We start from the raw sequence: 57671 nt of genomic DNA, 5'->3' as shown, positions 1-57671 counted from the left end.
TCCATCCTGAACGATGTACATGGCGTTGCCGCCATCTTTGATGCTCACGATGGTGTCGCCGGCGCGGTACATCTTCTGCTGGCACTGCGCCGCCAGCCGGGTGCGCTGGGGCTGGTTCAAGTTGTTGCCCACATCCGAGTGGGCCAAAAACTGCGCCACTTCGTTGATAACCTTCAGGCTGTTGTCGTCCACCTGCTTGTTGAGTTCACTGCTCATGAGGGGCAAACCGAGGAAGGCCGCCACCAGGCGGCGGGTGGCATCGGGAGTCTCAAAGTGCGGCCAGTGGCCGGCTTTGGGAATGATGCGCAAATCGGCGTTGGGCCACTCGTCGGCGATCACGCTGGCGTCGCGCAGCGGCACGGTGTTGTCCTCCGCGCCCCAGATCACCAGCGCCGGCGGCTCCACCTTGCCAATCTTGCCAACCAGATTGTTGGCCCGCATCGCGCCAAAACATTCGGCCCGCACCCGGCCCTGGCCGGGGCGGCGGGCGTCGGCCCGCAAACGCATGTAATCCTGCTGGGTGATTCCGGTGCGTTCAGAAAAGGAGGCCGGACGCATCAACTGATCGGTGATGCCCACCACTATTTTCTCGGTCGCCGACACGATGACACTGCCCAGCCCGAATCGCTCCATCAGCGTAATCGGCGAAACAAAAATGTTGATGTAGTTGGAGAGTTTGCCGCTGATGGTCGGGCACAGCATCACGATGCGCTCCACCAGCACCGGGTAGCGCATGGCCAGGGTGGCGCTGATCATGCCGCCCATCGAGTGGCCGATCAACACCACCGGCCCGTCGCTCACTTCCTCGATCAGCTTAGCCAACAGTTCGGCGTAATCAGGAATCGTGGCTCGCTTGGGCAAAGGCGGCGACTCGCCGTAACCCGGCAAGTCTACGGCGATGCACGAAAAGCGTTGAGCCAGCATCGGCATGAGCGGCGACATGGCGTACCACGAACTCGACCAGCCGTGAATCAACAGCGCCACCTGGCGGCCCGGCTTGCCCTCGTGCACGGCATGAATTTGCTGACCATTGATGTTGTGGATTGGCACGCCACTATTGTAGAAACGTTTGGCGTAAGGCTGGCTTGCAATTAACTCGCAGATGTGGCGCAAAGTGAGGTTAAGATACAATCTGCCGGACACAGGTACTGCTGATGATGACCCACTTTGAGACGCTTACCGAAATCAACATTGACGACATGTTTGACTCTGTCGGTCTGGCCGACAGGCTCCGGGGCAACCGCCTCTTGCGGGGGGCGGTTTGGTTGCCGGCCCGAGGCTTTGCCCGCCTCATCACTACTTTTGATAAAGTGGTAAGCGAGAAGAGCCTGGTCGGCGGCTCGGAGTGGTTGCTCAAGCGCGTGGCGCGAAGGCTCGAAGCCGCCGGGCGCGAGAACGTGCCGCCGACCGGCCCGGCCCTCATCCTCTCCAACCACCCCGGCATGGCCGACACCATCTCCCTCTTCGCCAGCCTGCCCCGCGCCGACCTGCGCGTCATCGCCAACGACCGGCCTTTCCTGCAAGCCCTGCCCAACGTCAGCCGCCAGATGATTTACGTGCCAACCGCCGAGAGCGCCGACAAGATGCCCGTCATCCGCGCCGCCGTGACTCACCTGCGGCAGGGCGGGGCGGTGCTCACCTTCCCGGCGGGCGAGATCGAACCTGATCCTGCCGTCGCGCCGGGCGCGGTTGAGTCTTTGCAAAAGTGGTCGGAGAGCATTGCCCTGTTCGCCCGTCTCGCCCCGCAGACTCGAATCATTCCGGCCATCGTCAGCGGCGTGGTCTCGGCGGCGGCCCAACACCACCCGCTCACCCGCCTGCGCCGAACGCCCCGTGGCCGCGAGCGCATGGCCGCCATGTTGCAGATCATGGTTCCGGCTTACCAAAGTGTAGTTGCCCGCGTGGCTTTTGGCCCGCCCCTCCTCGCCGCCGATTTGGTTGCCGCCAACCCAAACGCCTCTGCCATCACTCGCGCCGTCACCACCGAAGCGCAAAAGCTGATCGAGTCGCCGCCAATCTCGTGGGAAACCTTGCTTGTCGGCGACCGGTGAAGTAGGGACGGTCACGTATAAATGGCGAATCAGAATTGACGCAAAAAATTTCGGATGCTTTCCGCGCTTTGTTCCCACGTCGGATGAGCGCGATAACGCTCCAACGCCAACAGGCCCATGACGACCAACCGCTCACGGTCGCGCATCAAGGTTTGAATGTGACCGGCCAGCACTTCAACGTCACCCGGCGCGATCAAAAACCCGTTCTCGCCGTGTGTGATGATTTCGCCTGCCGCGCCCGCCATCGTCGCAATCGCCGGCAGGCCAAACGCCATCCCCTCAAGATACACAATGCCAAAGCCTTCGTAGGATGATGGCACGACCAGCACCTGACTGCGGGCAAATTCACTCGCTAATTCAGCCTCGCCGAGCGAACCGCGCAAAATGACGTTGTCCGAAAGCCCGTCGCGCTCGATCTGGCGGCGAATGGCTTGGGCGTAATGGGTGTCGGCGGTGAGACTGCCGATAACGGCTACAGACACTTGGTGTCTGTAGCCGTCTAGTCGGGCAACCGCCGCCAACAACGTGTGCAGGCCTTTGCGCGGAATCACGTTGCCGACGAACACCAGCCTCAGCGGCCCCGGCTGGCAGGCGCGGGCGCGAATGTCGTCGGCGGTGAGGGTGGGATGGATGTGGTTGGCGGCAGGGTAAGCGACTAAAGACCTCACAGGTCTTGAGAGACCTGTGAGGTCTGGCCGGAGGTCTTCAACTGCTCCCTGCGTCGTCCGACTATTGAAGATGAAACCGTCTACGTTGGCAAGATAGCGGCTTTCGATCTGGCGATAGAAAACGTTCTGCCAGGCCGGGCGCGCCTCGGACGAGCGCAAATGATGAACGATGGAAATGAGGGGATAGCGCCCGCGCAAGCGCCGGTTGAGCCGGAACAGCGACGGATGATTCAACTCGTCCTGCAACAGCAGGTCGAAGTTACCATTTTGCAGACGGGCAATGAGCGATGAGGAAAAGTTGTCAGTCAGATGCCGGGCATAATTTCGCCAGGGGAGAGAGATGATCTCGACCTCGTCGCCTGCCCGCCGCAAATACTCGACCAGCATCCGGTCGTAGAGGTAGCCGCCGGAGATGGTGTCGAGCGAGCCGTAGATGACGAGACCGAGGCGCATATTTGCCAGTAGGCAGTAAACAGTAAACAGTAATCAGTAAACAGTGTTCGCTTTTGACTGCCTACTGCCGTCTGCCTACTGCCCTCTGCTTACTGTTGACTGCTAACTTGCAAGCCGCCCAGGCAATCTCGTTTTCCCACACCTTCACCGTCACCGCTGTCAGCGTCTCGGCTTTGATGCGGGCCGCCAGCGTTTGGCACAGGATGCGCGAGAAGTGTTCGACGCTGGGGTTGAGGCCGCTGAACTCCGGCAGGTCGTTGAGAGTCTGGTCGCGGTAGTAAGCCACGAGCGAGTTCAGGTGCTTCTCGATGTCCACAATGTCAACCAGGTAGCCGTGTTGGTCAAGCCCGTCGCCTTCGAGTTGGAGTTCAATGACGTAGTGATGCGAGTGCCTCTGGTTCTCCGGCCCCCAGTCGCCGCCGACAAGGTAGTGTTGGGCGACGAAGTCACGCTTGACTGCAACTGTATACATGAAGTTCCCCTCTTTGGGTCAACGGATTGAACGTATTCAACGGATGATTATAAAAATTCGTTCAATCTGTTCAATCCGTTGACCCTATTGATAGCTCAAAATGACCTGGATGCAAGTGTCGGGATGCTGGTCAATCAATTCGTAGGCTTTGGCCGCCTCGTCGAATGGGAAGCGGTGGGTGATGAGATGAGCCGGTTTCACCTCGCGCAACATTTGCCAGGCCACCTCCAGCCGCCGGGCTTTCGTCCAGCGGCCCGACAGTTCTGGCGCAAGGGTGCTGACCTGACTGCTTATCAACCGGATTCGACTACGATGAAAGCGCCCGCCTAGATTCAAGTCGGCGCGTTTTTGGCCGTACCACGAGCCGATGATGACTCGCCCATCGAAACCGGTGGCGGCTATGGCCTGATCGAGCGCGGCGGGCGAGCCGGAGAGTTCGTAAGTGAGATCGGTTTGCAGGTCAACCGGCTTTGAAGGATCAAGGCTGGCATGAGCGCCGAGCCTGCGCGACGTTTCGCGGCGAAGTGAGTAGTGATCAAACGTGGTCAGGCTGTTAAGAGGGATGCGGGCTAGCAGGGCCGTGGTTAGTAAGCCGACGATGCCTTGCCCAAACACGGCAACGTGTTCGCCAACCAGCGGCGCGCCGTCGTGCAAAAAATTGACCGCCGTTTCCATGTTCGGCAGGAAGAGAGCGGTGTCGGGGTCAACCTCGGCGGGCACGGGGAGCAGGTTGGCGACGTTGGCGACGAAATGCGACTCGTGCGGGTTGAAGGCGAAGACGAGCCGGTTGAGCCACGATGCATCCACGTTCGAGCCAAGCTGACTCACGCGGCCAACGGCGGCGTAACCGTATTTCAACGGGAAGCCGAACGAGCCGGGGAGGGCGCTGATGGTTTCATCAACGGCCAACTCTGTCGGCGCTTGCCCGCGATAGACGAGCATCTCAGTGCCGGGGCTAATAGCGGAAGCAATGCACTCCACCCAAACTTCCCCGGCGAGCGGCGGCCTCACCGTTTCCTCGCGCACTTCCACGCGATGCGGGGCGGTGAAAAAAAGAGAGCGCCCCATCAAACAGTGTCGGCTTCCACAATCAAATCTGCGCCGAGCGTTCGATACGTCACGTTGCGTAGCGCCAGATCACATGGGGCGCTCACGGCTCGCAATCCGCCGACGAAGCGCGGGGCGATGGTGATGATGACACGATCCACCAACCGCGCTGAGAGAAAGCTGGTGATGACGCCACTGCCGCCTTCGACCATGAGGCTTTTGATTCCGGTTTGGGACAGCCACGCCAGCAGGGCCGGAAGTTGGACGTGGCCGCCGTCACTGGTGGGGAAGCGAATCACTTTTGCGCCGGCCAACTCGAGTGCGGCCTGAAGTTGCGCGTCGGCGTGATCGGCGGCGGCGATGATGGGCGGCTTGGGATGGTTCAGCAGATTTGCGTTGAGCGGAAAGCGCAAGTGGCTGTCGAGCACGACGGGCTGAGGCTGGGGGCCGGAAGCGAGTCGAACATTGAGGCGCGGGTTGTCGGCCAGTACCGTGCCAATGCCGACGAGGATGGCGTCGTGACTAGCGCGAAGTTCATGCGTCAGCTTCATCGCTTCCGGGCCGCTGAGGGTGAGCGGCTGGCCGGGCGCGGCGGCGATGCTTCCATCCACGCTTTGGGCGTAGCTGAGGGTGATGAGGGGGCGGATCATTGTTGCCCCCGGCCAGACCTCACAGGTCCGCTTCGCGAAGACCTGTGAGGTCGGGCCGGGCTTTAGCCCAACGTCAGCAAGTGGCGCATCCGCTCCACTTTGGTGCGCAGGTAGTAGGCGTTGTCGGGGTTGACATCAGCCGGGATTGGCACGCGACTGGTGAGCTGGACGCCAAGCTGTTGCAGGCTTTCCATTTTGTGCGGGTTGTTGGTGAGAAGGCGAATGGAGCGGATGTTGAGGTCTTTGAGAATGAGGGCGGCAATGCCATAGTCGCGCTCGTCGGCCTGGTGGCCGAGGGCGAGATTGGCTTCGACCGTGTCGTAGCCCTGATCCTGCAAGTTGTAGGCATGGAGTTTGTTGAGCAGGCCGATGCCGCGCCCCTCTTGCCGCAGGTAGAGGATGAGGCCGCGCCCGGCGTCGGCGATGAGACGCATGGCACGGTGAAGTTGTTCGCCGCAGTCGCAACGGCGCGAGCCGAGCACGTCGCCGGTGAAGCATTCGGAATGCACGCGCACGAGGAGATCGTCGGCGTCGCGTGCGTCACCGTAAGAGAGGGCAAGGTGTTCTTTGTCGTCGTGGCTGCTCAGGTAAAGGGCGAGTTCAAACTCGCCCTCGTCAGTCGGAATTCGGGCGGAGACCATCCGCGTGACGATGAGTGGCGTTAGCATGGTGGATGGCGCGCCTCAGTTTTCTTTGTGGAGCCAGAGGGCGACGATGAGCAGGACTTCGATGGCTTTGTCGGCCAGCCCAATCGGATTGGAGAAGCTTTTCGCGCCGTTGACGGCAAAATAGGCGACGATGGTGAGGGCGGCGTAACCCATGAAAGCGTACCACAGGGGTTTCTCGCGCCCTTTGAGGAACGGCAGGTTCACCCACTTGAAGAAGGCGACCAGGAGGGCGATGTAACCGATGAAGTTGGCAATGAAGGCCGGTTGTGGCACAAACTTGCCCGCGTTAAAATTGAGGTAGAGGTGAATAGCGGCGGTGGCGAGGGTGAGAACAACAATAACGTTGCGAAGCGTGGGTCGGCTCATAGACATTCTCCTCCTGAGAGAATAAGACAATTTCAATCAATATTAGTCGCGATTGGTGACAGTTACAAGTTAGGAATAGATAAGAACACTCAAAGCGCCATCGCCTTCCCGGCCAGCCAGGCGGTCGTCCACGCGCTCTGAAAGTTGAAGCCGCCCGTCACGCCGTCAATGTCCAACACTTCGCCGGCGAAGTACAGCCCCGGGCAGAGGCGGCTTTCCATCGTCTTGAAGTTGACTTCGCCCAGATTGACGCCGCCACACGTCACGAACTCTTCTTTAAATGTGCTTTTGCCGGTGATTTGATACGATCCACGCCGCAGTTGATCGATCAGCGCGCCGGTGGCTTGCTTCGACAACCCGGCCCATCGAAGATTGGCCGCCACCCCGGCGGCGGCGGCCAACCGCTCCCAGAGCCGGGCCGGCAGAGGAAACGGTGAGTGGTTGACGACGAGCCGTTTGGGATGTTCGGCCCTGGTCGCCGTCAATTTTTCCAGAAGTTCGCTCTCGTCGAAATCCGGTAGCCAGTTAATCTTGAGTTCGGCGTTGTAGCCGCAGTCGTGCAACAGCCTTGCGCCCCAGGCCGAGAGTTTGAGCACCGCCGGGCCGCTGAGGCCCCAGTGGGTGATCAGAGTCGGCCCGGTCTGAGTCAGCGGGCCAAGCGTCAATTGAGCTTGGGCCACCGCAACGCCCGCCAGCCCGGCGAGGCGCACATCTTCGATGTTGAAGGTGAACAGGGAGGGCACGAGCGGGGCAAGGGTGTGCCCCAGGCTCGCCGCCCACGCCTGGCCGTGGCGGTTATTGCCGGTCGCCAACAACAGACGGTCGGCGCGTAAGCTCTCGCCGTTCTTCAGGCGGAGCAGGAACCCGGCGTTGCTGTGCGTGATCGTCTCGATGCTAACTTCGGTTTGAATCTCAACCCTGGCCTTTGCCGCCGAATTCATCAGGCAATCAATGATGGTTTGCGACTTGTCGCTGACGGGAAAGATGCGGCCATCGGCTTCGGTTTTGAGGCGCGCGCCGCGCGCGGCAAACCAGTCAATGGTGTCTTGCGGCTGGAAGCGGGTGAGGGGGCCGCGCAGAGCCGCGCCACCGCGAGGGTAGTTTTGAATCAGGGCTACCGGGTCGAAGCAGGCGTGGGTGACGTTGCACCGTCCGCCGCCGGAGATGCGGACTTTGGCCAGCAGGTGTTTGCTTTTTTCGAGCAGGAGGATGCGGTGGTGAAGGTCGGCTTCGGCGGCGGTGATGGCGGCAAAGAAACCGGCGGCCCCACCGCCGACGATGACGATTTGAAGTGGAAGAGGCACGCCTAGAGTTTACCGCAATTGTGGCTTCTGCCTCGTCAAATGCCAGTTTTACCTGCCAGCCGGGTTTAGGTTTTCGGCTCTCCCGTTTTTCGATTCGGTCGTCCGAGGCAAGGTAAAGTGAATATTACTCGTGGCGCGTGGCGCCTGAAAGTTGCACCGCCTTTTTTCTTGTGGTATAGTCACCGCCGTCATGACCTTCGCTGAGAGGACATTCTATGGCCAACCCCACTGGTAAATCGCGCACCGAGCAAATGGTCTCCCGCCTTCGTGAAATGCAAATCAGCACGCCGGATATTGAAGCCTCGGCTATGGTCAGCGTGGACGGTTTGACCATGGCTTCAGCCCTGCCGCCGGGCATCGAAGAAGATCGCGTCGCCGCCATGTCTGCCGCCATGCTCTCGCTGGGCGAACGCATCTCAACCGAGCTTGGCCGCAAAGCACTGGAGCAGGTTTACATTCACGGCGACAAAGGCCATGTCTTCGTCCTCTCGGTTGGTGAAGAAGCTGTGCTTACCGTACTATGCCGCGAACAAGCCAGATTAGGTATGGTGTTGCTCGACATGAGGCGCGCCGCCGAAGACCTGGCCAAGCTCGTATGACGTTTCTCTTGGACACGTGAGCTTTCTTGATGGGGAGAGCGGCTGAAGAAGCCCTCTCCCCATCTCTTTTATATGAGATCAAAATATGCGTAAGTGGATTCTGTGCTTTGCTTTGTTATTGACTGCCTGCGGACTCGGCTCTGACCCGACTCCCTATCTGGTCACCCTGACTCCCGCGCCCACTCAGAGGGTGGCCGTCACTGTTGGGGCAACCGACACTATTGTTGCGCCCACAGCCACCCCCGCGCCGACCACAGCCCCCACCCAAATTCCAGACACGCAAGCCCCGGCCCCGCCCACACCCGTGCCGCCCACGCCGGAGCCAACCCAAGACCCCTGGCCGCCTGAACTGGCCGCGCCCGGCAATAGCAAAATGGGCATTCATGTCCTGTTCAGCGACGATTCGCGCATCATGGAATTTATCCGCCGGGTCAAACCGCGCGTCGTCAAAGCCGTAGATAATCACGGCTGGCTGGCTGAAGTCAAACAAATCTCTCCGCAGACGATCACCATTGGCCGTTACTCCAACGTCCCCAACCGCGACGTTCTCGACGGCAAAGACCCGTCGCAATATCCCAACCCCGCCGACTTTGCTCGCGATTTCATCAACCTCTATCTTGGCGAATATCTCTCCAACCCCGGCGTGGATTACTGGGAAGGCTGGAACGAGTTCCCGCCCAGCACGCCAGACCAGTGGAAATGGTACGCCGCCTTTGAAGCCGAGCGCGCTTGCCAAATGCAGGCGCTCGGCCTCAAGGCCGCCATCGGCGGCTTCAGCGCCGGCAAACCCGAATACCCCGACATCGCCTACTTCATCCCGGCCATCGAGGCTGTTCAACGCTGTGGCGGCATTCTCACCCTGCACGAGTATTCGTCGCCGGTGATGCAATATGGAGTGGACGGCGGCATCCCTAACGCCATTCATGTGGAGGACGCCGGGGCGCTCACGCTGCGCTATCGTTACTGGTACGAAGGCTATCTCAAACCGCGTGGCCTGGTCGTTCCGCTGGTCATCTCTGAAGCCGGAATTGATGGCGGAGCGGGCGCGGGTTGCCCGCTTAGCCAGGGCGGCCACGGCTGGTACTCGTGTATCGGCGACTGGCAGGCGATGGATCAATACCGGGACATGGCCGCCTGGCAAATCTATATGAGCCAGTTGAGCTGGTACGACTCGGAACTGCGGCAGGATGACTATGTGCTCGGCTTCACCGTCTTCACCGCCGGCACCTCCAACAACCCCGACTGGCGGACGTTCGACATCAACGACATGCTGGTGCCGATGGCGGTTTATATGGCCGGTCAGTGAAACGTAACCCGCAGGAGGCCATGCCAAGTCAAACGACAAACGTCAATTGCTTCTGTCGTTTGACGTTTGTCGTTTCTTGGAATTAGGAGGATAGAGTATGACCAAATACATCTTCGTCACCGGCGGCGTGGTCAGTTCGGTGGGCAAAGGGGTGGCCGCCGCGGCTGTGGGCCGCATGCTCAGAGAACGCGGCCTCAACGTTTCCATTCAGAAGCTCGATCCTTACATCAATGTTGACCCCGGCACGATGTCGCCTTACCAGCACGGCGAAGTGTTCGTCACCGAAGACGGCGCTGAAACTGATCTCGACCTGGGCCACTACGAACGCTTCATTGACATCAACCTGCGCAAAGTGTGCAACGTCACCACCGGCCAGGTATATGCCGAAGTGATCGCCGCCGAGCGCCGGGGCGACTATCTGGGCGGCACGATCCAGGTCATCCCCCACATCACCAACGAAATCAAACGGCGCATCGGTCTGGTGTCCAAAGCGACGGGCGCAGAGATCGTCATTGTCGAAGTCGGCGGCACGGTGGGCGACATTGAGAGCCTGCCGTTTCTGGAGTCCATCCGCCAACTGCGCTCCGACCTGGGCCGCGAGAACACAATGTACGTTCACGTCACGCTCCTGCCGCACATCGGCGCGACGAATGAACTCAAGACCAAGCCCACCCAGCACTCGGTGCGCGAATTGCGCGGCATCGGCATCAACCCGGACGTGATCATTGCCCGCTCCGATTATCCGGTGACGAACGACATGCGGGCCAAGATCGCCCTCTTCTGCGATGTGCCGGAGCGAGCCGTGATTCCGCTGGTGACGACGCCCGTGCCTTACGAAGTGCCGCTCACCCTTGAGACGCACGGCCTGGGCGAGTACATTGTGAACCGCCTCAGCCTGCAAACCCTGCACCCGCCCGACTGGACGGCGTGGAAGGCCATGATCGAAGAAGTCCGCCGCCCGAAGAAGCCGGTTCGGGTGGCCGTCGTCGGCAAATACGTGGAGCTACAGGATGCTTACATGAGCGTCCGCGAAGCGCTGAACCACGCCGCGCTGGCTAACAATCGCGAAGTGCAGATCGAATGGTTGCACTCGTCGGATTTGGAAAAGGACAAGGGCTGGGACTTGTTGTCGAGCGTGGACGGCATTGTGGTGCCGGGCGGTTTCGGCGAGCGCGGCATTGAGGGCAAAATTTTGGCCGCCAACTGGGCGCGCGAAAAGAAAGTGCCCTACCTGGGCCTGTGCCTGGGGATGCAGGTGATGTGTATTGAGTTTGCCCGTTATGTGCTTGGGGACGAAGATGCCAACTCCACCGAATTTGACTCTTCTACGGCGCACGCCATCATTGACTTGATGGCCGACCAGCGCGACATCACCGACATGGGCGGCACGATGCGGTTGGGCATCTATCCGTGCAAGCTGGTTCCGGGCACCAAGGCCGCCGCCGCTTATGGCGATGTCGAGCAAATTTCGTACGAGCGCCACCGCCACCGATTTGAGTTTAACAACTCCTATCGTCAACCGTTGGTTGAGAAGGGGTTGGTGTTCTCCGGCCTCTCACCCGACAGCCGCCTGGTCGAGATCAGCGAAGTGGCCGACCACCCCTTCATGGTCGGCAGTCAATTCCACCCCGAGTTCACCTCGCGGCCCAACCGTCCGAACCCGCTTTTCAAAGCCTTCATCACCGCCACCGCCGAGTTTGCCAACCAGCGCGAAGCGACCATCAAGAAGACTCGCCGGGCCGAAGCGCTTGGCTCGTGATTACCCGGCTAAAAAATTAGAACGCAGATTTACGCAGATGTTTTTTTGAAAACAATCAGCGGAGATCAGCGTTTTATCCGCATTCATCTGCGTTCCGTTAAATACCTGAACAGCTACGATAATTCGCGGCTGAAGTTTAGTTCCGACAAGGCACACCAATGGACATCCCAACCTTCCCCGACATCCTCGCCGCTCATAACCGCATTCAGCGCTACTTGCCGCGCACGCCACTGCACAGCTATCCCGCCGTCAACGCTCTCATCGGAACTGAGGTCTACATCAAGCACGAAAACTACCAGCCGGTGGGCGCGTTCAAAGTGAGAGGCGGCGTCAATTTGATGTCACAACTCAGCCCCGAGGAAAAAGCGCGGGGCGTGATCTGCTCGTCCACCGGCAATCATGGTCAGTCCATTGCCTTTGCCGCGCAACTGTTTGGAGTGGCGGCCCGCATCGTCGTGCCTGAAGGCGCGAACCCCGGCAAAGTGGCCGCCATGCGCGGCATGGGGGCCGAAGTGATTTTTCACGGCGCAAAGTTCGACGACGCGCGCGAGCATTGCGCAATGCTGGCGCAGAAGCACGGCTATCGTTACATTCATTCCGGGGACGAGCCGCTGTTGATCGCCGGCGTGGCGACCGAGGCGCTGGAGATGCTGGAAGACCAACCGGGCCTCGAGGCGATCATTGTCCCCGTCGGTGGCGGGAGCGGGGCCGCCGGTTCGTGCCTGGCGGCCCATGCCATCAACCGGAACATCCGCGTCATCGGTGTGCAGTCCGAACTTGCGCCCGCCGCCTACCACTCGTGGCGCGAGCGCCGCATGGCGACCGCCGAGAACAAAACCTTTGCCGAAGGCCTGGCGACCGCCGTTGGTTTTGAACTGCCTCAGCGAATTCTATGGCAGGAACTCAACGACTTTGTGCTGTTACGCGACGAGGAGATTCGGCAGGGGATGGTCTGGATGATTGAACACGCCCACACCCTGGCTGAAGCAGCCGGGGCCGCGCCGCTGGCCGCCGCTTACCACTTGCGCGAAGAACTGGCCGGGAAGAAAGTGGGGCTGGTGTGTTCGGGCGGGAATACTTCGTTGGAGCATTTGAGGATGGCGCTGGTGGGGTGACTGGAAGGCGGGAAACGCGGAGAGTGAAAACACGACCTGCCCAAGCTCAACCAGGCCAGCCGTGTTCTTTTTTCGACGGCAGGACAGCACGGATTTTCGGAATGGACGGATCGGTATCCGATAATTCTGGCAATCCGTGCTCTTTTATGCGGCACTTCTCGGCAGTCGCGAAGCGGGGTGGCTGTGGGCAAACGGCTGGCGGGCGGGTTAGGGCGTGACCCGGCCACTATCTGCAAGGCGAAAACACGGCTTGCCTGAGTGTAGCTGGACAAGCCGTGCTCTTTTTATGGCGGCGCACTGACGAAGTTATTTGAACTCTTGCAAGTACCGCAAATCGGGCCGCCGGTTCGTGTTATAATCTCCCCGCTTCCACCGTGGGGCGCTTCCCGCAAGTTCGGAACGCCCCTTTTGTTTGCCTGAAATTTGGGGGCGAACTGCCCGGTGGAAACAGTTTTAGAATCGCGTAGAACTCAAGGCATCCTGCTGGCGGGGCTGTCAGCCGGGCTTGCCTTGAAGTAAATTATTAGCACAAAGGAGATTTGAACAATGGAAGCAAAACTGACGGCTGAGCACCGAACGACCGTCCGCAAAGGGCTTGGCCCGCTCCGCCGGGGCGGCCTCATGCCGGCGGTGTTGTATGGAGCCGACAAGAAACCGGTGGCCCTGCAACTCAACAGCCGCGAGGCCGGCAAAACCCTCAACCGCCTGGTCGGCACGGTGCTGATTGACTTGACGGTGAACGGCCAGCCGCACAAGACTCTGGTGCGCGAGATTCAGCGCAACTTTGTCACCGACGAAATTCTGCACGTGGACTTCTACGAAGTGGACATGAACCGGACGATGCGCGTCTCGATCCCGGTTCGCCTGGTGGGGGCCGCCCCGGCCGTGGTGACTCTGGGTGGCATCCTGGTGCGCGGTCTGGCCGAGATCGAAATTGAATGTTTGCCGGGCGATCTAATGAACGAAGTGAGCGTTGACCTGGGCGTGCTCAAAGAGATCAACAACTCCATCCACGTCAGCGACCTGGTTCTGCCGAGCACGATCAAGGTGCTGACGCACGCCGACGAGCAAGTGGCCCGCGTCACCTACGCTTCACAGGAAGAACTGACCACCGAGAAGCCCGAGACTGCCGCCGAAGTGGAAGTGGTGGAGAAGGGCAAGAAGGAAGAAGAAGGCGAAGAGGAGGAATAAAATGCGCCGTCAAAAAGTTAGCCTCATCGGCGTTGGCAACGTGGGCGCTTCGTGCGCCCTGTGGCTGGCCAAGCGCGGCATCTGCGATCTGGTGCTGGTGGACATTCCGCAAGCCAAGACCATGCCGGTTGGTAAAGGCCTCGACCTCCTCCAGACCGGCCCGATCGAGCATTACAACGCCCGCATTCGCGGCAACGCCGACGGCTCTTACGAGGGCACCGAGAACTCGGACGTGGTCATCATTACCGGCGGCCTCCCCAGAAAACCGGGGATGAGCCGCGAAGACCTGGTCGGGGCGAATCAAGCCGTCATCACTGACGTGCTGGATAAAGCCCTGGCGCTTTCGCCGGAGGCGGTCTACATCGTGGTCACCAACCCGCTTGACACGATGACCTACCTGGCTCACAAACATTCCAAACTCCCCCGCAACCGCATCATCGGCCAGGCCGGAATTTTGGACTCGGCTCGCATGGCGGCCTTTGTGGCGCAAGAGTTGGATGTTTCCGTTGAGAATGTGCAGACGGTGGTGCTGGGCGGGCACGGCGACGAGATGGTTCCGCTCACCCGTTACTCCACCGTGTTTGGCCGCCCAATCACCGAGTGGCTGTCCCCCGAAAAGCTCAACGCCATCGTCGAGCGCACGCGCAAAGGCGGCGGCGAGATTGTGAACCTGCTTGGCACTTCGGCCTACTACGCGCCCGGCGCGGCCCTGGCCAAAATTGCCGAGGCGGTTCTGCTCGACTCCAAACTCATCGCCTCCTGCTCGGCCCTGCTGACGGGCGAATACGGTCTGAACGACATCTGCTTCGGCGTGCCGGTCAAGCTGGGCGCGAACGGCATCGAGCAGATCATCGAGTACAAACTCACGGACGACGAAAAAGCCATGGCCGACAGATCGGTCAAGATCATCCGCGAGACGATGGGCGCGTTGAAGTTCTAGTGAAGTGTGGGGGCGTGGAGCATGAGGCGAACGCTCCACGCCCCACATTCCACGCTCCACGAGGTTCACATGATTCACAGCAAACACGGCATTGGCAACATCGGCCTTACCGGCCTCAAACAAACGTGGAACCCCTCGGCGGCGGCCACCATCGAAATGGCCGTGCATCGTAGCGAAGGCCGGTTGACCACCGGCGGGGCGTTTCTGGCCGTCACCTCTCCCTTCACCGGGCGCTCGCCCAATGACAAATTCATCGTCAAAGAGCCGGGTAGCGAGGGCAAAGTCTGGTGGGGCAAGGTCAATCAGGCGCTGTCACAAGACAAGTACGAAGCCCTCGAAGCGGATGTCAAAGCCTACCTGAACACCAAAGAGCTTTTCGTCCGTGACCTGTACGCCTGTGCCAACCCGCGCCGCCGCCTCAACGTGCGGCTGATCTCCGAGAGCGCCTGGCACACCCTGTTTGCCTACAATCAATTCATCCGCCCTTATGCCTCTGACCTGGGCGACTTCGAACCAACCTTCACCATTCTGCACGCGCCGGAGTACCATCCTGATCCTGAGCGACACGGCACGCGCAAGCCGGCCTCCGGCCCCACCGCCGCCATCGTCCTCAACTTTGCCACGCGCACCGTCATCATCGCCGGCACGCGCTACGCGGGCGAGATCAAGAAATCCATCTTCACCGCCCTCAACTATCTTCTGCCGCTCGAAGGCGTGTTCCCCATGCACTGCTCGGCCAACGTCGGGCCGCAGGGCGACACGGCGCTCTTCTTCGGCCTCTCCGGCACCGGCAAGACCACCCTCTCGGCGGATCACCGCCGCGGCCTGATCGGCGACGACGAGCACGGCTGGGGCAACGCCGACGTGTTCAACTTTGAAGGCGGTTGCTACGCCAAAGTTATTCGTCTTTCGTCGGAAGCCGAGCCGGAGATTTACGCCACCCTGAGCATGTTTGGCACAGTGCTGGAAAACGTGGTGATGGACGACGAGACGCGCGCCCTCGACCTCAACAGCGAAGCCATCACCGAGAACACCCGCGCCGCCTACCCGATCCATTACATCCCGAACTACGTCGCCAGCGGAATCGGCAATCACCCCAGGAACGTCATCTTCCTCACCGCCGACGCCTTTGGCGTTTTGCCGCCGGTTTCCCGCCTCAGTGCCGAGCAGGCCATGTACTACTTCCTCTCCGGTTACACGGCCAAGCTGGCCGGAACCGAGCGCGGCGTGACCGAGCCGCAGGCCACCTTCTCCACCTGCTTCGGCGCGCCGTTCATGGTGCACCACCCGCACGTGTACGCCAACATGCTCAAGGAAAAGATCGCCCAACATCAATCGCAGGTCTGGCTGATCAACACCGGCTGGAGCGGCGGGCCGTACGGCGTTGGCTCGCGCATGAAAATCTCTTACACTCGGGCTATGGTCACCGCCATTCTGGATGGCCGCCTGCGCGACGTGCCCACCGAAACTGATCCTATCTTTGGCCTGCACATTCCCACCGCCTGCCCCGGTGTCCCGGCAGAGGTGCTCGTGCCGCGCAACACCTGGGCCGACAAGGATGCTTACGACGCGAAGGCCAAAGACCTGGCCCACAAGTTTGTCGAGAATTTCCAACAGTTTGTGGATAAGGTTGAGGCCGGGATTGCGGCCTCCGGGCCGCGTGGCTGACGAGAGCGGCCCGTAGGTTACGCCTCACTTCCCTTTTTCTGTTTCAAATACGCCAAATACAGCCGATACCAAAACGGTGAGTAGACTTTGTCGAACGCCCCCGGCGCGCGCGCGAGCTGGCCGCCAAAACCGCGCTTGAAACGATAGACACCCCACAGCCCGTCGTGGCGAGTCTCGAAATTGGCTTCGAGCGTCCCTTCGTCTTCGTCCGGCACGCCCCACAGGTCGTAACTGGTTGCGCCGCGCACCCTGGCCCAGTGCATGGCTTCCCACTGCAAAAGATAGGCCGGCATGCGGTTGCGCTCGGCGTCCGATGAGCAACCGTAGAAATACCACGCCCGCCCGCCGAGGACGAACAGCATCAGCCCGGCCAGCGGCTGGCTGTTGAACGAGGCCAGAAAAAGCTGGGCGCGGCCCGAGGGGTGAAACAGCTCGTAGGCCTTGCGATAGTAGTCGCCCGAATGCACGCCGAACTTGTCGCGCTCGCCCGTCACCTGCATCAACCGAATGAAGGCTTCAACATCGTCGGAGGTGGAGACGGCCACTTCCTTTTTGGCCGCCAGCCGGATGTTGTAGCGCGTCTTCTGTTTCATGGTCGCCAGGATCGCGTCTTCGTCGGGCCGCAAATCCACTACGAGCGTGCGGCGCGGCTGGATCAGGTGCGGGCTGGGTTGAAAGCCCAACTCGTCGAGACGGTTGACCGGCGCGTCGTCCGGCTCGATCTTCAAAAAGATCGCCCGTCCGGATCGGGCCACGTTGTCAATTGATTCAAACAGATAATTGACCAGCGAAGGGTTGCGCCAGTCCACCAGCGGGCCTTTGGGAATGTAGGCGATGGTGGCCAAGCCGAGGGGCAGTGGCCGAAACAGAATTTGCGCCCCGGCCACAAGCTGGCCGTTCTCGCGCACGTCTACCCGCGCCGCCGACCAGCCAAAGGCGCATTTGAGTTCGGCCCAGGCTGAGGTTTGTAATATGTGACCGTGTGGATGCGATTCGACGAAGGCGTCCCACGCCGAAGAAGTAATGGGAGAAGGCACGGGGGCATTATACCAACTGAGGTTGAGCGGCTTTCAATTGAGGGCACGTAGAGCGAGTTGTCAACTCGCTCTACAATTGAGGCGCTTCGTAATTTCGGTACGGCTCGATCAGCACTGCACTGCCGACGGGCGTGAGCACGACGTTGGTGGGCGTGTGCGGCACAAGATACTCGCATCGCTCCAGTGGCGTGGCAACCGCCGTTTGCAATTTGCATTGCCTGAAGAGTTCCAGCACCGGGCCGACGTGTTCAACGTCCATCCTGGCAAAGGCCTCGCCAAAAGCCGCCAGCCGGATGATGGGGCGGCCCTCACGCGCCGAGAGGCGATACAGCCGGGTGAAGGACGCGGCCAGCGCCAGATAAAAGACGATCTCGGTTCCGCCGTCGGCGGTTGCCTCCAGCCGTTGTGCTTTGCCCTTCCCGCTCTTGGCTTCGACGTGATAGCGCAGGTAGCGGCGATAATCGGCCAGGCCGGAGTCGGGTTGAGAGGTGAGGGTCTCGTGGAACTTGTCGAACGCAACTTTGTGATCAAGATAGAACCGGCTCTCGAACAACGAGCCTTCAACCTGTTCCGAACCGGTCACCAGGTCGTAAAACGCTTTGAACTCAGGCGCGGGTTCGCAGGTAAAGCGGTAAGTCTGGCCGTCGCGTGCCAGTTCGGCCAGGGCGTCGTTGATCTGCGTTAGGACCTGATCCGCCTGGGCAAAATGCTGGCGCAGTCCGCGCAGAACGTGATCGCGCAATTCTTCTTCGATGTCGCGCTCGGTGCTGTCAATCTGGGCCTGGTAGCGCGGCAAGTCGCTGGCCGTGAGTCGCTGATGCTCTTCAGCGTAGCGAGCCTCGGCGGGGTCGTTGGGTCGGGCCACAAACTGGAAGGTGAGGTTATAAATCGTGGCCGCCTCGGTCAGGCGCTGGCGGGCGTCCTTTGCCTTCGTTTCAAACTCCCGTTCTTTTTGCAGGGCGTTGCGGACGGCCTCGTTCGGCTCAAGCTTGAGAAACTGGGGCAGGGCCTCCTCGGCGGCAGTGACAACTTCTGCGAGTTGGGCGCGAGCGGCGGCGGCCTGCCCCTCAAGTTCGGCGTGGTCTTGTCGGGCGGCTTCCAGGTCGGCCTGCTGCGCTCTTAGTTCAAGTTCCTCCAGGGCCAGCTTGTGGCTGATCTCATCGCGAGTCTTGCTCTCGCGAGCCAGGTCGTCCCGCAAGCCTCTGGCTTTCTTCTCAAACTCGGCCACCGGAGTCAGGTCGAGTGTTCGCAGTTCGGCCTGCAAAGCGTCCGCCTGCTCGCGGGCCGGGCGCTCGTCCAGTGGCGCGCTCAACCGCGCCCTCAGCGCCGGAAGTTCACGGCGATGTTCGAGCGCCGCCAGCCGTGCTTCGGTTTCGGCCAACCGCTTTTCGAGTTCACTCAGTTTGCCGTTTGCCTCTTTCAACTCGCTCTCGCGCAACTCAATGTGCGAACCTTTGGCGCGACTGCCGATAAACCAGGGTTGATACTGCTCAGGCGACCAGTCGCGAATCAGCCAGTCGCTGTAAAACTTCACCTCGGGTGTGATCGCCCGGCGATGATCGCGCAGTTTCTCAACCGCGTCACAGGTGATGATGTCGCCCAGCATGGCGTTGACGTAGTCGCGCAAGTCGGGATACTCGGTCATCACCTGCTCGGCCAGCGAGCCGGGCTGGGCCGGGCGGGCGTCTTTGTCGGCGCTGGCAAAGTCCAGCAGGCCGGCCTCGGTCAGCCCAGCCTTGTTCAGGGCGCGCTGGGCGTCTTCGAGCCAGGTGAGCGAGACGATGGCCCCAAAGCGGCGCGGCCCCAGCGCCGCCTCCACCACGTTCTGCCACTTCGCATCCGGAATCTCCAATAGTTCACACAACAGCGGCGGCCTGCGGCCAATGATGGGCGCGACGATCTCTTGCAGTTTGAGGACGTAAGGCGGATATGGAATCTGATCGCGCTCCCGCAGGCCGGTTAGTTCCTGATTGAGCGACTCGACTCTGGAACGCAGGGCGCTGATCTGTTCGACGAGTTTGGCTCTTTGTTCGACGAGTTTGGTGGAAGCCGTCTCCAGTTGGGTGGCGGCCTCTTCCGTCGCCGCCGAAAGGGCCGGGGCCGGCGGACGTTCGGGAGCAGAGGCGGCCACACCGTCGCCCCAGGCCCGGAGCGCAGCGTCGTCATCCAGCTTGCCGAGCAGAGAGCGCAATGAGTCAGCCGTCTTCGTCAGGTCGCGGCGCAATGCCCCCCAGCGGGCGCGAAGGTCGTCGGCCTCACGCGAGGCGGCGGCCAGTCCCAGTTGCAGTTCCGAGCGCCGCCGCGCCTGACCGGCCTCGAAGAGCAGGCGCTCAACTTCGCGCAGTTTGGATTCGAGGTTGGCGATGGTAGTTTGCGAAGCCGTATATTGGTTATTGGTTATTTTGATTTGTTATTGCGTTTGAGCAATTTGCTCTTGAATCGACTCTGCTTGTTTGGCGGCGGCGCTCGCGCGGAGCAGGGCGGCCAGCAGGGTGTGCTGGTCGCGCTGGTCAGTCAGGCGGCGGGCTTCGGCCTGGTGCTCAAGCACGTTTTGCAGTCCGGCGATTCGTTTTTCAATGCGCTCAACTTCGGCTTGCAGAGGCCCCAGCCGCTCGCGGGCGCGGCGCAGTGGCGTGAGGTCGAGTGGGTGCTCGGCCAGCACCCAGGCGTTCACGAACTCGTCAATGTTGTGAATTGGCTCAAAGCGCAGGGCGCGCGGAAAAAGTTGGAAGAAGTCCTCGTCGAGGCCGCCCAACTGGTTGAGCAGTTCGGCCTGGTAATCCGTAGCGTGCTCAAAGGATTTTGCGCCGCGCCGGTTGCGGAGCAGGGCGCGTAGTTCGATGCGCGGCAGGGGCCGCCCGGTGGTGACGAAGACGCCGGGGTTGAGGGCTTCGGGCAGGATGAAAAAAGTTTGCTCCACCGGCCGGTGGCTTCCGGCCTCGACGCAAACGCCGAGCGTGAACGCGCCGCCGGCGCGTTTGTCGGCGAACTCGAGCACGGCGTAAGAGACGGTGTTGCCTGGCCTGAGCCATTGACTCTCGTTGAGGCGGCCACGGGCGTAGGCGTCAACGTCGTAGGTGAAGCCGCCACGCGGGTGGCGGCCAAACCGTAGCCGGGCCGGGTCGGCCACCAGCGCCAGTTGGATCGCATCCAGCGCCGCGAGTCCGTCCTGGTCTTGCCCGGCCAGGTAGAAGCTCTCGTCAACCTCAATCACTTGAGCATTGAAGCGGAGCCAGTTGTGGAGGAAGAGGCGGGTAAGAGAGAGCATGAGTAGTTCTAAGGTTTGGTCATCCACAGATTACGCAGATTTTCGCAGATGAGTTGAACAAATCTGTGGTAATCGGCGAAAATCTGCGGATGAATTCTCTGGCACGCCCTAAGTCTGGCGTTCGCCAAGTTGCTGGGCCAGGGCGGCGATCTCTTCGGCAGGCACGACGATTTCGAGCGTGGGCAGGAGTTCGATCTGTTGCTCCGAATTTCCCGTTCGCAGAACCTCGCCGCCGGCTGGCCGGATGAGCTTAAGACTGTGCAGAGTCGGCAGGGCGTCGTAAAGGCTCGCGGATTCAGTCTCGCCCCGATCGGGAAAGAGCTTGGCCCAGCGCGCCACAATGTCGTCAATAGTGACGACCGGGTAGCGAGTGAGCAATCCCTCTTTCTTTTCGCTCTTCTCCGCGTACATCAGCCGCAAGAACAACAGCCAGAAGGTTGTGTTTGGGTCGAGCCGGCGGCGGCGCGCGCCTTTACCGTGAACAAGTTGGAAAGCGTGGAGTTGCTCGTGGTGGCGCAACTCCCAGCCGCCCACGCGCAGGTAGTCGGCCACCAGCTCCTGCCTCCGGGCGATGAAGTTGTAGGCGCGCCGGTCGGCCTCCTCTTCCTGCCAGATGAAACCTTCGTCCATCAGCCGTTGAATGGCTTCGGCAAAGGTTGCCTGGTCGAGCGCCGAAAGCAGATCATAATTCTGAGCGAATTGGCTCAGGCTCATTGGGTGTTTCTCCTTTTACTAAAAAGTCGCGGAAGCCGACGCCGCCCGCTTCGACCCAGGTGAACTCTTCCAGTTCTTCGACGTGATAACCAAGCGAGCCGTCGCCGTAAGCGCGCAGGAAAATGAGGAGCGGCAGAGTTTGCCCTGCGACTGAAAGGAGTCCCGAAGGGTCGGCAGAACCGCTGAGGACGATGTCGGCGGCGCGGATTTCGGATCGGTCGCGCAAAATGCTTTGCGCCAAACGCCTGACACGCTCGCGGCTCACAGGCCGATTGAGTTGGCGGGCCGTTTCGCGCTGGGCGGCTTTGGCGGCGCTAGTGGAAGGCGAGGGAATGGAAACAGAGTCGGGAATAAAAGGAAATGGGGGAAAAGAAGGAAAAGCGAGCGGCTCGGAGTCGAACACTTCCAAGTGATATAGATTGATGAGCGAATCGGTTAGACCCGAAGGGTCTGATGAGAGGAAATTCAGAATTCTAATTAGTTGGGCGCTGGCGGGTTGCGCTTCCGTTTTGGCCGACTCGGCCAGCGCGCGCTGGCGGGACTCGATCTCATTTAACAGGCGATCAATGGCCTGAAAGTCGCCCTCAATCGGGGCGGCGGCCTCGCCGTGTTTGGCGGTGGTGTTTAAGATGTCCTGCCGAAGTTGAGCCAGCGCTTCGAAGTTGAGCTGATGCCAGGCCGGGTTGTGTTGAATCTTCTTGAGTTCGGCCTGAAGTTGTGAGGTTAGGCGGCCTGCTTCGGCCAGACGGGCCTCACGCCCTTCGCCGCGCGCGGCGGCTTGCAGGAGATCGTGAATCGCCACCATCAATCCCTCAACCGGCGGCGGTTCGTCGGTCGCAGTCTTGCTTAGAATCTGCAATAGCTCAAAGGCGTGAGCCGGGAGGGTGTAAGCGCGAGTGAAGTCGGTTTGGACTTCGGGCCGAAGCCAGCCACAGCGCTCGAGGTAGTTCAGGATGTCTTGAGCGCGCGCTAGTGTTTCTGACTTAGCCAGGTGGCTGAGAATGATGTCAAGGACGAGGTTGCGCGAGAGCGGCTGCGGGCGGCGTTGCGTTTCGGCAAAGAGGCCGGCGAGAATGTTGGCATAAACGTCAGCGCCGGGAGCGGTGAAGGGGTTGAAAAGAGAGGTGGGCAGGGCGTTGAGGAGCATTGGGTAGGATTATAGCCAATCCTGTTTAATTGGCGAGGCAGTTTCGCTTTCCTCAATTATGGCTATAATTTGCTTATGCCACCGCTCAACCCTTATATTGCCGGCAACCCTAGTGCCGGCGAGCAAGGTTTCTTTGGCCGCGAGGATGTTCTACGGCAAGTAGAACGCGCAATCGTCGCGCCCGGCCAGAATGCAGTGGTCATCTTCGGCCAGCGGCGTATTGGCAAAACGTCTGTCCTCCTGCAACTTCAACGCCGCCTCGACCTCAAACAATTTGTGGTGGTCTATCAGGATTTGATGGATAAGGCCACTAAACCGCTGGGCGAGGTGATGCGCGAACTGGCGCGTTCCATTGCTCTGGAACTCGGCCTCGATGAACCCGACATTGACTTTGACGATGCGGGCACGAACTTCCAGCGCCAGTTTTTGCCTCAAGTTTATGCCGCTCTGCCATCAACTGACCACCATCTGGTTTTGCTTTTTGACGAATTTGATGTGCTGGACGTGATTCAGCGCGAACGCCTTGAGCCAAGCGCCGCCGCCAACCGGTTGTTTGAGACCCTGCGCCGTTGGATTCGTGAAGAGACGCGGTTGGAGTTTGCCTTTGCGTTGGGGCGCGATCCAAAAGACCTCGACAACACTGACTTCCTCGCCACCTTCAAAGGGGCGCGGACCATTCGCATCTCAGTGCTTGACCGAGACTCAACGACACAACTCATTACTGCTCCCTCAAATCGCATTCATTACACTGCCGCCGCAGTTGAGCATATCTACAACCTGACCAACGGCCACCCTTACTTTACCCAACTCCTTTGCCAGTTGCTGTTCGACCATGCCTACGCCTCACCTGATTCCGAAATTCCTTTGATCAACGAAAAAGATGTTGAAGGGATTGTTCCCCAGGTCTTTCAAGTGGGCGATAACGTCTTTGCCTGGATTTGGGATGGCCTCTCGCCTGCTGACCGGATTATCACCTCGGCCATGGCCGAACTTTTGCCTGACGAAATCGCCGCCGCCAGCCGCGAAGCAATTCTGGATACTTTGCAAACCCGGCGCATCCGGATCGTCACCCGTGAACTTGAAGCCTCACCGGAGAAGCTGGTGGAGTGGCAACTGCTTCAGCCGGCGTCGGGGAAAGGCTATCGCTTTCTGGTGCCTCTTCTTTATCGCTGGATTCGCGAACGCAAACCGCTCAGTCAAGTGCAGGATGAGCTTGACCGGGTCAACCCGCGCGCGCAACGTTATTATGAAGTTGGCAAGCTGGAACTGGATGAAAACAACCTGCAAGTGGCAGTGGATAACTTTGAGCGGGCGCTCCGAGCCAACCCTGAACACCTGCAGGCCAGGTTGAGTGTGGCCGAAGCTTATCTTGAATTGAACCAGCTCGATGCGGCAGTAAGTTCCTACGAGGAAGCTTACAAGCGGGATGATATTCAGTCGCGGGCAAGTTTGGTGAAAGCCCTGCTGGCCCGCGCTGAACGGGCTGAAGATGAAGATAAAGCCCTGAGAGATTACGAGCGGGCGATAGTGGTGATGCCGGGCAATGAGGCAGCCAAAGAGAAAAGGCTCTTTATTTGGAAAGCGAGGGCGGAGCGGGCATTTGCGGCCAAGCAATACGAAGAGGCCCTTGATGCGTTTGATAAGGTAGGCGATGCGGAAGGGCGTAGTAAAGTAGAAGCGGCGTTCAAATCAGATTGGAAAGCGAGAGCGGAGCGGGCGTTTGCGGCCAGGCAATACGCGGAGGCCCTCGATGCGTTTGATAGGGCAGGCGATGCGGATGGGCGCAGTAAAGTCGAAGCCGCGATCAAATTAGCAGTCACTTATGCCGAAGGTATGGGTGCGCTCAAACAGGGGCGGACCGCCGAGGCCGTCGAGTATTTTCGCCAGATTGTGAGCATTGATCCGGATTACGAAAATGCCGCCGAAGAGTTGGCGGCGGCGGTCCGCCTGAGCAAACTGCCACCCAAGCCCTTTGAGCCAACGCTACTACCGCGCGCCGAGCCTAAACTGCCGACGGCAAGCCGGACAAAAACAGCAATAATCATTGGCGGCATTGTGTTATTGATCGCGTTTATTGGAGTGCTTGCAGTTTTTGGCGCGAGAGGAATACCGGCCACCCTCACTGCCACCGAGACCGTTGCTTTTACTTCGCCTCCGCCCACTAATACTGTTCCGCCTCCAAGCGATACGCCGTCACTCACTGAAACACCCACGCCACCAACACCAACGCAGACATCAGTAACGCAATTGGATGGGTGGTATGTCATTACGGCGAATATCACTCCCACGCCGCCAACACCAACCTCCCTAACTCCTACTCTGACTGATACGTCTAAACCGTCTCCGACTCGGACGCCTGCCTATACAAGCCCTCCCATTTCTGTAACACTGACTTACACTACTGTTGAAGTTTATGCGGATAGAGACTGGCAAGACACTGGAGTTTTTGTAAATGCAGGACAAACAGTTACTATTCAATATATATCCAGTAAATGGTCTCCTTTAAATGGCTTTGTACTAATAGATGGGCGAGGATGTACAGATGAACGTATATGCACTCAAGATCTCAACTATCCAGACAACATATTTCCGGCGCTACACGGTAGTCTAATTGGGATGATCGGCGAGCACATGTTTGCCGTCGGCAACTCAACGACTCTTCAAGCACCCACAAGCGGCAATATATACTTGCGAATAAACGATAGGCAAATCAACGACAACTCTGGCTCTTTGATTATACGGTTGATTGTACAATCGTAAGTATGGTGGTGTTAACGTACTGGCGAGCTATCGCGTCAGTTAGTTGAGATTCGAACTCCTGCCTCTCTCGCCGATGAAGTCGCTGGGCGACAAAGTTGCGCCCGATAAATCGGGCTACCAAAAACCATGCTCATTCGGCGCAATTCTGTAGCCCGAAATTCATTTCCAGGCGATGGTGAGTTGAACGGTTACTATTTCAATGCCTCCCAACCCCTTCCTTCCCTTTACCCCCGCCTTTGGCCCGGATTTCTTCAACCGGGATGCCGAGATCAAGGCCGTCTTTGAGCGCATTGCCAAACGGCGCAACACGGCTATTGTTGGCAACCCACACGTAGGCAAAACGTCGCTCTTGCATCACGTCGCTACCCCGGACGTTTTTGATAACCACACCTTGAACGCGGATCAGTACGCGCTGGTCGAGATTGACTTTCAACTCTTCGGTGAGAGCAAAACCCGCCACGACTTCTGGCGCGAACTGATCGTACAAGCAATCGAAGACAACCCGGAGGTCACTGCGCCGCTCAAGCCGTTGCTCAAAAAGAAGGAAGTGAATGAACAAGCCTTGTTTCGGGCTTTTCAAAAAGTGGGCCGAGCCGAAGGATGTGTCGTAGCTTTTGTAGACGAGTTCGATTATCTCTTCAATCTGCCTGCCTTCCACACGCTGGATTTCCTGGGCGCACTGCGCGCGATTACGATGAAAAGCAAAGGGTTGTGCCTCATCACCGCCAGCCGCCTCTCGGTTGCCCAAATGAACACCCTAGGTGAAGAATACAAAGTGGCGACGCGCGGCTCCGACTTGTTCAACTATCTCGACGAATTGACACTCGGCTGTTTCGACGAGGTCCCGGTTCGGGTATGGCTCAAAAACCATTTGCCGCCGGAGGCCGTGGATGAAGCCGTGTTGCTCGCCGGCCACCACCCCTTGCTGTTGCAACTCGCAGGCGACGCGCTGTTCGACGCTGTCGAGCGCGGTGTGCAATCCGCTGGTTACCTGGCCCTGCGCGGCGCCTTTATCCATCGCGCCGAGTCGCAGTTTCAAGACGTGTGGAAATATCTGGACAGCAAAGCCCAGATTGCATTGATCATCTTTGCCCTGCGCGATTTGCAAGGCCAGGCCGGGAGACAAACGTTCAACTTGGAAAAGGCTGAACAGACTTTGCTCTGGTATGGGACCGAGGTCAAAGAAATGGTTCGCCGGGGCACCCTGGAGGCCGACGGGAATGGTGGGTATCGCCTGGGTTCGGCGGCCTTCCGCGCCTGGCTGGTCGAGCAGAAAATCGTCGGCACGCGCGGCGACGAGCCGCAAGAGGCTTTCACCCAATGGTTGCACAATAAGCAGTTCAAACTCGGCGGACTGATAACTAACGAAGAGATCGCATGGCTGCAAAAAGTGTGGAAAGTCATCCCTACGAATATCATTGATCTCGCCAAAAAAGCCTTGTTGCCGAATGCATTGCAATGACTCCTTTGTTAGGCCGTGAGGCCGAACTTCGCGCCGCCTTCTCCCGTTTGGCCTCCGGGCAGAGCGCGGCCATTGTCGGCGAGCCGGACACGGGCAAATCGCTGTTGCTGGCCCAACTCGCCCGCGCCGAGGTCCGCGCCGAATGGCTGCCCCACCCTGAGCGGTTGGCTGTCTTCGCCCTCGACGGGCGACATCTGCCCGCCTACTTCATCGCTACCACTTTTTGGCAGAGCGTTTTTGGGAAACTGTGTGTCGAAGCCCCACCCGCAATTCGTGTCGAAGCCAAACAATTTGTGGCGATGGGCGATTATGGCGCGTTTGCGTTGGAGCGGTTCTTTCGCCAGATGGGGCGATCCGGGTTGCGGGTGGTCCTGCTCGTGGATCACTTCGGCCACTTCCTCAGCCATCTGCTCGCCCCTCCAGCGGCATCGGCGGGAGAACTTCTCGGCGCATTGCGGTCACTCTCTTCGCGGTCAGGCGGCCTCTCGCTCATCGTCGCCAGCCACCGCCGCGTCTCCGAATTGAATCAACAGACTGCGAAATTGAATCCGCGCGGGTCGCCTTACTTCAATACTTTGCAGGAAATCCGTCTGGGTGCGTTTGGGACAGATGAGGCGCGTAAAATCCTGGGTAGCCAGGTTGAGGCTCCACTGGTAGACGCAGTTTTGGCCGCCGTTGGCCGCCACCCCCATTTGTTGTCGTTGGCCCTGAATCTCCATCCAATCCCCGCCGATGCCCAATCAATCGTCAATGCCTTATCCCATCGCGCTGGCGAGCATTTCGATCTAGCTTTTAGCTCTCTCAGCAACCTTGCGCCGGTGCTTCTCTCGGCAGTTGGCTACAAAACTCTTCCGCGCCCGCCTGCGCTGGGCGACATTGAAGACCTCATTTGGCGCGGCTGGCTAGACCGTAACTCCGATGGAACTCTCCGCCCTGACTCACTTCTCCTCGCCCAATGGCTCGAAAACAAACACGCGGAACTTGTGTGATAGCGGCGCTACTTTCTTGATCGGCAATATCTGCGGCAAAAAGCCCCGTACTTTCATTGACAAGTTCTCTAGTCCTATGCTACTATTGCGACGTTTGGCACAAACTTTTGAGAGTTCTCTCATCTAAAAACTCACAAGCTCCCACAATTCGAGGCAACGCATGCAAGCTGACTGGATATTTATAGGTATCTTTTTGTTGATCGGGATTATTTTCCCCACCGTGCCTATTGTGGCGGCCTGGTTCCTCTCTCCCAAAAAGCCGAACGCCAAGAAATACGAAACCTACGAGTGCGGCATTGAAACCGTCGGCGAGACCTGGGTGCAGTTCAAGATGCAGTATTACATCTTTGCCCTAGTCTTCGTCATCTTCGACGTGGAAACGGTCTTCCTCTTTCCGTGGGCGGTTGCTTTCGACGTGATGCCGTTCTTCATGGTCTTCGAGGGCGTCATCTTCATAGCCCTGCTGGCCGGAGGCCTGGTCTACGCCTGGCGCAAGGGCGCGCTGGAGTGGGTCTAAGAATACACAATACAGAATACCCAATACTCAATTGCTGTTGAGTATTGGGTATTCTGTATTCAGTATTGGAGTGATTTATGCCAGAGTTTAATTTACAAGCCGCAGGCAACATCTTTATCTATCTTTACGAACTGTTGGGCTGGTTTCTTCTCAACCAACTAGGCCTGCCCGAGCCGGTCGTCTTCATCATCCAAAAGCTCATCGCCATCTTCACGGTTGCCACCTTTGCCCTGCTCCTGCCCATCTTCACCATCTGGCTGGAGCGCAAAGTGGCGGGCCGGTTTCAGGATCGGCTTGGCCCGAACCGGGTGGGGCCGTTTGGCCTCCTTCAATCTTTTGCCGACGTGTTCAAGCTGTTGACAAAGGAAGACATTACCCCGACCGGAGCCGACAAGTGGGTCTACAACCTGGCCCCGATGCTGTCCGTCGTATCGGTGATTACCATCTGGGCCGTCATCCCGTTTGCCTCTACGATGATCGGCGCGAACGTAAACGTGGGCATTCTCTACGTGGTGGCCGTCAGCGGGTTGGGAACCATTGCCATCAAGATGGGCGGCTGGTCGTCCAATAATAAGTTTGCCCTGCTCGGCGCGTTTCGCACTGTTGCCCAGTTGGTGTCGTACGAAGTGCCGATGATCGTAGCCCTGCTCATCCCGGTTCTTCTGGCCGGTTCAATGGGCATGCAGGACATCGTCAAAGCCCAAAACTCGGTCTGGTTCATCGTCTCAGCCCCGCTGGCGGCGCTGATCTTCTTTGCCACCTCAGTGGCCGAAATTGGCCGCGCCCCCTTTGACCTGCTGGAAGCCGAAAGCGAAATTGTGGCCGGTTTCCACATCGAGTACACCGGCATGAAGTTCGGCATGTGGATGCTGGGCGAGTTTTTGCACGCCTTCACCATTTGCGTGCTCACGGCCGTCGTCTTCCTCGGCGGCTGGCAGGGGCCATTTGCCAAAGAAATACCAGTGCTGGGCGTGGTCTACTTCCTCTTCAAATCGTTTGCCGTTTACTTCGTCGTCATCTGGGTGCGCTCCACGCTTCCCCGAATCCGCATTGATCACTTGCTCTCGTTCAATTGGAAGTTCCTGGTTCCGCTGTCGCTGGCGACGCTGGTGGTGACGGCGCTGGTACAAAAGGCTGTGACCGAGTTCTTGCCTGGCGTGAGCGAGGTGGGGCAGGCCGTGGCCCTCTTCGCCGCCAATATTTTGTTGGTGCTGGTCGTCGGCGAGTTCATCCGCCGGGGCGCCAGGGAAGTGCGGGAAAAGGTAGAAGCGGAGACACATGCCGTACAAGCACATGAGGAAGCGGCCCACCACGGCCCGGAGCACGCGCCCGCCCATTAATCGGGTGAACTAACATGAATATTTCGCAAATCATTTTCCTTATTGTTGCCGCCGTAACCCTCATTTCGGCGGTGCTTGTTGTTACGGTTCGCCACCTGGTTCACGCCGCCCTGTGGCTCATCGTCACCCTGTTCTCGGTGGCGGTGATATTTGTTTTGCTGGAGGCGGGCTTTCTGGCTGTGGTGCAGGTGGTGCTTTACATCGGAGCTATTGCCGTGCTCATCCTCATTGCCATGATGCTCACCCGCAAGGCCATGAGCGATGAACTGGCGCAGGCTAACAGCCAGTGGCAGATCAGCCTGGTGGTGGTCGCGGCGGCTTTTGTGGGGCTGGCCGGTTTGCTCAACCTGAACGCCGGCGCGTGGCCGGCGCTGGCGACGCTGGATTTGAGCGGCAACGTGCGGCAGTTGGGCCTGGCCCTGGTGCGGCCAGACGAATTTGTGCTGCCGTTTGAGGTGGCCTCGGTGCTGTTGATCATCGCCCTCGTCGGCGCAATTGCCGTAGCTGGCGAGAAAAAATAATCTCTAATTCTCCAATTACCGATTACTGTTCACTGATTTAGGATTGCAAACATGGTTCCTCTAAGCTGGTATCTCTTCCTGGCCGCCGCCCTGTTTTGTATCGGCCTCTACGGCGTCCTGGCCCGGCGCAACGCCATCGCCGTTTTGATGGGCGTGGAGTTGATGATGAATGCCGTGATTATCAATCTGGTTGCCTTCTGGCGATACTTGCAACCGACGGCCATTAGCGGCCAGGTGTTCGCCGTCATCGTCTTCGCCGTGGCCGCCGCCGAGGCCTCCGTCGGCCTGGCTCTGATCATCTCCATCTATCGCCGCCGCAGCAGCGTGGTCGCCGAAGAGATGAATTTGCTGAAGTGGTGAGATTATGCGCATTGAATACGTCTGGTTGATCCCGGTTCCCCCCCTCCTGTCATTCTTTCTAATCTGGTTTTTCACTCATCGAAGCAAGGCGCTGAGCCACACCGTTGCTGTTGGTTCCATTGGCATCTCGTGGGTGTTGAGCTGGATCACGCTCTACTACGCCATCATCGCGCCGCACTTTGGCGAAACGGGGTCGGTTTTCGTGGACAGTGTGCCATGGTTGCCCACCGGCGACACCGTTCTGCGAATGGGCGTGCTGGTGGATCCGCTCACGGCGGTCATGCTGTTCTTCGTGCCGCTGGCCTGCTTGATGATCTTCGTCTACAGCGTCGGCTATCAAAATTACGGCAAGCCGGAAGATTCTCACGATGAGCCGGGGTCGCCTTCGCACAACGGCGTCGAGCCGATGTACTCGCGCTTCTTCTGCTTTCTCTCGCTCTTCGCCTTCGGCATGTTGACCCTGGTGGTGGCCGACAATTTGCTCCTGATGTTCATCGGCTGGGAGGTTATGGGCTTCTGCTCTTACGCCCTCATCGGCTTCTGGTATGGCCGCAACTACGACGACCCGAAGAAGATCACGCCCCGGCAGGCGGCGGTCAAAGCCTTCATGACCACCCGCGTCGGCGACGTGGTGATGATGCTCGGCATCGTCTATCTCTATTTTGCTTCGACCACCGAAAAGGCGCGCGAAATTCTTGGCCCGGCGGCTGGCACCCTCAGCTTCCGCGCCATGTTCTACAACGAAGAGTTTTTGCACTACATCGCCAGCGAACCGTCATTCATCGCTGGCTTAACGATTGCCGGCCTCACCGGCCTGCTCTTGCTGGTGGGCACAGTCGGCAAGAGCGCCCAGTTCCCTCTGCACGTGTGGTTGCCCGACGCGATGGAAGGCCCCACGCCAGTCAGCGCCATGATCCATGCCGCCGCGATGGTGTCAGCCGGTGTGTACGCGATGATCCGCCTCTTCCCGGTGCTGTCGGCGGGCTGGCACGAGGGCGGGCCGTTGACGCCGCCGATGATGGCCCTGGGCACGATCGGCGCTTTCACCGCCCTCTTCGCGGCCACCATCGCCTTCACGCAAAACGACGTGAAGAAGGTGCTGGCCTATTCGACGATTTCACAATTGGGATTCATGCTGGCCGCGCTCGGCATCGGCGGCTACGTGGCCGCCGTCTTTCACTTGATGACCCACGCCTTCTTCAAAGCCCTGTTGTTCCTCGGTTCCGGCTCCATCATTCACGGTATGGAACACGGCATGCACCATTCGCACGAGCACATTGACCCGCAGGACATGCGCTTCATGGGCGGCTTGCGCACCAAGATGCCGTGGACGTTCTGGACGTTCCTCATCGGCGGCATGGCCCTGGCCGGTTTCCCCTTCATCACCGCCGGTTTCTGGTCGAAGGACGAAATTTTGCTCGACGGCTGGCTCCACGCCCAACCCGTGTTCTGGATGTTGGCGATTGCCGCCTTGTTGACCGCTTTCTACACCACCCGCCAGATCATCATGGTCTTCTTCGGCGAGCCGCGCACCCACGCCGCCGAGCATGCTCACGAGAGCGTCTGGACGATGACGACGCCGCTGGTGATTTTGTCGTTCTTCGCCATCACCTCCGGCTGGTTAAATATTCCAACCGAATTCCCGGTACTTGGCTCGTTGGCGGCGGCTTTGAACGTTGACTTCAAGTTCAAGCACTTCGTATTGAGGACGCTCCTGCCGGAAGCAGGCGGTGAGGCTATTCCATTTCAATCGGTGCCGCTCATCACCTCGTTGGTGGTCGCCCTGGGCGGCATCCTGATCGGCTGGCTGGTTTATCGCAATGCCTGGAAGAAAGCCGACGACAAAGACCCAATGCAGTTCCTCGGCCCGCTCTACACCTTCCTCCAGAACAAGTATTACATGGACGAACTGTACGACACCGTTTTCGTCCGCCCGGCCAAGTGGATCTCGTCGGTGTTGGTGTATCAAGTGATGGATCGGACGATCATCGACGGCTTCCTGCATACGGTTGGCCGGACGGCGGTGGTGATCGGCAACTTCTTCAAGGATCAACTGGAGAAGAAGACCATCGACAATCCGCCGATTTATCTGGCCAATGGCATCCAGTGGGTGGGCAAGTCGTTCCGCGTCATCCAGACGGGCCGCGTCCAGAACTATCTCTTAATCGGCATCTTAATCGTGCTGGCATTCAGCGGCGTGTACTACTTCATGCTGGCGCGATAGGAGCACTCAAATGAATTTTGTTCAAGATCATCTTGTCTCGCTGGTCATCTTTACCCCCCTGTTGGGAATGGTGGTAGTGGGGTTGATCCCAAGTGACCAGAAACAGGCCATTCGCTGGGCGGCCTTCCTGGCCAGCCTGCTTCCGGCCGGGCTTTCGATTGCGTTGTGGTTCGCCTATGCCGGGGGCGGCGAGGGCTTCCGTTTTCAGGAGCAGGCGACCTGGTACGAAGCCATTGGCGCCAGTTACCACGTTGGGGTGGATGGGTTGGCGGTGCCCATGATTTTGCTCACCGGCTTGCTCACGCCTCTGGCTCTGCTGGCCTCGTTCAGCATCCAGGAGCGCATCAAGCCGTACATGATGTTGTTTCTCATGCTCGAGACCGGCATGTTGGGCGTGTTCGCCTCGCTCGACCTGCTGATATTCTTCCTGTTCTACGAAGTTGGCCTGGTGCCGATGTATTTCCTGATCAACCAATGGGGCGGCAAGGATCGGCGCTACGCCTCGTTCAAGTTCATTGTCTACACCATGGCCGGCTCACTGGGCCTTCTGCTTTCCATTCAGCTCATTGGCCTCAGTGCTGGAACGTTCGACATTGTGCGGTTGATGAACATCTGGCCGTCATTCAATAAAGAGTTGCTACCCGGCATTCTCTCGACGGCGACGATCAAAACGGTAGCGTTCCTGGCTTTCAGCCTGGCCTTCGCGATCAAGATTCCGTTATGGCCGTTCCACACCTGGTTGCCGGATGCTCACACCGAAGCACCCACTGCCGGCTCGATGATCCTGGCTGGCGTGTTATTGAAGCTTGGCGCGTTCGGTTTCCTGCGCCTGGTTCTGCCGCTCTTCCCGGCGCAGGCGCAGGCGTTTGCGCCCGTGCTGGCCGTGCTGGCCGTGCTGGCCATTGTGATGGGCGCGTTCGCCGCTTACGGCCAGAACGACTTCAAGCGCCTCGTGGCTTACTCGTCGATCAATCACATGGGCTTTGTGGTGCTGGGCATTGCCGTGGCCGCCTGGGCGGCTGGCACGTCGAGCGAAACCTTCCGCGAAACCGCCGTCATTGCCGGGACGGGCGCGGTTCTGCAAATGTTCAATCACGGCCTGTCGGCGGCGGCCATGTTCTTCCTGGTCGGCGTGGTGTACGAGCGCTCCCACACCCGCGACCTGAACGAGATCGGCGGCGGCATCTGGCAGTACGCGCCGATCTACGGCGGCATTCTGATCTTCAGTTCCATGGCCTCGCTCGGCCTGCCCGGCCTCAACGGCTTCGTGTCCGAGTTTGCGGTGGTGCGGGGCGCGTGGCCGGTCTTCACCGCCATCACCGCCATCAGTATGCTGGGCCTGCTCTTCACCGGCGCTTACATTCTCAAGGCCATCGGCAAAGTTCTGCACGGCCCCAAGAATCCCAAGTGGGCCGGGCACGGCATGGAAATGACCACCCGCGAAGTTGTGACCATTGCTCCGCTCATGGCCCTGATGCTCCTCATCGGCGTGTGGCCGTGGTGGATAGCGACGGTGATTAATGAGGCGGTGAAACGATTGATAGGGTAAGTTTCTGAAGATTAGAGATCGGAGATTGAGTATCAAAGGGTGAGCGAGAAGGAAAACCTAGAACCAAAGGTGGCGGGCGGATTAGATTGTCTAAAAATAGTAGGTCCCGGTTACTGCGCCTTTTCCTGTTGAGCTTCTTGCTCATCGGAGCGGCGGTCGGCGCAGGACTATGGGCCTCGAGGCAACTGACTGCAACGGAACTTGAAGAGATTTTGACGGTTGGCAGTTGGGGAAGGATTGGGGATTACCCTTTCCCGCCTGGTGGTTCATATGGGTTCGCTGTAAAGTTTTATAAGGATGGAACTTACAAAGTAAGTTGCCCTGATGGAGATGTCTCCTTTAGTAACACTGGTATGTGGATCATAACGGAAGAGCGCAACCATCGGTTTCGTCTTCACTTGAAAGAGATGGGGAACTCCGAATGCTCCATGTTAACTTTTGCCGATCGGGTCTTATATCTTGAATTGAGAGGTCAACTTGTGATCGTGAGAGAGGACAATACGAAGACCTACCTCAAGCATCTAAAGTGACAAACAAGGATCGCTTATGAATTTTCCATTTCTTAGCATCATCACTCTAACCCCCCTCATCGCCGGGTGCTTGTTGTTGCTGTTCCCGGCGGAGCGCAAGAGCGAAATCCGGGTAGCGGCTCTGTCGGCGGCCTCACTCTGTCTGGGCTTGTCGTTGTATGTGTACTTCGGCTACGACGTGGCTGCCGGCGGCTACCAGTTTATTGAGAAGTTCGATTGGATTCCCCAGTTCGGCATCTCCTACCATCTCGGCGTGGACGGCATCAGTAACCCGATGGTTCTGCTGACCGGCATCGTCATCTTCACCGGGGTGCTGATCTCGTGGGGCATTGACGACCGCCCGCGCGAGTTCTTCGCCTTCCTGTTCATCCTGGCTACCGGCGTGTTCGGCGTATTCGTCTCCCTCGATCTCTTCCAATTGTTCTTCTTCTACGAAATCGCCGTCTTCCCGATGTACCTGCTCATCGCCATCTGGGGCTGGAAGGTGACGCGCGAATACGCAGCCATGAAGCTGACGTTGTTTCTGTTCATCGGCTCGGTCTTCTCGCTCGTCGGCGGCTTTGCCATGTATTACGCTGTCGGCAAAGCCACCGGCGTGTACACCTTCGACATGCTCAAGATTTCAGAAGCGCAGGTCGCCGGGGCTTTCAATTTCAACATCACCGTGCCGTTATTGGGTGCGCGCCCTTTTGAATGGGTCTGGTTCCCCATCGTCTTCTTCGGGTTCGCCGTCCTGGGCGGCATCTACCCCTTCCACAACTGGAGCCCCGACGGCCACGTGGCGGCCCCCACTGCCGTCTCCATGTTCCATGCCGGCGTGCTGATGAAGCTGGGCGCGTTTGCCGCTCTGCGGGTGGGCATCATGCTCATGCCTGAAGGCGCGCGAGCCCACCTGCCCTGGATCGTCGTCCTGACTCTCATCAACGTCGTCTACGGCGCGTTCATCGCCATGCGCCAGACCGACATGAAGTACATGATCGGCTACTCGTCGGTGTCGCACATGGGTCTGGTGTCAATGGCCTTTGCCACTCTGAACTACACCGGCTACGTCGGCGGCTCCATGCAAATGTTCGCTCACGGCGTGATGACGGCTATGCTCTTCGCCACCACCGGCATGATCTACGACCGGGCGCACACTCGCATGACGCCCGAACTGGGCGGTATGGCCAAGAAGATGCCGTTCGTGATGGTGGGCTTTGTGATCGCCTGCCTGTCTTCGATGGGCATGCCCGGGTTCGCCGGGTTTGTCGCCGAGTTCCCCATCTTCATGGGCCTGTGGCGGGCCGGGACGCAAACGTCGGACTTCATCGGCAGTTACTATGCCCTCATCGCCGTCGTCTCGGCGATTGCTATTGTGATCACGGCGGCCTACTTGTTGATCTGTGTCCAGCGGGTGTTCTTCGGCGATATTTCCGAGGAGCACGACCACCACGTCGGCGATGTCACCGTGTTGGATAAGGTGGCCATCACCGTGTTGTCGGCCACCATCGTCGCCATCGGCGTCTTCCCGTTCCTCATGGGGCCAATGGTGTCGTCGGGAGTAAATGCGGTGCTCAAACTCCTGGGAGGCGCATAAATGGAAATTCAGACTTTTGAAACGGCGCACCTGCTGGCGCTCGTTCCTGAAATCATCGTCGTCGTGCTGGCGGCAGTCGTCATGGGCCTTGACCTGACTCTGCCCGAAAGCCGCCGCCGCCAACTGGGACTGGTGACAGCCGTCGGCCTGTTTGCGGCGATGGCCGCCGGCCTGATCTTCTCCCAGCCCAATAATGCCCTGATCTTCGGCGGCATGATCCGCAACGACTCCGCCGCCTTTCTCTTCCGCATGTTGTTCATGTTCTCCGGCGCGATCACGGCCCTGCTCAGTTTGGACGTTGAGGGTCTGGGACGCAAGGGCGAATACTACGCCATTCTGCTCGGCAGTGTGCTGGGCATGAACTTCATGGCCGCCGCCGCCGACCTGATCATGCTCTACCTGGCCCTGGAAACAACCTCCATTGGCCTGTACGCGCTGGCCGGGTTTTTGCGTGACGACGACAAGTCGGCTGAGTCGGGCCTCAAGTATTTCCTCTTCGGCGCGCTCACGTCCACGGTGATGCTCTACGGCTTCAGCCTGCTCTTTGGCTATACCGGCCAGACGAATCTGTACGCCATCGCCGAAGCGATTGGCGCGGGCAAAATTCCGATCCTGCCGCTCATCGTGTCGGCGGTCTTGATTGTGGTCGGCCTGGGCTTCAAGGTTGCCATCGTGCCCTTCCATTTCTGGACGCCCGACGTGTACGAAGGCGCGCCCACGCCGGTGACGGCTTTCCTCTCGGTGGCCTCCAAGAGCGCCGGGTTCGCCGCTCTCATCCGCGTCTTCATGGCCGGCCTGCCGGGCATTGCCAGCGCCGCTCTGGGTACGGGCTGGTTGCCGATGCTGATGGCCATGTCTGCGGTGACGATGACAGTCGGCAACTTGTTGGCCTTGCCCCAGCGCAACATCAAACGCCTGCTGGCCTACTCGTCCATCGCTCACGCCGGTTACGCCATGATGGGCATTGTGGCCTTCACTCAGCAAGGCGTGGCGGCGACTGTTCTCTATTTGATGGCTTATGTGCTCACCAATCTGGCCGCCTTCGGCGTGGTGATCTTGTTCGCCCGCGCCGCCGGCTCGGACGAAATTGCCGACTACGCCGGCCTGAGCCGCCGTTCGCCGGGGCTGGCCATGGCCATGCTGGTAGCATTCCTCTCGCTGGGCGGCATGCCGCCGCTGGTGGGGTTTGTGAGCAAGTTCTTCGTCTTCGCGGCGGCCATGCAGGCCGGCCTGGTGTGGCTGACGTTTCTGGGCGTGATCAACTCGATCATTGGCCTGTACTACTATCTGATCGTGTTGAAGATGGTATACGTCAAACCCGCGCCGGAAGGGGCGAGCGCCATCCCGGTTCCCCGGGCCTACGCCTTTGCCCTGGGCTTGTTGTGCTTCGGCATTCTGTTGGTGGGCATCGTGGTCACGCCGTTGTTGAATTGGGCGACGACGGCGGCCTCGACGTTGTTCTAACTCTTTTGCTCGTGATACAATTTCGATGACGCCCGGCAAAGATACAACCCCAACGAATAACACCCAGTACGCTTTGAACCTGGGCCTGGCCGGGTTTGCCGGGCAAGTGGGTTGCTTGACGCTGGTCATTATCATTGTGGCTTTGCTTGGCGGCTTGTGGCTCGACAATCAATTCGGCGTCAAGCCGCTGTTTACAATCTTGTTTCTGCTTGGCTCCGTGCCGATCACGATCTTTGTCATGTTTCGGGTCGCCATGAGCGCCATCTCTAAAATGAAATCCGTTGTTCCGCCCAAAGGAACAGCCACTCAAGAAAAGAAGGAGGAAAACTCTAGTGAGTGACACAACTCATGAAGCGACTGAGCGACGCGTGCCGGTCAAACGCTGGATTGTATTGGTATTGATCCTGTTAGGGGTCTACTTTGCTTTTGGCAGATTATTTCTCCCTGCCGCGATACAACCCCCTACTTGGACACGACCTGTCAGCCCAGCCGTTGTTTTGCCGGGTGAACCAACCGGCTTGTCCATCGCCGGCTTCCCGATCACCAACACTCTGCTTGCCACCCTCGTCGCCGATCTGGCTTTGATCCTGATGGCTTTCGGAGCGTGGCGTTTCGTGAACAGCGGCAGGCTGGTTCCCGAAGGCTTCTACAATTTCACGGAATTTTTGATCGAATTTCTGTGGAACGCCGCCGAGGGCGCGGCGGGCAAGTGGGCGCGGAAAATCTTCCCCATCACCGCCACCATCTTCCTGCTCGTCTTTGCCGCCAACATGACCAAGCTGGTCCCCGGCTTTGAAAGCATCGGGCGGCTGGAGCAGGCGCACGGCCAGACCAAAGGCTACGAGCCGGTTAACCTCTTTGGCTCGCTGTACACGATTGACGGGACAAAGCAGGTGGCTCACGAAGCCGAAGGCGGTGAAGGTGAAGCCGCTGTCGAGGGCGGACATAGCGAAGGCCTCTGCACCTCGTGTGAAGTCGTTCCCTTCCTGCGCGGCGCGCCCACCGACTTGAACTTCACCTTTGCTCTGGCGGTGATTGCTGTGGTAGCCATTCAGGTCTTTGGCTTTTGGGCGCTGGGCGCGGGCTACCTCACCAAGTTCTTCAACACCAAAACGATGTTCACCGTGCCGATGTTTGGCGTCATTGACTTCGGCGTGGGTTTGCTGGAACTGGTTTCCGAGTTCGCCAAGATTCTCTCGTTTGGCTTCCGTCTTTTCGGCAACATCTTCGCCGGGGCGCTTCTCATTTCAATTCTGGGCGCGCTCACGGCAGTTGTTGTGCCAACCGGCCTCTATTTGCTGGAAGTTTTCGTCGGCGCTATTCAAGCCTACGTCTTCTCCATGCTGGCCCTGGTTTTTATCAGCCAGGCCACAGTCAGCCACGGCGGCGGCGAAGAACATCACTAATAACCAATAACTAATAGCTAATCACTAATCGCTGATTTCTCACCATTGGAGGATTTTCTATCATGAATGACCCTGAGACCTTTTTGCATGCAATGCGCTTCATCGGCGCCGGCCTGGCCATGACCGGGGCCATCGGCGCTGGCGCCGGGGTGGGTATCGTCGTCAACGGCGCGGTGCAGGCTATGGGCCGCAACCCGGACGCCACGCCGACCATCCAGACCAACATGATCCTCGGCATCGCCTTCGCCGAAGCCGTCGCCATTTACGCGCTGGCTGTGGCGCTGATCATCGTCTTCGCCGCTTAAGGAGCGACTCATGGAAGCACTTGGTATCAACTTAGGATTCTTCGTCGTCCAACTGCTCAATTTCATAATCCTGGCCGTCGTTCTGTATGCCTGGGCTTACACGCCGATCCTCAAACTGCTGGATGAACGCAAGGCCAAGATCGCCCAGGGGCTGGAAGACGCCCGCATCGCCGGTGAAGCCCGCGCCAACGCCGAGAAAGATGCGGCCAGGATCATCGCCGACGCTCAGGCTGAAGCCGCCCGTAAGGTGGGCGAAGCCACCCAACGCGCCGAGCAGGCCGCCGCCGCTGTGCGCGCCGGGGCTGAGGCCGAGAAGGCTCGCACCCTGCACAGCGCCGCCGAAGAAGCCGAGCAGATCAAGCAGAACGCTCTGGCCGGCCTGCGCCCGCAGGTCGCCGCGCTGGCCCTGGCCGCCTCCCAACAAGTCATCGGCGGCGTTCTTCAGAAAGAAGACGCCTACGCCCGCTCTTTGATCGAAGAATTCTTCAGCGGCGTCAAGGCCGGCAAAGTGACCATGCTCGAAGGCGCGTCTAGCGACGGCGTGGCCGCCGAAGTGACCTCGGCCCTGCCGCTCAACGACGCCGAGCAGGCCGCTGTCAAGCGTGACCTGACCGGCGCGTCGAGCGTTTCCTTCCGCGTTGACCCGGCCATTCTTGGCGGTCTTGTCGTGCGTGTGGGCGACCGCGTCATTGACGGCTCGGCCCGGGGCAAGCTGGAAGGGCTGAGGCAGTCGGTGCAGTAGAAGGTTGAATCTGCTTGTTAAAAAGAGCCGGGGCGCCCGGCTCTTTTTGATTCGCCCTGTTATAATCCTCGCCATGCTCTTATCACAGCTTCTGGCGGCGCTTCCGGCCATTCTCGACCGCGCCCCTAGCGACCCCGACATCACCAGCATCGAACACGACTCGCGTCAGGTAACGCCCGGCGCGCTGTTCGTCGCCCGGCGCGGCGGCACCGTAGATGGTCACCAATTTATCGCGCAAGCTCTTGAGAAAGGCGCAGTTGCTATTGTAGGAGAGGCAGCGGGGCAAATTGCCAATTTGTCCTACGTCCGTGTCCCCGACTCCGCCGAAGCCCTGGCCTGGCTGTGCGCCGCCTTCCACAACTTCCCGGCCCGCAAGCTGGTGATGATCGGCGTGACCGGTACCGACGGCAAGACCACCACCAGCAGTTTGATCCACAGCATTCTCAAGGCCGCCGGACTCAGGGCCGGGCTAATCACAACTGTCAGTGCGGTTATTGGTGATCAGTTATTGGACACCGGCCTGCACACCACCACGCCCGACGCGCCGGACGTGCAACGTTACCTGGCGCAAATGGTGGAGGCAGGCATGACTCACTGCGTGTTGGAGACCACCTCGCACGGTCTGGCCCAACATCGAGTGACGGCCTGTGACTTCGACGTGGCTGTCGTCACCAACATCACTCACGAGCATCTGGATTTTCATGGCTCAGTCGAGGGCTACCGCGCCGCCAAAGCCAGACTCTTTGAGGGCCTGAGTACGGCCTGGGCCAAACCGGGCACGCCCAAGCTGGCGGTGCTCAACGCCGACGACGGTTCGTTTGACTATTTGCAAAAGCGCGTTGCCGTCAACTATGTTTCGTATGGCTTCGACGCCAGGGCCGATGTTCGGGCAGCGAACGTCCTCCATAAATCCGACGGGACACGCTTTGTGGTTGAGCTTAACCTGCCCGGCCTGGAGGGCAATTACACTGCGATACGATCAACGCCTTCGTTCCTGGTTGAGACAAGGCTGGTGGGAGAGTACAACGTCTCCAACTGTTTGGCCGCCATTGCCGTGGGACTGACGATGGGCCTGCCGCCTCAGACGGTGCGCCGGGGAGTGATCTCACTCTCCGGCATCCCGGGCCGCATGGAACGAATCGACCTCGGCCAGGATTTCACCGCCATCGTTGACTTTGCTCATACGCCCAACGCTCTGAAACGGGCGATTGAAGCCGTGCGTCGCGTGTCAACAGGCCGCGTCATCGTCGTCTTCGGCTCGGCGGGCTTGCGGGATGTGGCCAAGCGGCGGTGGATGGGCGAAGTGGCGGCTGAACTGGCCGACTTTACCGTGATCACCGCCGAAGACCCGCGCACCGAGTCGCTCGACTCCATCATGGCCGAATCGGCTGAAGGCGCAACGAGCAAAGGCGGCATTGAGGGCAAAACATTTTGGCGCATCGCCGACCGGGGCGAGGCGATTCAGTTTGCAGTGAACATGGCCGGGCCAGATGACGTGGTGATCGCCTGCGGCAAGGCCCACGAGCAAAGCATGTGCTTTGGCGTCATCGAGTATCCCTGGGACGACCGGGTGGCGATGCGAGCCGCGCTCTCGGCCCGGTTGGGCCTGCGCGGCCCGGCCATGCCCCGGTTGCCCACCAGCAAGCAAGAACACCCATGACCACTTCACGCTTTCGCGCCCTCTCCACCCTTTCGCTCGTCGTCTTGGACGGGCTGACGACCATCCTGGCCTTCATCGTGGCTTACCTCATGCGGGCCGCTATTGAGTTCCCGGCCCCGGCAGTGAACCTGGCCCCGATCACTTCTTATACCGGCCTGATATTGCTTCAAGCCGCCTGCGTATTGTTGGTAATGTTTTTCTACCGCATGTATCACGTGGTGCGCTCGCGCGTGGATCAGTTCTATGCCATCTTTGGCGCGGTGAGCATCGGCTCCCTGCTGGCCGTCTCGCTATCGTCCATCTTCTTCAAGAACACCGCCTTCGAGGTGGACTACCCGCGCGCGACGCTGGCCTATGCCTGGGTGGTGGGCATTGCCCTGGTGAGTTTTGGCCGCTGGGCGCATCAACGTTTTCGCACACGGCTCCAACTGCGCGGCACGGGCCGCGAGCGCGTCCTCATCGTCGGCGCCGACGACGTGGCCCGCGTCGTCCTGCAAAAGATTCAGTGGTCGCCCTACCTGGGCTACGAAGTGATTGGCCTGGTGAACGGCCAGGACTCGCCGCCCGAACTGTTGGGCGTGCCGGTGCTGGGCCACAGCGACGACCTGCCGCGCCTGATTGACCAGCACAACGTTGACGAGGTCATTATTGCCCTGCCTTCGGCCTCGCACGAAGAATTGCTCAAACTGATCGCCGACTGTCAGCGCGGAAAAGTGAGCGTCAAAGTCTTCCCGGACGTGTTTGAGATCATGGCCGCCGGGGTCACCGTTGACGACCTGGGCGGCCTGCCTCTGCTCACCGTCCGTGACGTGGCCCTGCGCGGCTGGAAGCTCACCCTCAAGCGCCTGGTTGATTTGGCCATGAGCGCCGTTGGCTTGGTGCTCCTGTCGCCGCTCATGCTCTTCATCGCCATCCTCATCAAGCTAGACTCGCCCGGCCCGGTCTTCTTCATCCAGGAGCGGGTGGGGCTGGACGGCAAACCCTTCCCCATGCTCAAGTTCCGTTCCATGCGCCGGGACGCCGAGGCCAGGAGCCAATGGACGGTAAAAGACGATCCGCGCCGCACCCGGCTGGGTATCTTCATTCGCCGCTTCTCACTGGACGAGTTCCCTCAACTCATCAACGTCCTGCTTGGGCAAATGAGCCTGGTCGGCCCGCGCGCCGAACAGCCCAAGTACGTCGAAGAATTCCAGCGCCGCATTCCGCGATACATGGAACGCCACCGCGAGAAGGCCGGCCTCACCGGCTGGGCGCAGGTCAATGGCCTGCGCGGCGACACCTCCATTGAAGAGCGAACCAAGTACGACTTGTGGTACATCGAGAACTGGTCAATCTGGCTGGACTTCAAGATTATTTTGCGAACGATGATCCGGGGCTGGGTGGATCCGTCGGCTTACTAAATGGAAGTCTATGAATACGCCACCATGCGTGGCGTTGAGGACAACTACTGGTGGTATCACGGCTTGCGGAGTCTGGTGGTGGGGCTGGCCGCCAGCCACCTGAACGGGCGGTCGTGGATGATGCTTGACGCCGGTTGCGGCACCGGCGGCCAGATGGCCGCCCTGCGACAGAGCTTCCCATCTATCAAAATGATGGGCATTGATATTTCGCCCGAAGCGTTGAAGTTCACGTCCGAACGAGGCGCGCAAAATTTGGCGGCGGCCTCCGCCGGAGAGTTGCCCTACCCGGCCTCGCAATTTGAAGCCGTAGTCAGCCTCGACGTGCTGGACTCTCCCGGCCTCGGCCTGGCAGTCGGCTTGCGAGAGATCGCTCGCGTGCTCAAACCCGGCGGCTATCTTCTCCTCAACCTGCCCGCTTTCCCGGAACTGGCCGGGCAACATGACGTGGCCGTGAAGATTGACAAGCGTTATCGTCTGCCCGAAATTCTGGCTGAACTGAAGAAGGCCGGACTGTCCCCCGTCAAAGCCTTTTACTGGAACTCGGCCCTGTTTCTGCCCGCCTACCTCTTTCGCCGGTTGCGCCGCCGGCCCGAAGGGGAAGCGCCCACCTCCGACCTCTTTCAATTGCCAGCCCTTCTCAACGCTTTGCTGAAACTATGGATTTCGTTTGAAGTCCGCCTCTCGCCCCGTCTCAACATCCCGTTTGGCACTTCGGCCTTTGTGCTGGCTCGGCGTTCGTCTTAAGTTCAGCAGTCTTCTTGTAGAGCGAGTTGCCAACTCGCTCTATCTCCCTGGCGGCTTCGCCCTACTTTAATGCAGTGATAGCCTCAGACGTGCCAACGGCATAACCCGTCGCCTCAGGCGCAATGCGTTTAACCAAACCCGTCAGCACATCTTTCGAGCCAAGCTCGACAAACGCCGTCACGCCCTCGGCGGCCAGGTAACGAATCGACTCTGTCCAGCGCACGGGCGTGGTCAGTTGGCCCACTAGTTCGGCGCGAATAGCGTGGCCGTCAGCCGGGATGGGTTGGGCGGTGGAGTTGGCGATCACCGTCGTCAGCGGGGCCACAAAGGGCAGGCCGTCCACAAATTTGGCGTAGTCGGCAATTACCACTTCCATCAGCGGCGAGTGGGCGGCGATGGAAACCGGCAGTTTGATGGCCCGCTTCGCGCCGCGCGCTTTGGCTAACTCGATGGCTTTCTCCAGCGCCGTGCCGTCGCCGGAGATCACAACCTGCCCCGGCGAGTTGTCGTTGGCCACCTGGACGGTCTTGCCGGTGGCCGCCGAGGCCTCGGCGCACACGTCGGCTAACACGGGAGCATCAAGATTCAAGATAGCGGCCATGCCCCCCGGCGAGAGTTCTCCGGCCCGTTTCATCAATCGGCCTCGCTCGCGCACCAGTTCCAACCCGTCCATAAACTCCAGCGCCCCAGCCGCCACCAGCGCCGTCACTTCGCCCAGCGAGTGCCCGGCCATAAACTTTGGCCTGAACTCGCCCAGCACTTCATGCAACGCGGCCAGAACGGCCATCGAGCCAACGTACAGGGCAGGTTGAGTGTTGTAAGTGTCGTTGAGATCAGCTTCCGGGCCGTTCCAACACAACCCGGAAATTTTGAAATCGAGAATCCGGTCAGCTTCTTCAAAGACAGCTTTGGCGGCGGCTGACGTTTCGGCCAGGGCCTTGCCCATGCCAACCGTCTGCGAGCCTTGACCGGGAAAGAGGAAGGCGGTGGTTTGGGGGTTCAACATCGGGAGACCTCTAAGTTTGCAGAGCGAATTGACAATTCGCTCCACAAAAGACACGGCGTGTTTTCTTGTTGCCAGACCGCCTCGAACAAAAAAGGCCGTGAAAGCTCACGGCCTTTAGCGGCGACGGCGGAGAATTATTTCTTTTCTTTGGCGACGACTTCACGCCCGTCGTAATGGCCGCAGTTTGAGCAGACCACGTGCGGGCGGTGCATTTCACCGCAGTTGGTGCAGGCGACCAGGGCCGGGGCGGTGAGCGCATCGTGTGAACGGCGGCGGTTGCGGCGGCCTTTGGAATGTTTTCGTTTTGGATGTGGTGGCATTGGAATACTCCTTGATAGGCAACCTGCCGGGTTGCCCCTACAAAATGCGTTGCAGGGCGTAAAAAAGCCTGCTGTGTTTCGGCAGGCAACGACGAACATTATAAAAGTGGCCTAAGGCTCTGTCAAGGTGGGGAAGGAGGGACTTGAACCCTCACGCCTTGCGGCACATGATCCTAAGTCATGCCTGTCTGCCAATTTCAGCACTTCCCCGGCGAGGCGATTATAACTCAGAAGGTAACGCTGTCACCTCTCCCCCTCCTCATACTTCCTCGCCAGCTCCCGCCTCAGCACCTTGCCAATGAACGAGCGCGGGAAGTCGTCCACGAAGATGACCAGGCGCGGCACGAGTTCGGGCGGCAGGCGGCGTTTGCAGTAGGCGATCAGCGAGTCGGCAGTCGGGCGCTCCTTTTGCGAGATCACAAAGGCAATGGGCTGGTTGGCGATGGCCACCACCGCCGCCTCTTTCACCTGCGGCACTTCAAACAACACCTCTTCCACGTCGCGCGGAAAAGCCGGTTGCTGGCTCTCGGCTTTGGCCGGATACCACATCTCGGCCTTGCGGGCGATGAGTTGAAAGTAGCCCTCTTCGTCCATCCGGGCCACGTCGCCCGTCAACAGCCAGCCGTCTGAGGTGAGAATGCGGCGCGAGTCGTCGCTCTTGCCCCAATAGCCGAGCATCACCTGCGGCCCGTGAATTGCCAACTCGCCGATCTGCCCCGGCGGCACGTCCTTGCCGCTTGCCAGGTCTACAATCTTGGCTTCAGTGGAGGGCAGAGGGATGCCGATGCTTCCCACTTTTCGTAGACCGTTCAACGGGTTGGCATGGGTAACCGGTGAGGCCTCGGTGAGGCCGTAGCCTTCCACCAGCCGCCCGCGAGTCAGCCGCTCGAACGACTCTTGCACTTCCACTGGCAGTGGCGCTGACCCGCTGAGGCAAGCCTTGATCGAACTGATGCCATATTTGCGCGCGCCGGGGAAGTTGTTGATGGCGACGTACATGCCGGGGATGCCGGGGAAGATGGTGGGGCGCTCGCTCTTGATTGTCTTCAGAACGTCCGTCACTTCAAACGTCGGTTTGAGAATCAATGTTGCGCCCAGCGAGATGCCGCAGTTGAGAGCCGTTGTCATGCCGTAAGCGTGAACAAACGGCAGGCAACACAAGAACCGCTCGCGGCCTTCTTTGGAGGCCGGGAGCCAGTGGCGAGTCTGCAAGGTGTTGGCCACCAGATTGCGGTGCGAGAGCATCACCCCTTTGGGGACGTTGATGGTGCCGCTGGTATATTGAATGACGGCTAAATCGTCCGGCCCCACTTGCACTTCGGGCGACTTGCCGCTATGCGTGTACAGAATCCGGTTGAGCAAGTGCATGCCCGGCTCAAGCGCGAAACCCAGTTGGTGGCCGCTCTCTTTTTCGCGCTTGAGCTTCCAGCCCACATATTTCAACGGCGGCAAATAGTCGCCGGCGTTGGCGAAGATGACGTGCGACAGGCCGGTCCGCCGTTTCACCTCGCGAGCCACGTCGCCAAATTTGGTGAGCGTCACCAACACCTTCGCGTCACTGTCGCGCACCTGCCTCACCAGTTCGTCGGTCTCAGTGATGGGCAGGGTAAACACGGCGGCGGCCCCGGCCTTGAGCGTTCCGTAAAAACAGGTCACCATCTGCGGCACGTTAGGCAGGAGCAACATCACCCGGTCGCCCTTGTCCACGCCGAGCGAGCGCAAGGCGTTGGCAAATCGATTCGATTCTTGATTCAAACGGCGATACGTGATCCACGCGCCTTCGTAATTGAGGGCAATGTTGAGCGGGAAGCGGCGGGCGGCGGAGCGCAAAAAGTGATGCAGCGGGACGCGCGGGACGGCAACAGTGAAGGGGACACCGTCGTCGTAGTGGGCAAGCCAGGGCCGCTCCCGAACCAGCGCCGCCCGGGCCGTAGTGTCGGTGGTGATGTTGGGATCGCGCCACGACTTTTTTGGCTCTTCCAGCGCGCGCTCGATGGCCCGGTTGACGGCCTCGCGCCGCTCCAACATCACCATGTGACCCGACGAGCCGATGTCTTCGTCGTTCGAGCCGGGGATGGCGCGGGTCACTTCTTCAAAGTGCGTGCGCTCGAAGACGTCGTCGCGATGGCCGCGAATGATCGTCGTCGGCACGGTCAGGCTTCGGAACATGCTCCAGCCGTTCCACCTGGAGAGAGTGTTCTCGTGCATGGGCTTGAGCACGTGCGGCGGCGCCGAGAGCTTGCCGCCCGCCAGCGGCGTGAGGGCGCTAATCACCGACACCGGCAGGCTGAGGACAAAGCGAAATAGCGGGCGGATTTTATACTCGCCCGACGAGGCGACGAGAATTAGCTGGGCAATGCGGTCGGGATGGTGGGCGGCGTATTCCGTGACAATGGCTCCGCCGAAAGAGTGGCCGATGAGGACGAACTGACCTTTGACGCCCAACACATCCAGCGCCGTCTCCAAATCTTTTTGAATCTCGGCCATCATGTAGTCGCCGGTTGGCTTGCCGGATTGGCCGTGGCCGCGCAGGTCGAGGGCGACCACACGGTTGGCGTTGCCAAACTTGCGAAGCTGGTATTTCCACTGGCTGGCCTGCCCGCCGAAGCCGTGAATGAAGACCATCGTCCACTGGGGCCGGTCGGGCGCAATATCAATGGCCGAGAGTCGGATGAGGGGGTTGGTGGAAACGCGAATTTCGTGTCGGTAAAGTTCTAAATCAATATCCATTGACGGGTTAGTGAACAGCGTACAGTGAACAGTGGGCGCTGGACTGCCTACTGTCTACTGCTTACTGCCCACTGATTTTCTCCCACAGCGGCGGGCCAAGAATCAATAAACCAATCAGAACAGCGGCAAGGGCGGCGATGAGGACGGCGGCGGCCCCCACGTCTTTGCCGACCTTTGCCAGCGGGTGAATGTCCGGGCTGGCTAAGTCTACAACAGCTTCAAGCGCCGTGTTGACGAACTCGCCCATCCACACTGCCACCATTGCCAGCAAAATGATGGCCCAGTCGCGTCGCTCCAATCCCACCCAAAGGCCAACTATAAAAACAGCAGTCGAGATGATAGCGTGAATCCAGGCGTTGCGCTGAGTTCGTAGAACGTGCCACCAGCCGGCAAAGGCGTGGCGGAAGGAACTTAAACGAGAGGTTGCTCGCATGAAAGAAGCCAGAAGCCAGAAGTCAGGAGGCAGAAGTTATTCTTCCGGCTCCTGCCTCGTGGCTTCTGGGTACGGTTCGGTAATCTCACACCCCAACCCGGCCAGTATCTCCGCCTGCGCTTGCCACATGACTGTTTTTTGCTTCTCGTCGGCGTGGTCATGGCCGAGCAAGTGTAGAACACCGTGAACGGTGAGGAGTTGCAGTTCGGCTTCAACCGGGTGGCCGCCCGTTTCAGCCTGGGCGTAAGCACGTGGATATGAAATGATCACATCGCCAAAATAACGGCCCTGGTCGTCGGGGTCGTCTGAGTCGGAGGGGAAAGAGAGCACATCGGTTGGATAGTCGTGGCCGAGGAACTGACTGTTGAGATTACGCAAGGCCTCGTCGTCGCTGACGGCCAGGCTAAGCGACCCCGAGGCGGCTCCTTCGTGTTTGAGGGCGGCGCGGGCGGCGTCGCGCAAGAGTTTGGCGGCCACGTCGCCGGAGAAGGCTTCGTCAATTTGAATGTGGATGATGTGCTTGGCGTTGGGCATAGTGAAAGCGTCAACTTACCGCCGCTCCACCTCTTCCTCAATCGTCGGCTCCAAATTTTCTTCCGGGTATTTTAGCCGCGAATGGAAAAAGCCCTGGAGCGTTTCGACGAACGACTGGCGGGCAAGCTCCAGCTCGTGCAGGGTCAGGCCGCAGTCGGTGAGTTGACCCCCGGCCAGGCGAAGGTCAATGATAGTTTTGACGATCTTCTCGATCTCATCGGCGTGGCGTGGCAGGTCGGATCGCGATTTGGCCTCACAACCGTCGGCCAGCATGAGCAGAGCGGTCTCTTTGGATTGCGGCTTGGGGCCAGGGTAGCGGAATTTGGATTTATCCACTTTGGAGTCGTCGCCCCCGGCCAGCTTGAGGGCGCGTTGATATTGAAAGTTGGCGATGTTGGAGCCGTGATGCTCGGCAATGCAGTCACGAATGGCGCGCGGCAGGCGGTGTTTGGCCGCCATTTTCAAGCCGTCGGGGACGTGTTGAATGATGCACTGGGCGCTGACTTCGGGCAGGAAGCCGTCGTGCGGGTTCTCGCCTTCGATCTGGTTCTCGACGAAATACTGAGGATGGAGCGACTTGCCAATGTCGTGAAAGAGCGCGCCGACGCGCACCAGCACGGCGTTGGCCCCGATTTGCTCGGCGGCCTGCTCGGCCAGGTTCGCCACTTGCAGGCTATGCTGGTACGTGCCCGGCGCTTGCCTGAGCATGAATTGCAGGAGCGGGTGATTAGGCCGCCCTAATTCGATCAGTTGCAGGGGTGTGGTGATGTCAAAGATGGGGCTGAGGATGAAGAGGCCGGTGAGGGTGACTGAGGCCGAGATCGCGCCGTTGACCAGGCTGGCGATCAACAAAGTCGCCAGGCCGAGGGCGTCACTGTAAGGATCGGCCAGACGGAACACGAGGACGATTCCGGCATTGGCCGCCGAGGCGGCCAACCCGGCCCAGAAGAATGAGTTCACCCGCTCGGCCTTGCCAAGAGTCAGCGCCGACACAATCCCGCCAATGGCGACGTAAACCGTCACGTCGAGCCGCCCGCCGGCCAGAACGCCGACCAGGGCGGCAAGGATGATGGTCATGGCAATGGCGGCGTTGGGGCCGAGGGTGATGGCAATGAGCATGGACAGGCCCGCCGAGGGAAACAGAAACGGCAGAACCGTCCGATCTGGCGCCATGAAGCGAGCGGCGAGCAGGAAGACGAGGAAGAGGATGCCGGGGTAGAGCATCACCCGGGGCGAATAAAAAAAGAGGGGATGGAAGCGGGCCATGTAGAGGCCCATGATGGCGACCGAGATCGCCACCGAGAGCGCATTGCTGACAACATTCTCCCAACGGCTTTCGGGCGCGATCAGGCCCAGCGCATCCAGCGCCTCAAGGTCGGTTTCGGTGACGATGCGGCCCCGGCTGATGACGATCTGGCCTTGCACGAACGACTGTGAGATGGGCGCCACCACCTGGCGGGCGGCGTCGCGGGCGGCGGTGGTTTGGGCGTCGTTGTAGAAAGAGTTGGGAACGATGTAGGGCGTGGCGAGTCGGGTAACGAGGTCGGCCTGGGCCTCGGTGAGGCTGACGCTGACCAGGGCCGGGACTCGTATCTTCGTCTCTTCCAAGCGGTCTTCGCGCACCTGGCCGCTGAGCACGCGCTCGATGACGGACACGGTTTCGGTCTGCACGGCTGACCAGCTTCCTTCGCTCAAGTCGAGCAAGGTTTGGGCCAGGGCGTTGTCAAGGGTGAAGCCGGTGGCGGCGGCCAGGTCGGCCAGCCGTTGCTCCGGCGTGGCAAAAACATCCGCCCGCACCGAGGAGATGTAATCGAACAACCGCCGGGCGTTGGTGACCTGCTGTCGGGCCACCCGGCTGTCGGGCGGGTCGAATACGTCGGGCACAGCTTTGGCGGCGGCCTCGCGCGCGGCAACAGTTTGAATTTGTGAGACGTAGGTGATGGAACGCGGGGCGATGATGTCGGCGGCGGTCACGTCGCCGGCGGCCAGGTTGACGGTGTCGCGGGGCGGGCTGATGGGCGCGGCCAGGATGGTGGTGGCCGCCACGAAGATGGCGCCGGTGATCACCAACAACCAGAGGGCGCGGCGGGTGCGGCCCATACGCCGGACGCCCGGTTGCGATTGCAAAAGATACATTTATTTCTGCGCGAGCAGTTCTTTCACCACGTCGCCCACCAACTTGCTGTCGGCCAGGCCTTTGACTTTAGGCTGAAGCACTTTCATCACCTTGCCCATGTCTGCCGGGCCGGTCGCGCCCACTTCGGCCATCACCGCTTTGGCTTCGGCGCTGATCTCGGCGCGAGAAAGTTGTTTGGGCAGGAAGGTCTCTAAGACGGCGATCAGCGCTTCGCTTTGAGCAACAAGGTCGGGGCGCGAGGCCTTTTGGGCGTCGGCCAGGGCCTCGCGCTGGGCTTTGATCTCTTTGCGGACGATGTTTTGCACATCGTCGTCGGTCAGGTCGGTGCCGCGCTGTTCGACGGCGGCCAGCTTGATTCCGGCGATGATGCTGCGTAGGGCCGTCTTGCGCGTTTCGTCGCCGGCCCGCATGGCGTTTTTGAGTTCGGTTTCGATGGTTTCTTTGAGGGACATGAGGGGAATTATACAATGACGAATGATGAATGACGAAGGCATACATCGTCGTCCTTCGTCGTCTGTCTGTCGTCGTTTTATCCCGGCGGCCAGATCATGCGCCGGCCTCCGAGCAGGTGCAGGTGCAAATGGACGACGGTTTGGCCGCCGTGACTGCCCTGATTGAGGACGAGCCGATACCCGTTTTGGGCCAGGCCTTCGTCGCTGGCGATTTTTTTGGCGGCGGCGAAGAGGGCGGCCAGGATCGGCGTGTGTTCGGCAGTGAGGTCGTTCACGCCGCCGATGTGCTGGTTGGGCACGATGAGGACGTGAACCGGCGCCTGCGGGTTGAGGTCGCGAAATGCTGTAACCAGTTCACCCTGGTGAACAATCCTGGAAGGCAACTCGCCGCTTACAATTTTGCAGAAGACACAGTCGGGCATGAATATGCTCCTTCAGGCAAAAACGAGGATTTACCACCAAGCTACAAAGACTCGAAGGAACACAAAGTTTTCCTTTGTGTGACTTTGTGCTTTAGTGACTTTGTGGTGAAGCGCGCTGGAATTGTAACCTGAAGCGGGTTTTCAGGGGTTGACGATCTTGAGATCGTCGAAGGCCACTTGGGTGTTGGGGTCGTCGAAGGTGCTGGCGAAGAGGCCGATGCGGCCCACCGGCAAATTGGCGTCGGTGAGCTGGCCCAGCAGGACGCCGTTGACGTAGAACTCAAACTGGTCGGAGCGGGCCACGAGGCGTAACGTGTTGGCGGCGTGGCCGGTTTGGATGGCCGGGGAGGCCGTCAACTCGGCGATGGGCAACCATTGATCTTTCAGGCGGCGGCTCACGCCCCACAACCCATCGCCCGAAATGTCGAAGCGGTAGAAATTCTCTTCATCAATGTAACGAAAGATGATGCCGTAGCCGTTCGCCAACCCGCCGCTGATCTGAGCCGTGGTGATGGTGAGATCGAAGTTGGCGAGGTTGATGGCGGCCACCGAGAAGCCGACGGTGGAGGCGCGGGTAATGGTCAGAGCCAGTTTCCCGTCGGCGATGGCGGCGGCCGCCCCGTTCTCGTCGGCGAAAGTTTCCCAGTTGCCGGCGTCCTGCGAGAAATCGTCTGTGAACAGATCGGCAGTCTTGATGGGCGTGGGAGTCGGGCTGGCGCAGGCAGTGAACAAGGGGAGGAAGACAAGCGGTATTAAACGCCAAAAGGGTTTCATGGTTAACGAGACGAAGCCAGGGAATGGGTGAGTTCAGGGTTGAGTGACGGCCAGGTTGTCGAAGCGAACATCTACCTCAGGTTCGTCAAACGAGCCGGCGATCAGGCCAAGTTTTCCAGTCTTGAAATCTGTATCCTTAGCTTGTGCAAGTTTTGTGCCATTGATGGACAGGGTGAGGGTGTCGCCGATGCAGGTGGCGGTGAGGTGGTGGGCCGCCGGGCCGGGCGGAATGATGTCGGAATATTCGTAGACGGCGCTGTTGAGAAGCATGCTCGCGCCCTCTTTATATTTACCGATGCCGTAGTAGCTGTCGGCGCTGATGACCAGGAAGTAGAAGTTCTGGTCGTCCTGATAGCGGCAGATCAGGCCGAAGAGATTGTTATCAGGGCCGCCAGCGGTGCGGGCGTTGACGTCAATCAAGGCGTCGCCGAAGGCAGGAGCGCCGACCGACCAGACGTTGAGGTTGGCGGTGAAAATTTTGATCTGGTATTCGCCGTCAAGATAATCGGTGGTAGCGTCGGCGTCCGATCCGCGGTTCCAGCCGCTCTCGGTTTTGGCAAAGTCGTCGGCGAAGAGGACGTCGCCGGATTTGAGTTGGGGCTGGCAGGCGGCGAGGAGAGCAATGAACAATGAGGCAATGAACAATGAACAATGAGGCAATGAACGACGAAGCCAGGCTCCGAAGAGGCCTCTGGCTTCTGGCTTCTGACTTCTGGCTACTGGTTTCATGGCGTGGGTGAGGGGCCGCCGAGGCGGGTGGTGAGGGCGCGAATGGCGGCTTCGGCGATGGGGCCGCCAGCGTCCAGGCTGGCGGCGGCGTTGAGGGCCTGCCGGGCTTCGTCGGGCCGGTTGGTGTCGAGATACATCAGTCCCAGATGAAAGTTGATGCGAGCCGAGCGCCCGTCGAGGCTTTGGGCCTTGAGCAAAAATTCTTCGGCGAACTTGAACGAGCCGTTGAGGTAATAAGCGTAGCCGAGCGCGTCGTTGGCTTCGGCCAGGTTGGGGGCCAGCTCGTATGCTTTTTGGGCGGTGGCCAGGGCGGCGTCTTCGATTCGAATCTCGTGATCCAGATAGAACTGCGACAACAACACCCAGAAGTTCGCATCCTCTGACGCAACGTTGACGGCCTGGATGTACCAGCTTTCGGCCTCTTGCAAATTATTGAGTTCGGCGTAAGCACTGCCCAGTTCGGCGGCGGCGGCGGCGTTGGCCGGGTCGAGGTCGAAGGCGCGTTTGAGTTCGGCAATGGCGGCATCGTTGTCGCCTTTGCGGCGATGATGCAAACCAAGCAGGTAGTGAGCCAGCGGCAGAGTGTCGTCGAGGGCCAGGGCGCGTTCGTAAGAATCCAGCCCGTCGCCGCCCAGCCGGTCTTCGGCCAGGCCCAGGTAAGCGTGGGCTTCGGCGAAGTCGGGCCGGTCGCTCACGGCGTTGAGCAGAGACGCTTTGGCCAGCGGATACTCTTGCAGGCCGATCAAGGTATAGCCGATGACGCCGGCCATGTAAGCCGGATCATCGGCGTCCAGCCCGGCGGCCACGGCCTGGCTTAGGCTTTCGGCAAATGGTTGAACCGACTCATCCAAACCGGCGGCCAGCGCCAGGTGGGCCGGGGCCGAGGGCGGATCGATCACCGACAGGACGACGCCGAAACGATATTGGGCGAAAGCGTTGTCCGGTTCGAGGGCGACGAGGGTTCTGAGGACGGCGGCGGCTTCGGGGTAGCGGCCTTTGTTTTCGTAGACTCGGGCCAGCTTGGTGAGCAGAGCGGTGTCGGTCAGGTGGTCGGGCAGGGCGGTCTCCCATTCCGTCACCGCCTGGTCGCTCAACCCCTGGCCCTGATAAGCATCGCCGAGAGCGATGTGTAGTTCCGGCGTCCACCCTTTGAGGCTGGCAGTTTTTTGCAGGGCGGTTTGGGCGGCGGCGTAGTCGCCCACAGCCAGGGCGGCGAACCCGGCGCTCTGCGCCCAGTCGGCGTTCCAGGGCTGGCGAGCGTAAGCATCGCTGATCGCCCGGTACGAGTCGCCGGTGAAGCTGGTTGAGCCGCGCAGGACTCGCCAATCGTCTTGCAAAGGTTTCCAGTTAGGCTGAATGTTGAGCAGGAGGACAATGAGGAAAGCCAGGCCGATTTTGAGGGCCGGGTGTTTGCGAAGCGACATCATGCGGCAATTATACCAACCCGGCATTACAATTTTTTTACAGCCGCATTGTTGCGATGTAACACGGCTGAGGAGAATAGAGTGCAAATCAACGCAAGCCCTAAAGGAGACTTTTACAATGACCACTCGAAACAAATTTCTCAGCCTGATCTTGGTGCTGGCTCTTTTGCTGGTGTTGGCCGGCCCGGCCTCGGCCCAGACTTCGGGCGCAGGCTCCATCACTTGCGACGGCGACGGCACGCTTGTTTTCACCGGCGACTTTGCCACGTTGTCGCTTTCTGCCGACGCCGGCGCGCTGGTGTACTCCAAGCCCGACAGCGGCTCAATCGCCATATCCAGCGGCAAGACCTTTGTCAAGCATTCAGCCAACGGCAACATCACGATTTACGTCGGCAGTGGAAGCGGCACGGCCAAGAACGTGAAGAACATCAAGCTCACCCTGAGCGGCGCGAACGGGCACCTGGAAGCTACAGGCAAGGGCAAGCTGGCCGTGCGCGGCGAAGGCTCGTGCGTCACCGGCGGCGGCAAGACTTATGCCTGGAAGTCTGCCAGCGACACCACAATCACGGTTGCGCCCTAAAGCGAACGCATATGTGAAATGGAGTAGATTACGGCAAATTCCAACAACCTCGCAGTGATATAATCTGGGCGCGGCCTTACCAGAGGCCGCGCTCAAATTTTTATTTCAGGAGGCCTCTCTTGCATATCGTAGTTTGCACCAAACAAACGCCCGACACCGCGGCCAAAGTCGAAGTGAAAGACGGGCATGTCACCTGGGGCGATTCCGGGCTGGTCGTCAACCCGTGGGACGAGTACGCAGTTGAAGAAGCAATCCGGCTCAAAGAAAAACACAACGGCAAAGCCACGGCTCTAAGCATGGGGCCGGAAGGCGCGAAGGAAACTCTCAAGACCTGTCTGGCGATGGGATGCGATCAAGCCATTCTGATCTCCGACCCGGCGCTGAAAGGCTCGGACACCGCCGCCACTGCCACCGCCCTGGCCGCCGCCATTCAAAAGCTGGGCGACGTGGACATCGTCGTCTTTGGCAAGCAAGCCATTGACGGCGACACCGGGTTGACCGCCGTGGCTGTGGCAACCAAACTCGGTTGGACGCCCCTCACTTATCTTTCCAAAATTGAGATTGATGCCGCCGCCAAAACGGTTGCCGTCGAGCGCTCGCTCGAGGAAGGCAAGCAACTCTGCGTTGCCAAACTGCCCGCCGTCGTCAGCGTGGTCAAAGACATTAACGAGCCGCGCTACCCGTCGTTCATGGGCATTCGCAAGGCGGCCAAAGCCGTCATCCCAACCTGGTCGGTCGCCGACCTGGGCCTTGACCCGGCCAAAGTGGGCGTGGCCGGCTCGTCGGTGACCTGGCCCGAAATCTACCCGCTTCCGGCGCGCGAGAGCAACGTCGAGATCATTGACGGCTCCCCCGAAGAGATCGCCGCCAAACTAGCCGACAAGCTGATTGCGGAGAAAGTCATTTAGGGCGACAGACGACAGACGACAGATGAAGGGCGCTTAGCCTTCGTCATTCGTCACTCGTCACTCGTCATTCAACCTATGGCAAACATTTGGGTTTACATTGATCAATTCAAAGGCGCGGCACTGTCGGCGTCGTGGGAATCGTTGGGGGCGGCGAAGAAACTGGCGGGTGACATGAGCGCCAGTGTGACGACATTGGTATTCGGCCATAATGTTGAAAGCGTGGCCAAAGAAGCGTTTGAGTATGGCGCAGATGCAGTAACATTGTGTGACGACGGGACTCTGGCCGACTTTCGGGCACGGCCTTACGCGGCCCTGCTCGCCAAACTGGCCGCCGACTCAACCCCGGACGTGATCGCGGCCCCGAACACCACGCGCGGGCGCGACGTGATGAGCATGGCGGCCATCACCCTTAACACCTCGGCCATCGCCGACGGCATTGCTTTGAACTACAAAGACGGCTTGGTTTACGTCACTCATCCGGCTTATGCCGGCAAACTGCTTAGCACGGTCGTGGCGAAAACAGGGCGCTCGTTTCACTCGCAATTCATCACCCTGCGCCCGCGCGCCTTTCCCAAGCCGGAACCAACAGCGGGCAAGAGCGGCGCAATTACGAAAGTAGAGGCTGTTCTCAAAGAAGACGAGATTGCCACGAAGGTGACGGGCTACTCGATTGAAGAAGGCAAGGTGAGTCTGGCCGACGCCAAGATCATCGTCTCGGGCGGGCGCGGTGTGGGTGGCCCCGAAGGCTTTGCCCCCGTGCGCGAACTGGCCGAGGTGCTGGGCGGGGCGATGGGCGCCAGCCGCGCCGCTGTGGACGCAGGCTGGATTCCTTACGCACACCAGGTCGGCCAAACGGGCCGCACCGTTGCCCCCGACTTGTACATCGCTTGCGGCATCTCCGGCGCGATCCAACATCAGGCCGGAATGCGAACCTCGAAAGTCATCGTCGCCATCAACAAGGATGCCGAAGCGCCGATCTTCAAGCTGGCCCGTTACGGCGTCGTCGGCGATCTGTTCAAAATTGCGCCTGCGTTAAGCTCAGAGTTTAGGAAGAGGTTGGGGAAGTAGCGCTGTCACTTACCAAAACTTGACTGCCCTGGTGTTGAATATGAGCTATCATGTTCAAGCTTGCCAGGGCAGTTTGTTTTTTAGGACGCAGATGAACGCGGATTTTCGCTGATAACTTTTTGGTGGTTTTATCTGTGTTCATCTGCGAAATCTGCGTCCTGATTTCTTTACCCTGAGTAGTC

The 57671-nt window shown here is 59.6% G+C and carries 53 protein-coding genes and 1 tRNA gene (1 of these 54 running past the window's edge); 29 read left to right on the top strand and 25 right to left on the bottom strand.

Features of this window, described 5'->3' with window-relative positions; translation table 11 throughout:
- A protein-coding gene (locus tag HYZ49_09060; GenBank protein MBI3242428.1) for an alpha/beta fold hydrolase crosses the window boundary here: on the bottom strand, positions 1-1050 show its 5' portion. Its footprint begins 405 nt before the window's first position; the window shows 1050 of its 1455 coding nt (coding positions 1-1050); the start codon lies at positions 1048-1050; its stop codon lies off the left edge, out of view.
- 104 nt (positions 1051-1154) lie between these two features.
- Between HYZ49_09060 and HYZ49_09055 the strand changes: the two genes are divergently transcribed.
- Complete coding sequence (locus tag HYZ49_09055; GenBank protein MBI3242427.1) at positions 1155-2051, top strand: 1-acyl-sn-glycerol-3-phosphate acyltransferase; 897 nt, start codon at positions 1155-1157, stop codon at positions 2049-2051.
- Positions 2052-2080: 29 nt separating this feature from the next.
- Here the strand turns inward: HYZ49_09055 and HYZ49_09050 are convergent, their stop codons facing one another.
- The 7 genes from HYZ49_09050 to HYZ49_09020 form a co-directional block, all read right to left on the bottom strand.
- A complete protein-coding gene (locus HYZ49_09050; GenBank protein MBI3242426.1) occupies positions 2081-3172 on the bottom strand; it encodes a glycosyltransferase family 4 protein in 1092 nt (363 codons plus the stop codon).
- Between the two features lie 61 nt (positions 3173-3233).
- Positions 3234-3644: a 6-carboxytetrahydropterin synthase gene (locus tag HYZ49_09045; GenBank protein MBI3242425.1), complete on the bottom strand. Its 411-nt coding sequence runs from the start codon at positions 3642-3644 to the stop codon at positions 3234-3236.
- 84 nt (positions 3645-3728) lie between these two features.
- The gene (locus HYZ49_09040; GenBank protein MBI3242424.1) at positions 3729-4715 is read right to left on the bottom strand and encodes a zinc-binding alcohol dehydrogenase; all 987 of its coding nucleotides are present in this window, start codon (positions 4713-4715) and stop codon (positions 3729-3731) included.
- The gene (locus HYZ49_09035; GenBank protein MBI3242423.1) at positions 4712-5341 is read right to left on the bottom strand and encodes a dihydrofolate reductase family protein; all 630 of its coding nucleotides are present in this window, start codon (positions 5339-5341) and stop codon (positions 4712-4714) included. The genes HYZ49_09040 and HYZ49_09035 overlap by 4 nt, the downstream gene beginning before the upstream one ends.
- Before the next feature lie 62 nt (positions 5342-5403).
- Positions 5404-6009 (bottom strand): GTP cyclohydrolase II, encoded by a 606-nt coding sequence (gene ribA, locus HYZ49_09030; GenBank protein MBI3242422.1) that lies wholly within the window; start codon positions 6007-6009, stop codon positions 5404-5406.
- A gap of 15 nt (positions 6010-6024) precedes the next feature.
- Positions 6025-6375: a hypothetical protein gene (locus HYZ49_09025; protein MBI3242421.1), complete on the bottom strand. Its 351-nt coding sequence runs from the start codon at positions 6373-6375 to the stop codon at positions 6025-6027.
- 89 nt (positions 6376-6464) lie between these two features.
- Complete coding sequence (locus HYZ49_09020; GenBank protein ID MBI3242420.1) at positions 6465-7679, bottom strand: NAD(P)/FAD-dependent oxidoreductase; 1215 nt, start codon at positions 7677-7679, stop codon at positions 6465-6467.
- Positions 7680-7894: 215 nt separating this feature from the next.
- Between HYZ49_09020 and HYZ49_09015 the strand changes: the two genes are divergently transcribed.
- From HYZ49_09015 to pckA, 7 genes are all read left to right on the top strand, one after another.
- Positions 7895-8278, top strand: a complete 384-nt coding sequence (locus HYZ49_09015) for a roadblock/LC7 domain-containing protein (GenBank protein MBI3242419.1) — start codon at positions 7895-7897, stop codon at positions 8276-8278.
- Between the two features lie 85 nt (positions 8279-8363).
- Positions 8364-9584 carry a hypothetical protein gene (locus HYZ49_09010; protein MBI3242418.1) on the top strand — a complete coding sequence of 407 codons (1221 nt, stop codon included), beginning with the start codon at positions 8364-8366 and terminating at the stop codon, positions 9582-9584.
- Positions 9585-9681: 97 nt separating this feature from the next.
- Complete coding sequence (locus HYZ49_09005; GenBank protein ID MBI3242417.1) at positions 9682-11343, top strand: CTP synthase; 1662 nt, start codon at positions 9682-9684, stop codon at positions 11341-11343.
- A 158-nt stretch (positions 11344-11501) separates the two neighbouring features.
- Positions 11502-12458, top strand: a complete 957-nt coding sequence (locus HYZ49_09000) for a threonine/serine dehydratase (protein ID MBI3242416.1) — start codon at positions 11502-11504, stop codon at positions 12456-12458.
- 546 nt (positions 12459-13004) lie between these two features.
- Positions 13005-13649 (top strand): 50S ribosomal protein L25, encoded by a 645-nt coding sequence (locus HYZ49_08995; GenBank protein ID MBI3242415.1) that lies wholly within the window; start codon positions 13005-13007, stop codon positions 13647-13649.
- A gap of 1 nt (position 13650) precedes the next feature.
- The gene (gene mdh, locus HYZ49_08990; GenBank protein ID MBI3242414.1) at positions 13651-14589 is read left to right on the top strand and encodes a malate dehydrogenase; all 939 of its coding nucleotides are present in this window, start codon (positions 13651-13653) and stop codon (positions 14587-14589) included.
- A gap of 69 nt (positions 14590-14658) precedes the next feature.
- Positions 14659-16257: a phosphoenolpyruvate carboxykinase (ATP) gene (gene pckA, locus HYZ49_08985; GenBank protein ID MBI3242413.1), complete on the top strand. Its 1599-nt coding sequence runs from the start codon at positions 14659-14661 to the stop codon at positions 16255-16257.
- 17 nt (positions 16258-16274) lie between these two features.
- Here pckA and HYZ49_08980 read toward each other — a convergent pair whose 3' ends face one another.
- From HYZ49_08980 to HYZ49_08960, 5 genes are all read right to left on the bottom strand, one after another.
- Positions 16275-17294, bottom strand: coding sequence for a peptidoglycan bridge formation glycyltransferase FemA/FemB family protein (locus tag HYZ49_08980; GenBank protein ID MBI3242412.1), 1020 nt, complete (start codon positions 17292-17294; stop codon positions 16275-16277).
- A 70-nt stretch (positions 17295-17364) separates the two neighbouring features.
- Positions 17365-19485, bottom strand: a complete 2121-nt coding sequence (locus HYZ49_08975) for a hypothetical protein (protein ID MBI3242411.1) — start codon at positions 19483-19485, stop codon at positions 17365-17367.
- Positions 19486-19704: 219 nt separating this feature from the next.
- Complete coding sequence (locus tag HYZ49_08970) at positions 19705-20562, bottom strand: hypothetical protein (protein MBI3242410.1); 858 nt, start codon at positions 20560-20562, stop codon at positions 19705-19707.
- Positions 20563-20670: 108 nt separating this feature from the next.
- Positions 20671-21276, bottom strand: a complete 606-nt coding sequence (locus HYZ49_08965) for a DUF4194 domain-containing protein (protein ID MBI3242409.1) — start codon at positions 21274-21276, stop codon at positions 20671-20673.
- Positions 21245-22423 (bottom strand): hypothetical protein, encoded by a 1179-nt coding sequence (locus HYZ49_08960; GenBank protein MBI3242408.1) that lies wholly within the window; start codon positions 22421-22423, stop codon positions 21245-21247. The genes HYZ49_08965 and HYZ49_08960 overlap by 32 nt, the downstream gene beginning before the upstream one ends.
- A 75-nt stretch (positions 22424-22498) precedes the next feature.
- On the opposite strand from HYZ49_08960, the gene HYZ49_08955 reads away from it, so the two are divergent.
- From HYZ49_08955 to HYZ49_08870, 18 genes are all read left to right on the top strand, one after another.
- Positions 22499-25183 (top strand): tetratricopeptide repeat protein, encoded by a 2685-nt coding sequence (locus HYZ49_08955; protein ID MBI3242407.1) that lies wholly within the window; start codon positions 22499-22501, stop codon positions 25181-25183.
- Positions 25184-25382: 199 nt separating this feature from the next.
- Positions 25383-26645, top strand: a complete 1263-nt coding sequence (locus HYZ49_08950; protein MBI3242406.1) for an ATP-binding protein — start codon at positions 25383-25385, stop codon at positions 26643-26645.
- Positions 26642-27634: an ATP-binding protein gene (locus HYZ49_08945; GenBank protein ID MBI3242405.1), complete on the top strand. Its 993-nt coding sequence runs from the start codon at positions 26642-26644 to the stop codon at positions 27632-27634. Before HYZ49_08950 ends, HYZ49_08945 begins: the two co-directional genes overlap by 4 nt.
- Before the next feature lie 160 nt (positions 27635-27794).
- Positions 27795-28151, top strand: coding sequence for an NADH-quinone oxidoreductase subunit A (locus tag HYZ49_08940; GenBank protein ID MBI3242404.1), 357 nt, complete (start codon positions 27795-27797; stop codon positions 28149-28151).
- 77 nt (positions 28152-28228) lie between these two features.
- Positions 28229-29491 (top strand): NADH-quinone oxidoreductase subunit NuoH, encoded by a 1263-nt coding sequence (nuoH, locus tag HYZ49_08935; protein ID MBI3242403.1) that lies wholly within the window; start codon positions 28229-28231, stop codon positions 29489-29491.
- A 14-nt stretch (positions 29492-29505) separates the two neighbouring features.
- On the top strand, positions 29506-30012 hold the full coding sequence (locus HYZ49_08930) for an NADH-quinone oxidoreductase subunit J (GenBank protein MBI3242402.1): 507 nt from the start codon (positions 29506-29508) through the stop codon (positions 30010-30012).
- Between the two features lie 51 nt (positions 30013-30063).
- The gene (gene nuoK / locus HYZ49_08925) at positions 30064-30372 is read left to right on the top strand and encodes an NADH-quinone oxidoreductase subunit NuoK (GenBank protein MBI3242401.1); all 309 of its coding nucleotides are present in this window, start codon (positions 30064-30066) and stop codon (positions 30370-30372) included.
- Positions 30373-30376: 4 nt separating this feature from the next.
- A complete protein-coding gene (gene nuoL, locus HYZ49_08920; protein ID MBI3242400.1) occupies positions 30377-32596 on the top strand; it encodes an NADH-quinone oxidoreductase subunit L in 2220 nt (739 codons plus the stop codon).
- Positions 32597-32606: 10 nt separating this feature from the next.
- Positions 32607-34145, top strand: coding sequence for an NADH-quinone oxidoreductase subunit M (locus HYZ49_08915; protein MBI3242399.1), 1539 nt, complete (start codon positions 32607-32609; stop codon positions 34143-34145).
- Between the two features lie 546 nt (positions 34146-34691).
- Positions 34692-36251, top strand: coding sequence for an NADH-quinone oxidoreductase subunit M (locus HYZ49_08910; protein ID MBI3242398.1), 1560 nt, complete (start codon positions 34692-34694; stop codon positions 36249-36251).
- Entirely contained in the window at positions 36252-37715 is a 1464-nt protein-coding gene (locus tag HYZ49_08905; protein MBI3242397.1) for an NADH-quinone oxidoreductase subunit N, read from the top strand. It begins immediately after the preceding gene.
- A gap of 25 nt (positions 37716-37740) precedes the next feature.
- Positions 37741-38055, top strand: coding sequence for an AtpZ/AtpI family protein (locus HYZ49_08900; GenBank protein MBI3242396.1), 315 nt, complete (start codon positions 37741-37743; stop codon positions 38053-38055).
- Positions 38056-38212: 157 nt separating this feature from the next.
- Positions 38213-39121, top strand: a complete 909-nt coding sequence (locus HYZ49_08895; protein ID MBI3242395.1) for a F0F1 ATP synthase subunit A — start codon at positions 38213-38215, stop codon at positions 39119-39121.
- A gap of 62 nt (positions 39122-39183) precedes the next feature.
- Positions 39184-39426, top strand: a complete 243-nt coding sequence (gene atpE, locus HYZ49_08890; protein MBI3242394.1) for an ATP synthase F0 subunit C — start codon at positions 39184-39186, stop codon at positions 39424-39426.
- Positions 39427-39436: 10 nt separating this feature from the next.
- Positions 39437-40168 carry a F0F1 ATP synthase subunit B gene (gene atpF, locus HYZ49_08885; protein ID MBI3242393.1) on the top strand — a complete coding sequence of 244 codons (732 nt, stop codon included), beginning with the start codon at positions 39437-39439 and terminating at the stop codon, positions 40166-40168.
- A gap of 73 nt (positions 40169-40241) precedes the next feature.
- Positions 40242-41828, top strand: coding sequence for a UDP-N-acetylmuramoyl-L-alanyl-D-glutamate--2,6-diaminopimelate ligase (locus HYZ49_08880; protein ID MBI3242392.1), 1587 nt, complete (start codon positions 40242-40244; stop codon positions 41826-41828).
- Positions 41825-43228 (top strand): undecaprenyl-phosphate glucose phosphotransferase, encoded by a 1404-nt coding sequence (locus HYZ49_08875; protein MBI3242391.1) that lies wholly within the window; start codon positions 41825-41827, stop codon positions 43226-43228. Before HYZ49_08880 ends, HYZ49_08875 begins: the two co-directional genes overlap by 4 nt.
- A complete protein-coding gene (locus tag HYZ49_08870) occupies positions 43229-43972 on the top strand; it encodes a class I SAM-dependent methyltransferase (protein MBI3242390.1) in 744 nt (247 codons plus the stop codon).
- Positions 43973-44033: 61 nt separating this feature from the next.
- On the opposite strand, the gene fabD is transcribed toward HYZ49_08870, so the two are convergent.
- From fabD to HYZ49_08810, 12 genes are all read right to left on the bottom strand, one after another.
- The gene (gene fabD / locus HYZ49_08865) at positions 44034-44978 is read right to left on the bottom strand and encodes an ACP S-malonyltransferase (GenBank protein MBI3242389.1); all 945 of its coding nucleotides are present in this window, start codon (positions 44976-44978) and stop codon (positions 44034-44036) included.
- 134 nt (positions 44979-45112) lie between these two features.
- Entirely contained in the window at positions 45113-45298 is a 186-nt protein-coding gene (gene rpmF, locus HYZ49_08860; GenBank protein MBI3242388.1) for a 50S ribosomal protein L32, read from the bottom strand.
- A 128-nt stretch (positions 45299-45426) separates the two neighbouring features.
- Positions 45427-45508 (bottom strand) — tRNA-Leu (locus HYZ49_08855).
- Positions 45509-45541: 33 nt separating this feature from the next.
- Entirely contained in the window at positions 45542-48028 is a 2487-nt protein-coding gene (locus tag HYZ49_08850) for an alpha/beta fold hydrolase (GenBank protein MBI3242387.1), read from the bottom strand.
- 61 nt (positions 48029-48089) lie between these two features.
- Complete coding sequence (locus tag HYZ49_08845) at positions 48090-48461, bottom strand: diacylglycerol kinase family protein (GenBank protein MBI3242386.1); 372 nt, start codon at positions 48459-48461, stop codon at positions 48090-48092.
- A 36-nt stretch (positions 48462-48497) separates the two neighbouring features.
- The gene (gene ybeY / locus HYZ49_08840; protein ID MBI3242385.1) at positions 48498-48995 is read right to left on the bottom strand and encodes an rRNA maturation RNase YbeY; all 498 of its coding nucleotides are present in this window, start codon (positions 48993-48995) and stop codon (positions 48498-48500) included.
- Positions 48996-49010: 15 nt separating this feature from the next.
- Positions 49011-51131, bottom strand: a complete 2121-nt coding sequence (locus HYZ49_08835) for an HDIG domain-containing protein (GenBank protein ID MBI3242384.1) — start codon at positions 51129-51131, stop codon at positions 49011-49013.
- The gene (locus HYZ49_08830) at positions 51132-51584 is read right to left on the bottom strand and encodes a GatB/YqeY domain-containing protein (GenBank protein MBI3242383.1); all 453 of its coding nucleotides are present in this window, start codon (positions 51582-51584) and stop codon (positions 51132-51134) included.
- Positions 51585-51661: 77 nt separating this feature from the next.
- Complete coding sequence (locus HYZ49_08825) at positions 51662-52006, bottom strand: histidine triad nucleotide-binding protein (GenBank protein ID MBI3242382.1); 345 nt, start codon at positions 52004-52006, stop codon at positions 51662-51664.
- Positions 52007-52147: 141 nt separating this feature from the next.
- Positions 52148-52780 (bottom strand): hypothetical protein, encoded by a 633-nt coding sequence (locus tag HYZ49_08820; GenBank protein ID MBI3242381.1) that lies wholly within the window; start codon positions 52778-52780, stop codon positions 52148-52150.
- A gap of 33 nt (positions 52781-52813) precedes the next feature.
- Positions 52814-53410, bottom strand: a complete 597-nt coding sequence (locus HYZ49_08815) for a hypothetical protein (protein ID MBI3242380.1) — start codon at positions 53408-53410, stop codon at positions 52814-52816.
- A 95-nt stretch (positions 53411-53505) separates the two neighbouring features.
- Positions 53506-54936, bottom strand: coding sequence for a tetratricopeptide repeat protein (locus HYZ49_08810; GenBank protein ID MBI3242379.1), 1431 nt, complete (start codon positions 54934-54936; stop codon positions 53506-53508).
- A 115-nt stretch (positions 54937-55051) separates the two neighbouring features.
- Between HYZ49_08810 and HYZ49_08805 the strand changes: the two genes are divergently transcribed.
- The 3 genes from HYZ49_08805 (at position 55052) to HYZ49_08795 (ending at position 57489) form a co-directional block, all read left to right on the top strand.
- A complete protein-coding gene (locus HYZ49_08805) occupies positions 55052-55513 on the top strand; it encodes a hypothetical protein (GenBank protein MBI3242378.1) in 462 nt (153 codons plus the stop codon).
- Positions 55514-55632: 119 nt separating this feature from the next.
- Positions 55633-56421 (top strand): electron transfer flavoprotein subunit beta/FixA family protein, encoded by a 789-nt coding sequence (locus HYZ49_08800; GenBank protein MBI3242377.1) that lies wholly within the window; start codon positions 55633-55635, stop codon positions 56419-56421.
- A gap of 75 nt (positions 56422-56496) precedes the next feature.
- Complete coding sequence (locus HYZ49_08795; GenBank protein MBI3242376.1) at positions 56497-57489, top strand: electron transfer flavoprotein subunit alpha/FixB family protein; 993 nt, start codon at positions 56497-56499, stop codon at positions 57487-57489.
- Positions 57490-57671: the final 182 nt, after the last annotated feature.

The sequence above is a fragment of the Chloroflexota bacterium genome, from assembly GCA_016197225.1.
GTDB lineage: Bacteria > Chloroflexota > Anaerolineae > Anaerolineales > VGOW01 > VGOW01.
Note: the sequence above shows the minus strand (reverse complement) of the source record. Positions and strands in the feature narration are given on the sequence as shown.

What these genes read in the sequence shown, in the direction of transcription:
- HYZ49_08930 (MBI3242402.1), top strand. Translation starts at nt 29,506, where the DNA reads ATGAATATTTCGCAAATCATTTTCCTTATTGTTGCCGCCGTAACCCTC.
- HYZ49_08905 (MBI3242397.1), top strand. Translation starts at nt 36,252, where the DNA reads ATGGAAATTCAGACTTTTGAAACGGCGCACCTGCTGGCGCTCGTTCCT.
- nuoH (MBI3242403.1), top strand. Translation starts at nt 28,229, where the DNA reads ATGCCAGAGTTTAATTTACAAGCCGCAGGCAACATCTTTATCTATCTT.
- HYZ49_08995 (MBI3242415.1), top strand. Translation starts at nt 13,005, where the DNA reads ATGGAAGCAAAACTGACGGCTGAGCACCGAACGACCGTCCGCAAAGGG.
- HYZ49_08795 (MBI3242376.1), top strand. Translation starts at nt 56,497, where the DNA reads ATGGCAAACATTTGGGTTTACATTGATCAATTCAAAGGCGCGGCACTG.
- HYZ49_08940 (MBI3242404.1), top strand. Translation starts at nt 27,795, where the DNA reads ATGCAAGCTGACTGGATATTTATAGGTATCTTTTTGTTGATCGGGATT.
- HYZ49_08845 (MBI3242386.1), bottom strand. Translation starts at nt 48,461, where the DNA reads ATGCGAGCAACCTCTCGTTTAAGTTCCTTCCGCCACGCCTTTGCCGGC.
- HYZ49_09055 (MBI3242427.1), top strand. Translation starts at nt 1,155, where the DNA reads ATGATGACCCACTTTGAGACGCTTACCGAAATCAACATTGACGACATG.
- HYZ49_08875 (MBI3242391.1), top strand. Translation starts at nt 41,825, where the DNA reads ATGACCACTTCACGCTTTCGCGCCCTCTCCACCCTTTCGCTCGTCGTC.
- HYZ49_08900 (MBI3242396.1), top strand. Translation starts at nt 37,741, where the DNA reads ATGACGCCCGGCAAAGATACAACCCCAACGAATAACACCCAGTACGCT.
- HYZ49_08955 (MBI3242407.1), top strand. Translation starts at nt 22,499, where the DNA reads ATGCCACCGCTCAACCCTTATATTGCCGGCAACCCTAGTGCCGGCGAG.
- HYZ49_09035 (MBI3242423.1), bottom strand. Translation starts at nt 5,341, where the DNA reads ATGATCCGCCCCCTCATCACCCTCAGCTACGCCCAAAGCGTGGATGGA.
- HYZ49_09045 (MBI3242425.1), bottom strand. Translation starts at nt 3,644, where the DNA reads ATGTATACAGTTGCAGTCAAGCGTGACTTCGTCGCCCAACACTACCTT.
- HYZ49_08805 (MBI3242378.1), top strand. Translation starts at nt 55,052, where the DNA reads ATGACCACTCGAAACAAATTTCTCAGCCTGATCTTGGTGCTGGCTCTT.
- HYZ49_08950 (MBI3242406.1), top strand. Translation starts at nt 25,383, where the DNA reads ATGCCTCCCAACCCCTTCCTTCCCTTTACCCCCGCCTTTGGCCCGGAT.
- HYZ49_08945 (MBI3242405.1), top strand. Translation starts at nt 26,642, where the DNA reads ATGACTCCTTTGTTAGGCCGTGAGGCCGAACTTCGCGCCGCCTTCTCC.
- pckA (MBI3242413.1), top strand. Translation starts at nt 14,659, where the DNA reads ATGATTCACAGCAAACACGGCATTGGCAACATCGGCCTTACCGGCCTC.
- HYZ49_08910 (MBI3242398.1), top strand. Translation starts at nt 34,692, where the DNA reads ATGAATTTTCCATTTCTTAGCATCATCACTCTAACCCCCCTCATCGCC.
- HYZ49_08825 (MBI3242382.1), bottom strand. Translation starts at nt 52,006, where the DNA reads ATGCCCGACTGTGTCTTCTGCAAAATTGTAAGCGGCGAGTTGCCTTCC.
- HYZ49_09005 (MBI3242417.1), top strand. Translation starts at nt 9,682, where the DNA reads ATGACCAAATACATCTTCGTCACCGGCGGCGTGGTCAGTTCGGTGGGC.
- atpE (MBI3242394.1), top strand. Translation starts at nt 39,184, where the DNA reads ATGAATGACCCTGAGACCTTTTTGCATGCAATGCGCTTCATCGGCGCC.
- HYZ49_08830 (MBI3242383.1), bottom strand. Translation starts at nt 51,584, where the DNA reads ATGTCCCTCAAAGAAACCATCGAAACCGAACTCAAAAACGCCATGCGG.
- HYZ49_08850 (MBI3242387.1), bottom strand. Translation starts at nt 48,028, where the DNA reads ATGGATATTGATTTAGAACTTTACCGACACGAAATTCGCGTTTCCACC.
- HYZ49_08915 (MBI3242399.1), top strand. Translation starts at nt 32,607, where the DNA reads ATGAATTTTGTTCAAGATCATCTTGTCTCGCTGGTCATCTTTACCCCC.
- ybeY (MBI3242385.1), bottom strand. Translation starts at nt 48,995, where the DNA reads ATGCCCAACGCCAAGCACATCATCCACATTCAAATTGACGAAGCCTTC.
- fabD (MBI3242389.1), bottom strand. Translation starts at nt 44,978, where the DNA reads ATGTTGAACCCCCAAACCACCGCCTTCCTCTTTCCCGGTCAAGGCTCG.
- HYZ49_09000 (MBI3242416.1), top strand. Translation starts at nt 11,502, where the DNA reads ATGGACATCCCAACCTTCCCCGACATCCTCGCCGCTCATAACCGCATT.
- HYZ49_08880 (MBI3242392.1), top strand. Translation starts at nt 40,242, where the DNA reads ATGCTCTTATCACAGCTTCTGGCGGCGCTTCCGGCCATTCTCGACCGC.
- atpF (MBI3242393.1), top strand. Translation starts at nt 39,437, where the DNA reads ATGGAAGCACTTGGTATCAACTTAGGATTCTTCGTCGTCCAACTGCTC.
- HYZ49_08870 (MBI3242390.1), top strand. Translation starts at nt 43,229, where the DNA reads ATGGAAGTCTATGAATACGCCACCATGCGTGGCGTTGAGGACAACTAC.
- HYZ49_09010 (MBI3242418.1), top strand. Translation starts at nt 8,364, where the DNA reads ATGCGTAAGTGGATTCTGTGCTTTGCTTTGTTATTGACTGCCTGCGGA.
- HYZ49_09015 (MBI3242419.1), top strand. Translation starts at nt 7,895, where the DNA reads ATGGCCAACCCCACTGGTAAATCGCGCACCGAGCAAATGGTCTCCCGC.
- ribA (MBI3242422.1), bottom strand. Translation starts at nt 6,009, where the DNA reads ATGCTAACGCCACTCATCGTCACGCGGATGGTCTCCGCCCGAATTCCG.
- HYZ49_08970 (MBI3242410.1), bottom strand. Translation starts at nt 20,562, where the DNA reads ATGCTCTCTCTTACCCGCCTCTTCCTCCACAACTGGCTCCGCTTCAAT.
- HYZ49_08965 (MBI3242409.1), bottom strand. Translation starts at nt 21,276, where the DNA reads ATGAGCCTGAGCCAATTCGCTCAGAATTATGATCTGCTTTCGGCGCTC.
- nuoL (MBI3242400.1), top strand. Translation starts at nt 30,377, where the DNA reads ATGCGCATTGAATACGTCTGGTTGATCCCGGTTCCCCCCCTCCTGTCA.
- HYZ49_08835 (MBI3242384.1), bottom strand. Translation starts at nt 51,131, where the DNA reads ATGTATCTTTTGCAATCGCAACCGGGCGTCCGGCGTATGGGCCGCACC.
- rpmF (MBI3242388.1), bottom strand. Translation starts at nt 45,298, where the DNA reads ATGCCACCACATCCAAAACGAAAACATTCCAAAGGCCGCCGCAACCGC.
- mdh (MBI3242414.1), top strand. Translation starts at nt 13,651, where the DNA reads ATGCGCCGTCAAAAAGTTAGCCTCATCGGCGTTGGCAACGTGGGCGCT.
- HYZ49_08810 (MBI3242379.1), bottom strand. Translation starts at nt 54,936, where the DNA reads ATGATGTCGCTTCGCAAACACCCGGCCCTCAAAATCGGCCTGGCTTTC.
- HYZ49_08960 (MBI3242408.1), bottom strand. Translation starts at nt 22,423, where the DNA reads ATGCTCCTCAACGCCCTGCCCACCTCTCTTTTCAACCCCTTCACCGCT.
- HYZ49_08820 (MBI3242381.1), bottom strand. Translation starts at nt 52,780, where the DNA reads ATGAAACCCTTTTGGCGTTTAATACCGCTTGTCTTCCTCCCCTTGTTC.
- HYZ49_09050 (MBI3242426.1), bottom strand. Translation starts at nt 3,172, where the DNA reads ATGCGCCTCGGTCTCGTCATCTACGGCTCGCTCGACACCATCTCCGGC.
- nuoK (MBI3242401.1), top strand. Translation starts at nt 30,064, where the DNA reads ATGGTTCCTCTAAGCTGGTATCTCTTCCTGGCCGCCGCCCTGTTTTGT.
- HYZ49_09025 (MBI3242421.1), bottom strand. Translation starts at nt 6,375, where the DNA reads ATGAGCCGACCCACGCTTCGCAACGTTATTGTTGTTCTCACCCTCGCC.